The following is a 45,527-nucleotide window of genomic DNA, read 5'->3' as shown; positions in this document are numbered from 1 at the left end:
GCATACCTGCACCTGTGCCGCTGGACATCCCTCGGACTGAGCCTGATCGAGGCAATGACCATGGGCATGCCCGTGGTGGCACTCGCCACCACCGAAGCCGTGGAGGCGGTGCCGCCGTCCGCCGGCGCCCTCTCCACCCGGGTCGACGTGCTGCTGGAGGCGGCCCGGGGCCTCGTGGACGACCCGGCGGCGGCCCGCCGGGCCGGCACCGAGGCCCGCAGCGCCGCACGGCAGCGCTACGGCCTGGAGCGTTTCCTCGCCGACTGGGACCGGCTGCTGGAGGAGGAAGTATGCGCATCGCGATGATCTCGGAGCACGCCAGCCCGCTCGCCGTCCTCGGCGGGGAGGACGCCGGTGGCCAGAACACGCATGTCGCGGAGCTCTCCGCCGCGCTCGCGGCCGCCGGCCACGACGTCCGGGTCTACACCCGGCGCGACGCCGTCGACCTGCCCGTGACGGTCCGCACCGCGGACGGCTACGAGGTGGTGCACGTGCCCGCCGGCCCGGCCGAGCCGGTCGCCAAGGACGACCTGCTGCCGTACATGCCCGCGTTCGGGGAGTGGTTGGCCGAGCGGTGGCGGGCCGGCGACTGGCAGCCCGAGGTGGTCCACGGGCACTTCTGGATGAGCGGTCTCGCCGCACTCGCCGCCGGCCGGCGGACCGGGGTGCCCGTGGTGCAGACGTACCACGCGCTCGGCACCGTGAAGCGGCGCCACCAGGGCGCGCAGGACACCAGCCCGCCCGGCCGGATCGAGCACGAGCGCAAGCTGGGCCGCTCGGTCGACCGGGTGGTGGCCCAGTGCCAGGACGAGGTCGCCGAACTGGTCCGGCTGGGGGTGCCCCGGTCCCGGATGACCGTCGTCCCGTCCGGGGTGAACCTGAGCACCTTCGCCCCGCTCGGTCCGATCGCCGAACGGGACGGCGACCGGCCACGCATCCTCACCGTGGGGCGACTGGTGGAACGCAAGGGCTTCCAGGACGTCATCCGGGCCACCGCGCTGGTCCCCGACGCCGAGTGCGTGGTGGTGGGCGGACCGCCGGCGGGGCTGCTGGAGACCGACCCGTACGCGCGACGGCTGCGGGCGCTCGCCGAGTCCTGCGGGGTCGCCGACCGGGTCAAGCTGATCGGCGCGGTGCCCCGGGAGGAGATGGGCCGCTGGTACCGGTCGGCGGACGTGCTGGTGGCCGCCCCCTGGTACGAGCCGTTCGGGCTCACCCCGCTGGAGGCGATGGCCTGCGGCGTACCGGTGATCGGCACCGCGGTCGGCGGGCTGACCGACACGGTGGTGCCCGGACGGACCGGCGACCTGGTGCCCGCCCGGGACCCGGCGGCCCTCGGTGCGGCGATCCGCCGGCTCTTCGGTGACCGGATCCGCCGGTTCGCCTACGCCACGGCGGCCCTGGACCGGGCCCGCACCCGCTACTCCTGGTCGAGCACCGCTGAGCGGCTGGCGGAGGTGTACGGCCAGGTGGCCACCGTGCGTCGACCCACCCGGGTGGTCGCCTGATGACGGCGCCCGGACCCGTGGTCGGCGCAACGGTGCTGGAGGACCACCTGACGCACCTGGCCGCCGCGTTGCTGCCGTTCCGGCAGTCGGAGGAGCTGCTAGCCCGCTGGGGCGGGGAGTTGGCGCACCGGCTGGCCGGCGGCGGGCGGCTGCTGGTGGCGGGCAACGGGGGCAGCGCCGCGGAGGCCCAGCACCTCACCGCCGAACTCGTCGGCAAACTCCGCGACGACCGCGAACCCCTGTCCGCCATCGCCCTGCACGCCGAAACCTCCGCCCTCACCGCCATCGGCAACGACTACGGCTACAACGAGGTCTTCGCCCGCCAGGTCCGCGCCCACGGCCGACCCGACGACATCCTCCTGCTCCTGACCACCAGCGGCACCAGCACCAACCTGCTCACCGCCGCCCACGCCGCACACGAGACCGGACTGCGCTGCTGGGCCTTCACCGGCCCCACACCCAACCCACTCGCCGACACCTGCCACGAAGTCCTCGCCATCGACTCGCCCGAGGGCCAGGTGGTGCAGGAGCTGCACCTGGTCGCCACCCACGTGCTCTGCGAGTACGTCGACCGGGCCCTGCCGGCGGCGCTGGCCGCGCGGACGGCGGCCGGGTCGGGCCCGGTGCGTACCGGCGTCGAGGTGGTGCTCGGTGACGACACCGGCCGGGAGGTGCAGGCCCGATGAGGAGGTCGAACGTGACGGGACCCGTGGTGGTGCTCGGCGACACCCTGTTGGACCGGGACGTCGAGGGCACGGTGAACCGGCTCTGCCCGGACTCCCCGGTGCCGGTGCTCGACGAGAGCACGTACGTCGACCGCCCCGGCGGCGCCGGCCTGGCCGCGGTCTTCGCCGCCGCCGAGGGCGCCGAGGTCGCGTTGGTCACCGCGGTCGCCGACGACGCCGGCGGGGCCCGACTCGGCACGCTGCTCGCCGCCGCCGGCGTGCAGCTGTACGCGCTGCCGCTGGCCGGGTCCACCCCGGAGAAGATCCGGCTGCGGGCCCGCGGCCGGGTGCTGCTGCGACACGACCGCGGCGGGCCGGCCGGCGAGCCCGGTGAGCCCAGCGAGGCGGTGCTGCGGCTGCTCGCCGACGCCGCCGTGGTGCTGGTCAGCGACTACGGCCGGGGCGTCGCCCGGGATCCGGCGCTGCGGGCGGCGCTCGCCGCCACCCGCGCGCCGGTGGTGTGGGACCCGCACCCGCGCGGGCCGGAGGCGGTGCCCGGGGTGCACCTGGCCACCCCGAACGAGGCGGAGGCCCGCGAGCTGGCGAAGGTGCGGCCGGGCGCGTCCCGGCTGGTCACCGCGTCCCGGAGCGCCCAGGCCCTGCGCCAGCGCTGGCAGGCCGGCGCGGTCGCGGTGACCATGGGCGGGGAGGGCGCGCTGCTCTGCCACGCCGGCTCGACCCCGCTGGTGGTCCCCGCGCCGGCCAGCGCGGAGGGGGACACCTGCGGGGCGGGGGACCGGTTCGCGGCCAGGGCCGCCCTCGCCCTGGCCGGGGGCGCGCTCGTCTCCGAGGCGGTGCAGGCGGCGGTCGCCGAGGCGTCCGCGTACGTGGCCGGCGGGGGAGTGGGCACCGCGCTGCCCGCCCCGGTCCGGGACGCCTCACCGGTGGTGGTCTCCGGCGGCGGGGACCGGATCGGCGCCGACGCCGCCGGTGCGGTGGTCGCCGAGGTGCGGGCCGCCGGCGGCACGGTGGTCGCCACCGGCGGCTGCTTCGACCTGCTGCACGCCGGGCACGTGGCGACCCTCCAGGCGGCCCGGCAGCTCGGCGACTGCCTCGTCGTCTGCCTCAACTCCGACGCCAGCGTGGCCGGCCTGAAGGGCCCCGAGCGCCCGGTCGTGCCGCAGGGCGACCGCAGCCGACTGCTCGCCGCGCTGGGCTGCGTGGACGCGGTGATGATCTTCGACGAGCCGACGCCGCACGCGGCGCTCTCCTGGCTGCGGCCCGACATCTGGGTCAAGGGCGGCGACTACGCCAGCGGTGGCGGCGCGGAGACCCTGCCCGAGGCGGAGATCCTGGCCCGCTGGGGCGGGCACACGGTCGTCGTGCCCTATCTGGACGGGCGGTCCACCAGCGACATGATCGCGGCGGCCCGCGCCGGTCGGGGCTCCGCCCTGGTGCCTCATGCCGGCGTCGAGCGGAGCGAGGAGGCGGCATGAGCAGCAGTCCACCCGGGGCCGGCCCCACCGTCCTGATCACCGGCGGCGCGAGCGGGCTGGGCGCCGCGGTGGTCACCGCGGTGGCCCGCGCCGGCGGCCGTCCCCTCGTGCTGGATCGGCAGCGCCCCGCGGACGGGGTTCCGTGGATCGAGTGCGACCTGGCCGACACCCGGGCCGCCGAAGCCGCCACCCGGGAGCTGGCCGAACGTTCCGGCGGGCTGGACGCCGTGGTCACCGCCGCCGGCATGGACATGCCGGGCCGGCTGGCCGACATCCCGGGCGAGACCTGGGAACGGATCGTCACGGTCGACCTGCTCGCCACGGCCGCGGTGATCCGGGCCGCGCTGCCGTACCTGGAAGCCTCCCGGGGGAACATCGTCACGGTCGCCTCCACCCTCGGCGTGAAGGCGGTCAGCGACGCCACCGCCTACTGCGCGGCGAAGTTCGGAGTGGTCGGCTTCACCCGGGCGCTCGCCGCCGAACTGGCCGGCGCGGTCGGCGTCACCCTGCTCATCCCCGGCGGCATGCGCACCGCGTTCTTCGACGAGCGGGACGCGCAGTACCGGCCCGGCCCGGACGCGGCGCTCAACGAACCCGCCGATACCGCCGCCGCGATCATGTTCGCCCTCTCCCAGCCGGTCGGCTGCGCCGTACGGGAGATGGTGGTCTGCGCCGAGCAGGAATCCTCGTACCCGTGATCCTCGTGCTCCGGGCGCTCGGCGTCGGCGACCTGGCCACCGCCGTCCCGGCGCTGCGCGGCCTGCGGGCCGGCTTCCCGGACCGCGAGCTGGTGCTGGCTGCGCCGGCCTGGCTGGCGCCGCTGGCCGACCTGGTCGGCGGGATCGACCGGGTGCTGCCCACCGACGGGCTGGCGGATCACCCGGCCTGGCCCGGCCCGCCGCCGGAGGTTGCGGTCAACCTGCACGGCCGGGGCCCGCGGTCGCACCGGATGCTCGCCGCCGCCCGGCCCGGCCGGCTGCTTGCCTTCGCGAACGCCGAGGCGGGGCACGGTGCCGGCCCGCCGTGGGAGGACGACGAGCACGAGGTCCGCCGCTGGTGCCGGCTGCTGGACTGGTACGGCCTGCCGGCCGACCCGGGCGACCTGGCGCTGCGCCGCCCGACCGCCGCCGGGATGCCGGCCGGCGTCACCGTGCTGCATCCGGGGAGCAAGATCCCGGCGAAGCGCTGGCCGGCAGGGCGGTTCGCGGCGCTCGCCCGGACGCTCGCCGACCGGGGGCACCGGGTGGTGCTCACCGGTTCGACCGGCGAGCGGGACCTGTCCGCCCGGATCGCCCGGGACGCCGGGCTGCCGCCGAACGCGGTGCTCGCCGGCCGGACCGACCTGGCCGAGTTGGCCGCCCTGGTTGCCGACGCCCGGCTGGTGGTCAGCGGGGACACCGGGGTGGCCCACCTGGCTACCGGGTACGGCACCGCGTCGGTGGTGCTCTTCGGGCCGGTGCCGCCGGCGCACTGGGGGCCGCCGCCGGACCGGCCCCGGCACCGGGTGCTCGACGTCACGCGCCGCCCCGGGCTCGACCGGGGTTGGCGGGCCGGCGTCGGGGTAGGAAGGCACCCGACTCTGGCGGCCATTCAGGTGGACGAGGTGCTGGCCGCCGCGGACGAGGCGGAACGGGCGATGCGAGTCTCCGGTGCGATTACGGCGTAGCGATCCGGGCCGGCCGGGGTACGGACGCCGGCGGCGCGGCAAGGGCTGGTTCTTCGTCGACCCGGAGGGCGCGCCGGTCCGCGACCCCGACGAACTGGCCCGACTGCGCGATCTCGTCATCCCGCCGGCCTGGCGGGACGTGTGGATCTCGCCGTACCCCAACGGGCACATCCAGGCCACCGGCATCGACGCGGCCGGGCGCAAGCAGTACCTCTACCACCCGCAGTGGCGGCAGAAGCGGGACGAGGCCAAGTTCGACCACGTGCTGGAGGTGGCGCACCGGCTACCGGTGCTGCGCGACCAGGTGGACCACGACCTGGCGCTGCGCGGGCTGCGCCGCGAACGCGTCCTCGCCACCGTCGCCCGGCTGCTGGACATGGGCACCTTCCGGGTCGGCAGCGACCAGTACGCCACCGGTGACGACCCCACCTTCGGCGTCGCCACCCTGCGCCCCGAGCACGCCCGGTCCCGGGGCGGCTGCGTGGTCTTCGAGTTCCCGGCGAAGGGCGGCATCGAGCAGGTACGCCGGATCGAGGACGCCGAGCTGTGCCGGGTGCTGACCAGCCTGCGGCGCCGGCGGCGGGCCGAGGAACGGCTGTTCGGCTACTGGGACGGCCGGCTCTGGCGGGACGTACGCAGCGACGAGGTCAACGACTACCTGCGGGACGCCAGCGGCGGGGAGATGACCGCCAAGGACTTCCGTACCTGGCACGCCACGGTGCTGGCCGCCACCGAGCTGGCGACGGCCGGCGCCCAGCGCTCCGCGACGGCCCGGAAGCGGGCGGTCGCCGCGGTGATGCGCTCGGTCGCCGAGCTGCTCGGCAACACGCCCACCGTGGCCCGCACGTCCTACGTGGACCCGCGGGTGGTGGACCTCTACCACGACGGGGTGGTGGTCCCGGTGGAGCCGGCGACGCCGCGGCAGGCGGTGGAGAAGGCCGTGCTGGCGCTGCTGGAGGAGGCGGCCTGACCGGCCCCGTCGTGAGGTCCTGGGGGGAGATTGGACGGGGCCGGAATCCGGCGTGGCCGTCGACGGCCGGCGGGGGTACTGGCCGGTCCGCGAGGGTCGCGGAGGCGTCGGCACCGGGCGGCCGCCCGCGACGACCTGTCGCGGGCGCCTCGCCACGGCCCCCCGTTACCAGTGGGCCGCGCCGGTCTCCCGGCTGCCGGCCCGGGATCAGTATGTCCGCTGCGAGTTGATTACGGACGCCGGAGTGTTGACGATGCGTGCCTGTTCGAGGTGCCGCACCCGGTACGCCTGGGGAGTCTCCTCGTGCGCCGCCCGGAAGGCGCGGCTGAAGTGGGCCTTGTCCCGGAAGCCCCAGCGGCCCGCGATCAGCTGGATCGGCCGGTCGCGCAGGGCCGGGTCGGCGAGGTCGCGCCGGCACCGCTCCAGCCGCTGGTCCCGGATGTACGCCGCCACCGTGGTCTCTTCGGTCTCGAAGAGCCGGTGCAGCGACCGCACCGAGATGTGGTGCGCGTCCGCGATCGACTGCGGGCTCAGCGTGGCGTCCCCCAGGTGCTGGCGGATGTGGGCGCGCACCTGGGCCAGCAGCGCCTGGCGGCGAACCTCGGTGGGCACCACGTCCTCGGACACCAGGTGCCGGCCAAGCATCATGGACACCAGGTCGAGCCCGGTGCCGGCCAGCCGTTCGGCGTCCGCCGCGTGGTACTGCTCGGGGTGACCGGTGATCCGGATGAGGTAGTCGGCGAGCAGCGCCCCGATCCCCTCGTTGCCGGGCATCCGGCCGGCGAACAGCGCGGCGAGCCGGCGGCGGGGCAGCGGCAGCGCGTCGTACGGGATGAAGGCCACGATCGAGCTGGGGTGCGCGAGCCCGTGGTGCTCGCCGTGGTGGCTGACCTCGTGCGGCCGGGAGCAGTCGTAGAAGGTGAAGTCGCCGGGGCGGCATTCGCTCCGTTGGCCCGCCTGGTCCGCCGTGCCGGTGCCGGCGAGGGTCAGCGCGAGCACGTAGTAGTCCGGGTCGGAGCGCTGGATCAGCTTTGGGCTCCGGACGCAGTCCAGCGACGGGTAGCGGTAGCGGACAAGCCGCATCCGGCCCAGGTCGATGGTGTCCGCCCGCGCCACGAAGTCGTCGGCGTGCTCGGTGCGTACCCGCAGGGGCGCGGGCGAGTCGGCGAGCATGTCCAGCCACAGCCCGAAGCGATCGGGTGCGGGCACCCGCTCGGTGTCGAGAATCATCCGGTTGAGCATCATTTCCATGCCACGACCCCCGTGTTTCGGTCACCCTCCATCCATGACGACGCCCCACGGAGGCCACAGTCTGCGGTCGTGGGGCGTCTGATATCCGTCATTGACGAGGATAACTTCACCTGATAGCTCCGTCGGCCTCGGCCGGTGTCCCAGGCCGGGCGCGGGGTCGCGCCCCCGATCAGTCGTTCAGCACCTGCGCCAGCCGGTCCCGGAAGTGGCGCTCCGAGTCGCTGACCACGTCGCCGCCGAGGCCCAGCAGGCCGCCGCTGGCGGCGGCGCCCACCACCTGCTCGGCGATCTCCACCAGCCAGTGCCGGTAGGCCCCGGCCTGCCCCTCGTCCACCTTGGCGGCCAGCAGGGTCGACGCCTGCGCGGCCCGGGCGAGCACGTCGTCGGTCATCGCCCGCGGGTCGGCGGGCTCGATCACCGGCAGCTCCGCGCCGATCTCCGGGTCACCCACCCGGGCGACGACCTCGCCGGCGACGGCGGCCACCAGCGGGCTCGCCGATTCGCGTCCGGCCGCGATGGTCTCCAGCCCGGCGGCGTTCTCGGCCATGGTGCGTCGGGCGCCGTCGGACTCCGCCGCGCTCGCCGCGGTCAGGACGGACTGCGGCAGCCCGACCAGCAGCCCCCACTCCTCGTCGGAGAAACCGAACCCGGTGTACGCCGGCTGCTCGATCACGATCAAGCCCCTTTCGCCGTGGTGGTCGTGTGTCGACGGGCACGCCTGGCGTGCCCGGGTCAGGCTAGTCCAGCGTTAGTTGTCGCAGTGTCCGCAGACCTCGCCCACCTGCTCCAGCGACAGATACCGGCCGAGCTTGCGCGGCCCGAGGCCGGTCAGCTCGCGCAGTTCCGCGCGGCTCCGCGGCTGCGAGCGCAGCAGCGCGGCGAGTTCGCGCAGCTCCTGCTCGTCGGGGCGGTGCCGCTCGTTGAGCGTGGACGGTTTCATCAGTGGTCGGAGGTACCCCCGTCGATCACGGGCGAAACCGGACCGGGTGTCTGACCGCCTGCTCGTCGGCTCGGGGGCGGACGCCGGGTTGATCGGGTGCGTCATCATGCCGGCATGTCGGCGCCGACCACCCAGGCCATTTCCCTCGTCCATCCGCCGCCCGGTACTCGCGTCTCCCGTCTGGCGGTCGTGGCAGCACTGCTCTTCTCGCTCGCGCGGGAGTCGATCGTGGTGGCCGTCGGTCTGCCCTCGCCCGGGTGGGACCTCGCGCTGGGGATGGCGTCGTCCCTGCTGGCCCTGGTGATCCTCGGCAGGGTCGGGTTGACCGGCCTGCGGAGGCCGTGGCGGCGGCCGGTCAGGCTGGTCGCCGTGGGTCCGGGCCTGCTGCGGGTGCCCGCCGCCCCGGCCTTCGGCTGGCTCGTCGCCGGGCTGGTCCTGCTCCTCCCCGTATTCGATGTCCCGCTGGCTGGGGCCGTCGACCTGCTCCGCGATCCCGAAGGTCCCCCAGGGCCGCTCGGCTACCTGCTGGCCGCCGCGCCGCTGCTCCTGGCGGCGCTGTGGCTGCTGCCGGTGGTCCTGCTGGTGGTGGCGGTCTTCGGCGATCGCCCGCGGGTCGACCTCACCCCGGCCGGGCTCGAGATACGGGAGCAGTTCGGCCGGCGGAGGATCCCGTGGGAGGCGCTGGCCCCCGGCACGCCGGTGCGGCAGCGGTCCGGGGCTTCGCTGCTGCTGCGGGTGGTCCGCCCCGAACTGATCGAGGGCCGTGGCCTGGTCTGGAGCCCGGTGGCGGCGCCCCGGCTGTGGCTCGGCTGGCTGCCGGTGCACCCGTGGTTCCTGGCCGACGTGCTGCGCTTCTATGTCGACCACACCGAGGAGCGGGCCGCGATCGGCACGACGGCCGGCAACGACCGGCTGTGCCGGGCGCTCAGTGTGGGCTGAGGGTGTCCGCCCCGGCTCAGGGCAGCCGAGGCAGCACCTCGCGCTGGTAGAGGTCGAGCAGGCCCTGCCAGTGCGGGCCGGTGTTGGTCACGTAGAGCTCGTCGTAGCCGGCCTTGGCGAACTTGTCGATCATCTCCAGATGGGCGTCCGGGTTCTTGCCGCAGACGAACGACTGCTTCATCATCTCCGGCTTGACCAACTGCGCGGCCTGCTCGAAGTGCCTCGGCGAGGGGAGCACCTGGGACAGCTCGCCGGGCATTGCCTCGTTCGGCCACTTCTCGTACGCGAGCCGGGCGCCCTCGTCCTCGCTCTCGGCGTACGCCGCCTTGAAGCCGGCCTGGCACGGCTTGTCGCCGCCGCCGCCGTCCCGGAACCGGCGGACCAGGTCGGCGTCGGGTTTGGTGCTGATGTAGCCGTCGCCGATCCGGGCGGCCAGGTCGATCGACTTCGGACCGAAGCCGGACAGGTAGACCGACGGGGGAGTGTCCGGCAACGTGTAGATCCGGGCGTGCTGCACCGTGTAGTGCTCGCCGTAGTGGTTGACGAACCGGCCGCGCCACAGCTTGCGCATCACCTCGACCGCCTCCTCCAGCATCGCCAACCGGAGGTCGAGTTGCGGCCAGGGGTCGCCGAGGATGTGCTCGTTGAGCGCTTCGCCGGTGCCGACGCCGAGCACGAACCGGCCTGGGTGCAGCACCGCGCTGGTGGCCGCGGCCTGGGCGATCAGCGCCGGGTGGATCCGCATGATCGGGCAGGTCACCGCGGTGGTCACCGGCAGCGAGCAGACCTGGCTGAGCGCGCCGATCGTGGACCAGACGAAGGGGCTCTGGCCCTGCACGTCGAGCCAGGGGTGGTAGTGGTCGGAGATCCACAGCGCCGCGAAGCCGGCCTGCTCGGCGGCGCGTGCCTGCGCGAGCAGTTCCGCCGGGCCGTACTCCTCGCTGGACAGGAAGTAACCGATCTTCATCACATCCCCCTCGCCGGGTGCCGGGCGCACCGTACGGACGACGACAGCCGTACCCGGGAAGCTGGCGCGCGAACGCCGCCGGCTCCGGCGATCAGCGGCGGAACATCGCGCGGATGGCGAGCAGCAGGAGCAGGCCGCCCACCACCAGGCCGAGCAGGCGTACGCCGGGGATGTCCGCGGCGGTGGTGGCGTCGGCGAGCAGCGCGGGGTGCATTCCCGCACTCTCCCACGGCGTGCCGGGGTGCGCCAGGCGCTAACAGTAAGGATTGTTGACTATTTCGGGAGGCGATGTGACCATGACACCACCGCCGGAGGCGGCGGGCCGTGGGGGAGACGGGGGTACGTGTGAGCGCGCGGATCGAGGGAGCGACCGGAGACCTGGCGGGTCTCGCCGCGGCCGTCCTGCAACCAGGATTCGTCGGCACCACCCCGCCGGCCTGGATCCGCCGATGGCTCGGCTCGGGGCTCGGCTCGGTGGTCCTCTTCGCCCGCAACGTCGTCGACCACGACCAGCTCGCCCGCCTGACCGCGGCGCTGCGTGCCGAGCGGCCCGACGTGATCGTCGCGATCGACGAGGAGGCGGGGGACGTCACCCGGATCGAGTCCGCCCGGGGCAGCTCGCGACCCGGCAACTTCGCCCTCGGCGCGGTCGACGACCCGAAGCTGACCGAGGAGGTCGCCCGCGACCTGGGCGCCGAACTGGCCGCCCTGGGAGTCAGCCTCAACTACGCCCCGGACGCCGACGTCAACTCCAACCCGGCCAACCCGGTCATCGGGGTCCGCTCGTTCGGCGCCCACCCGACCCTGGTGGCCCGGCACACCGCCGCCTGGGTACGCGGACTCCAGGCCGGCGGAGTGGCCGCCTGCGCCAAGCACTTCCCCGGTCACGGCGACACCCACGTCGACTCGCACCACGACCTGCCCCGCATCGACGGCGACCGGGCCCGGCTGGACGCGGTCGAACTGGCCCCGTTCCGGGCGGCGGTGGCCGCCGGGGCGCAGGCCGTGATGACCGGACACCTGCTGGTGCCGGCGCTGGACCCGGAGCTGCCGGCCACGCTGAGCCCCCGGATCCTCGGCGGGCTGCTCCGCGATGAGCTGGGCTTCCAGGGGGTGGTGGTGACCGACGCGGTGGAGATGCGGGCGGTCGCCGACCGCTACGGCTTCGCCGGGGCGGCCGTGCGCGCCCTCGCCGCCGGGGCGGACGCCATCTGCGTGGGCGGGGAGCGGGCCGCCGAGGCGGACGCGGCGGAGCTGCGCGACGCCATCGTCGCCGCCGTGGTGGCCGGCCAGTTGCCCGAGGAACGCCTGGCCGAGGCGGCGAAGCGGGTCGGCCAGCTCGCCGCCTGGACGGTCGCCGCCCGCGCTGACCGGCCGCCGGTGGCCCACGCCGGCAACGGCTCGGCGATCGGGCTGGCCGCCGCGCGCCGGGCGGTGCGCGTGGTCACCGGGGCGGCCGGGGCCGGGGTGCTACCGCTGGCCGGCCCGGCGCACGTGGTGGAGTTCGCCCCGCCCCGCAACCTCGCCATCGGCGCGGAGACCCCGTGGGGGATCGCCGCACCGCTGACCGCGCTCGTCGCCGGCACCACCACCGTCCGCTACGCCGAGGGCGACACCCCGGCCGACCCGGCCGGCGGGGCGGCCGGCCGCCCCCTGGTGCTGGTGGTGCGGGACCTGCACCGGCACGACTGGATGCGGTCGGCGGTGGATCGCGCGCTGGCGGCCCGACCCGACGCGGTGGTGGTCGAGCTGGGCGTCCCCGAGCTGGTCACCGGCGCGGTGCACGTGGCCACCCACGGCGCCACCCGGGCGGCCGGGTACGCCGCCGCCGAACTCCTCGCCGGCACCCGCTGATCCGGGCGCGGCCGGGCCGGCCACCCGGTCGGGGCCTACGGCGCGGCGACCACCAGGTCGGCGTACTCGACATGGCGTTCGATGAACCTGGCGACGAAGGCGCACTGCGGCACGATTCGGTCACCGCGCTCGCGGAGCTGGTCCAGGGTGCCCCGGACCAGCGCCTCGCCCACGCCCATGCCCCGGTAGCGCTCGTCCACCTCGGTGTACGTCAGGACCAGCACGCCGTTGCGCGGCAGGTACGCGGTGAACCCGGCCAGCGCGTCGTCGACCAGGATCTCGAACCGACGCTTGGCGGGGTCGTCCTCGACCAGGTAGCTCACCCGGCCATTGTCTCCCCGCTGTCGGCCAGCCGGTCCAGTTCGGCCAGCAACCGGTCCACCTCCTCGGCCGTGTTGTAGTGGTAGACGCTGGCCCGGACCGCGCCACCGCTGTCCCGCAGCCCCATCGTCTGGAAGTACTCGTAGGCGTAGTAGTCACCGGCGGAGAGGCAGACGCCGGCCGCGCCCAGCCCCGCCGCCGTCTCCGCCGGGCCCAGCCCGGCCAGCCGGAACGACACCGTGGGGCAGCGCCGGGCCGGGGATCCGTACACGGTGACCGCAGGCCGCGCGGCCAGCCCGGTGAGCAGCCGCTCGAAGACCGCCTCCTCGTGGGCCTGGGCGGCGGCCAGCCCGGCCCGGACCCGGTCCCGGCGGCTGCCGGTCGCCGTGGGGTCCAGAGTGGCCAGGTGGTCCACCGCGGCGGCCACCCCGGCAAGCAGCGGGAAGCTCGGCGTGCCGTACTCGAACCGCTCCGGAACCGCGTCGGAGGAGGGCAGCAGCTTCGCCGGCCGCAGCCTCGCCCAGCGGTCCGGGTCGGCGACCATCGCCGCCAGGTGCGGCCCCGACCACTTGTAGGCGCTGGTGACCAGGAAGTCCGCGCCGAGCGAGGTCAGGTCGGTGGGGCCGTGCGGCACCGCGTGGACTCCGTCCACGCAGACCAGCGCGCCGGCCGCGTGCGCGGTCTTGGCGATCGCCGCGACGTCGGGCACCGTGCCGATGGCGTTGCTGCCGGCGGTCACCGCGACCAGCCGGGTGCGCTCGCCGACCAGGTCGGCGTACTGGCCGGCGGGCAGCTCGCCGGTCGCCGGGTCGAACTCGGCCCAGCGCACCCTCGCCCCGGCGGCCTCGGCCGCCTGCACCCACGGCCGGACGTTGGCGTCGTGGTCCAGCCGGGAGACGACCACCTCGTCGCCCGGCCGCCAGCCCGCGCCGAGCGTCCGGGCCAGGGTGTACGTCAGCGCCGTGGCGCTCGGCCCGAGCACCACCCCCTCGGCCTGCGCGCCGAGCAGGTCCGCCACCGCCGAGCGGGCGGCGGCGACCAGCTCCAGCGACCGCCGGCCGGGCACGAATGCGCTGCTCCGGTTGCCCGTCGCGGCCCGCATCGCGGTGGCGACCGCGTCGATCACCGGCTGGGCGGTCTGGGTGCCGCCGGCACCGTCGAAGTGGGCGAAGCCCTCGGTCAGCGCGGGATAGGCGGCCCGGGTGCGGGCGATGTCGAACGGCATGGCGGGACCCTAACGCCCGCCGGAAACGATCACACGCCGGTGGCGGCGTGGCGATCGTCTCGTACCCTTGGCACGGTGACGAACCGACACGTTTCCCCCGCACTGACCCCCGTCCGCCGCGCCGGCGGCCTGCTGGCCGGCCTCGCGCTCGGCGTCGCGCTGCTGGCCGGTTGCAGCTCCGAGGGCGCCGACACCGACTGCGGCCTGGACGCCTGCACGGTCACATTCGACCGGGGCGTCGAGGCCAGCGCCAGCATCCTCGGCATCGAGGCCAAGCTGGTCGGCGTCCAGGGTGACCAGGTGACCGTGGAGGTGGCCGGGGAGCAGCTCTCGCTCACCACCGGCCAGCAGGCCACCGAGGCCGGCGGCTTCCAGGTGAGCCTGGACAGCGTCACCGCCGACCAGGTCGCCATCCGGGTGGCCCGTAACCCCAACGGCTGACCGCGGCCACGGGCGGTGGTGGCCGACGTTTGGAGATCATGGCGGCGGGAGATTGTGCGGCCATGTCACTCACCCGGAACGCCGGCGCCACCGCCGCCCGGGCCGCCAACAGCCGGTGGCTCGAACTGTTGACCCGGGCCGGCTTCGTCGGCTACGGGATCCTGCACCTCCTCTTCGCCTGGCTCGCGCTCCAGATCGCCTTCGGTCACTCCGGTGAGGAGGGCAACCAGAACGGCGCCCTGCGCACCCTGGGTGCCCAGCCGCTCGGCAAGTTCCTGCTGGTGGCGATCGCGATCGGCCTGTTCGCCATGGCGCTCTGGCAGGCGTTCGAGGCGACCATCGGCCACCGCAGACTGCGCGGCCGGGACCGCCTCTTCGAGCGGATCGCGTCCGTGGTCCGTACCGTCGTCTTCGGCTGGCTGGCCTGGACCGCCGTCAAGGTCTTCCAGGACGCCAGCGCCAACGCCGCCGACCAGCAGCAGGCGCTCACCGCGAAGCTGATGGCCGGCACCGGCGGCCGGTGGCTGGTCGGCCTGGCCGGCCTGGTGCTCGCCGCCATCGGCGTCGGCATGATCGGGTACGGGCTGAAGAAGAAGTTCGAGCGCAATCTCACGATCGGGCAGCTGACCCCGAGGGCGCACACCCTGGCCCGCCGCCTCGGCATGGCCGGGTACGCCGCCCGGGGCGCGGTCTTCGCCATCGCCGGCCTGCTGATCATGGTGGCCGCGGTCAAGTACGACCCGGCGAAGGCCCGCGGCCTCGACGCCGCCCTGCGTATCCTGCGGGACCAGTCGTACGGGCCGGTGCTGCTCACCCTCGCGGCGCTCGGCATCGCCGCCTTCGGCATCTACTGCTTCCTCCAGTCCCGATACCGGCGGGTCTGATCCTGGTCGATACCGGGGCCGTCGGGCATTATGGGCCCTTTGCCCGAGCATGCCCGGCTGGAGGGGAGAGATCCGTGCAGAGCTACGTCGGAACGGCCGTCGCCGCGCTCGCCGCGGCGGCGGCCGCTCTGCTGCTGGTCGAGGTGGTGCACCGGGTGGCCCGCCGGCTGGGCCGGCGCTCGGTGCTGATGACCGAGCTCACCGAGCACTCGCACCGCCCGTTCCAGGTGGCCGCGACCGTGTTCGCCGGGCAGCTCGGCGTCCGCTTCGGCACCCTGTACGCGGTCGGCAGCCCGTGGCGTCAGGTCGTCCTGCACGTCCTGGTGCTGGCCCTGATCGTCGCCGCGGCCTGGCTGGTCGCCTCGCTGCTGGTGGTGATCGAGGACACCGCGCTGGCCCGGTTCCGGGTGGACGTGCCGAACAACCGGCACGCCCGCCGGGTGCGGACCCAGGTGGTGATGCTCCGCCGGCTCACCATCGCGGTGATCGTCATCCTGACCGTGGGCGTCATGCTGATGACGTTCCCCGCGGTCCGGGGCATCGGCGCCGGCGTGCTGACCTCCGCCGGTGTGGCGGCCGCGGTCGCCGCGCTGGCCGCCCAGAGCCTGCTGGGCAACGTCTTCGCCGGCCTCCAGCTCGCCTTCAGCGACGCGGTACGCCTCGACGACGTGGTGGTGGTCGAGGGGGAGTGGGGCCGGATCGAGGAGCTGACCCTCAGCTACGTGGTGGTGCAGATCTGGGACGACCGGCGGTTGATCCTGCCCACCTCCTACTTCACCCGCACCCCGTTCCAGAACTGGACCCGTACCGAGGCGGCCGTGCTCGGCACCGCCGAGTTCGACGTGGACTGGGCGATCCCGGTCCAGGCGATGCGGGAGGAACTGCGCCGGCTCTGCGAGAGCACCGAGCTGTGGGACGGCCGGGTCTGCGTACTCCAGGTGACCGATGCCACCGGCGGCATGGTCAAGGTGCGGGCCCTGGTCAGCGCCGCCGACGCCGGCAGCCTGTGGGACCTGCGCTGCCTGGTCCGCGAGCACCTGGTGGCCTGGGTACGCGACCAGCGCCCGGCCGCGCTGCCCCGGCTGCGTACCGAGGTGGGCGACGTCTCCGGCGCGCTGCCGTGGCAGGCGGTGCGGTCCCGGCGGCCCGCCCCCCGGCTGCCCGAAGACGTGCCCGACGACGCGCGGGTCTTCGGCGGCAGCGACGACGGCGAGGCCCGCAGCGAGGTCTTCGTCGGCCCGGAGGAGCCCGTCGACGCCCACCGCTGACCGGACCCGCCCCCGAGCCCGGAGTCGGGGCTCCCGCGCGTCAGCGGGCGGCGACCTCGGTGCCAGGGGGCAGCCACCGGGGCGTCGCCACCGCGCAAGACATTCCGCCCGCTGCGTTTGTCCGGCGTGTTTCGGGGGACCCGCGGCGCACGCCCCGGCTCGGGCTCGCCATCCCGGCGGCCCGGAGTCCGGTGGTGTGCGGCCGGGCCGACCGGCCGTTCTCCGCGCAGGATTGACGGGCGGCGACTCCGGGCATACAGCGCGGGGATGATGAAAGGAGGACAGCATGGCTGACGTCGCGAGTCGCAGCACGTCCCGGAACGGGAGCGAGCCGTCCACCGCGGAGCTCATCCAGCGGGCCACCGAGCAGGTCTCCCGCCTGGTCCGGGACGAACTGGCGCTGGCCCGGGTGGAACTCACCCGCAAGGGCAAGCACGCCGGCATCGGGATCGGCCTGTTCGGCGGCGGCGGGGTGATGGCCCTCTACGGCGCGGGGGCGCTGGTCGCCACGGTGATCCTGGCGCTCGCGCTGGTCCTGCCCGCGTGGCTGGCCGCCCTGATCGTGGCGGTGGCGCTCTTCCTGCTCGCCGGGGTTCTCGCCCTGGTCGGCAAGACGCAGGTCAGCCGTGCTGTCCCACCGGTGCCGGAGGCGACGGTCCGCAGTGTCCGGGCGGACGTCGACACCGTCGCCGCCGCGGTGAAGGACGGGAGACGGGGATGACCGGCAACGGACGCGGCGATGTGGAGGCGCTCCGTGAGGAGATCCGCCGCACGCGGGTGGAACTCGGTGAGACGATGGAGCTGCTGGCCGCCCGGGCCGACGTGAAGGCCCGGCTGCGGGAGTCTGCCGAGCAGGCGAAGGGGCGCATGCGCGAGCAGGCCGCCCAGGCCGTGGCCCGGGTGCGCGGGCAGGCGACGGCGAAGTCCCGGTTCGCCCGGGAGCAGGCGGCCGGGAAGGCCCGGCTCGCCCGGGCCCGGACGTCCGGGAAGGGCAGGGCGGTCGCGCCCTGGGCGGCCGTCGCGGCCGGCGCGGTGGCGACCGTGGTGGTGCTGCTGATCGTGCGCGGGAGGCGTAGGTGAGCAACAGGATCGGCAAGGTGGCGTACAAGCCCGTCGGGGTGCTGCTCGGGGTGGCCGCCGGTACGGTCGCCGGGGCCATCTTCCGGCAGGTCTGGCGGATCACGGCGGGCGAGGGCGACGCGCCGAGCGCCACCGACGAGGAGCGGGGCTGGGGCGAGATCCTGGCCGCCGCGGCGTTGCAGGGGGCCATCTTCGCGGTCGTCCACTCGGCGGTGGCCCGGGGCGGGGCGGTCGGCGTACGCCGGCTCACCGGCCACTGGCCCGACTGATCAGTTACGCACGGCAGGCCCTCTTTTCGCCAGCGCGGGAAGGGGGCCTTTCGCACGGCTCGCACAGCCCGGCCAGTGGACCTTTGACAACCGTCAGGTCACATGTCGGAGAATTTCGTCGGGTAGGCTGTGCAGAGTTTTTGCGTACGTGGTTTGCTGTCTCACGCTGTTGAGAGACGCGTGGGTTGAGAGAAGTCTCCTTCACCGGGGGCCGCCTCAGGCGCCGCTGCTCGAAAACGGCCAACCGGCCGCACGGCGTGCTCGGCCGCCAGTTTTAGAAGGAGATACACATGGCGCAGGGAACCGTGAAGTGGTTCAACGCTGACAAGGGCTTCGGCTTCATCACCGTCGACGGCGGGGGTGCTGACGTGTTCGTCCACTTCTCGGCCATCCAGACCAGCGGCTACCGCACGCTGGAGGAGAACCAGCGGGTGGAGTTCGAGATCGCCCAGGGTCAGAAGGGTCCGCAGGCCGAGCAGGTCCGCCCCCTCTGAGCGACGAATTGCCGGCCGCGCCGGCCGGCACGAAGCCCCGCTTCCCGCTTCCGGGACGCGGGGCTTTCCGCCTCTGGACGCGTTCCTCGGGTTCAGGTACGCCGGCGCCGGGCCCGCAACCCGTACCAGAGCACGACGAGTCCGATCAGGACGACGATCGGGCCGATGACCACCCAGATCCGTTCGCCGGTCATCATGCTGCCGTCCACGTAGCCCAGTCCCTGCAGCGTCCAGACCGCACCCAGCACGACGGCCAGCAGCCCCAGGGTGAGCCGGAACCAGCCTTTCATCGTTCCCCCTCCGACGACGCCCGCCCGACTCCAGGATGCCCGCCGGCGGCGGTCCGCGGCGACGCCGCGCCGACGCCGCCCACGGGCCGGGTCACCACCGCCCGTGCACCTGCGGCCGGATCAGCTCGTCGTAGGTCTCGCGGACGGCGGCCAGCTCCCCCTCGGTCAGCGGCGGCAGGTCGGCCGCGGCGGCGTTGCGCCGGGCCTGCTCGGCGTTGCGTGCGCCGGGGATGACCACGGTGACGCCGGGCTGGTCGAGGATCCAGCGGAGCGCGAACTGGGCCATCGTCCGGTCGGCGCCGACCAGCGGCGCGAGCCGGCGTACGGCGGCCAGGCCGAGGTCGTAGTCCACCCCGGAGAAGGTCTCGCCGACGTCGAACGACTCGCCGTGCCGGTTGAAGGTGCGGTGGTCGTTCGCGGGGAAGGTGGTGTGCTCGTCGTACCGCCCGGAGAGCAGGCCGCTGGCCAGCGGCACCCGGGCGATGATGCCGACCCCGGCCGCCGCGGCGGCGGGCAGCACCCGGTCCAGGGGCTTGTGCCGGACCGCGTTGAGGATGATCTGCACGCTGGCCACCCCGGGGCGGGCGATGGCGGTGAGCGCCTGGTCGCAGGTCTCGACGCTGACCCCGTACCCGGCGACGCGCTGCTCTGCGACCAGCGTGTCCAGCGCGTCGAAGACCCGGTCGTCGGCGAAGACCGCGGTGGGCGGGCAGTGCAGCTGCACCAGGTCGAGGGTGTCCATCCCGAGGTTGGCCCGGGACCGGTCGGTCCAGGTCCGGAAGTTGTCCAGGGTGTACGCCTCCGGCGTCTGCGGCACCCGCCGGCCCATCTTGGTGGCCACCGTCAGCCCGCGCCCGGGGCGCTCGCGCAGGAACCGGCCGATCAGCTGCTCGCTGCGGCCGTCGCCGTACACGTCGGCGGTGTCCAGGAAGGTGACCCCGGCGTCCACGGCGGCGGCGAGGACGGCCATCGCCGTGCTCTCGCTGACCTCACCCCAGTCGGCGCCGAGCTGCCAGGCGCCGAGTCCGACGATGCCCACCTGCCGGCCGAGCCGGTCGAAGCTGCGGTGTTCCACGCCGGAGAGCCTAGTGAGCGGCTTGCCGGTTCTCGCGGCGGGCCGTAGGGTCTAGCAAGACGTACGTACGGTTTGGAGGCCGTCATGTGGGATCCCAGCACCTACCTGCGCTATGGCGACGAGCGGTCCCGGCCGTTCCACGACCTGCTGGCCCGGGTCCCGGCGGAGCGGCCCCGCGCGGTCGTCGACCTCGGCTGTGGCCCGGGCACCTTGACCACGACCCTCGCCGCCCGCTGGCCGGACAGCCGGATCTCCGGCCTGGACTCCTCCGCCGAGATGATCGCGCAGGCCCGCGCCCAGACCCGGGTCCGTAGCCTGGCTGCGGCCGGCACCCTGGCCGAAGTGGTCACCTTCTCGGTCGGGGACGTGCGCTCCTGGCGGCCAGAGCCGGACGTCGACGTGGTCGTCTGTAACGCGGTGCTCCAGTGGGTGCCCGGCCACCAGGAGCTGCTCGCCCGATGGGTCGCCGAGCTGCCGTCCGGCGCGTGGCTCGCGGTCCAGGTGCCCGGCAACTTCGCCGCCCCGTCGCACCGGTCACTGCGCGAGCTGGCCGGGCACGACCGGTGGCGGGACACGCTCGCCCCGCTGCTGCGCGAGGCGCCCGTCGACGACCCGGTCGACTACGCCGCGCTGCTGGCCGGTACGGGCTGCGCGGTCGACGCCTGGGAAACTACCTACGTGCACCTGCTTCCCGCCGCCGCGGGCGCGGACCACCCGGTGCTGAGCTGGATGGAGGGGACGGCGCTGCGCCCGGTCCGGGCCGCGCTCGACGCCGCCGGCTGGGCCGACTTCCGCGCCGAGCTCGGGGTACGGCTCGCGCAGGCGTACCCGGTGCGGCAGGGTCAGGTGTACTTCCCGTTCCGCCGGATCTTCGTGGTCGCCCGTACCGGCGCCCGCGCCGAGGAGAATCTGTGACCGACCTGCCCACGTTCATCGCCGGACTGCCCAAGGTGGAGCTGCACGTGCACCACGTCGGCTCCGCCTCGCCCCGGATCGTCGCCGAGCTGGCCGCCCGGCACGAGGGGCGCAGCCCGGTCCCGGCCGACCCGGAGCGGCTCGCCGACTACTTCGCCTTCCGCGACTTCGCCCACTTCATCGAGGTCTACCTCAGCGTCGTGGACCTGATCCGCGACCCCGAGGACGTCTGGATCCTGACCCACGAGGTGGCCCGCGAACTGGCCCGGCAGCAGGTCCGGTACGCCGAGCTGACCGTCACGCCGTACTCGCACGTGCGGCGGGGGATCCCGGCGCCGGCGTTCTGCGAGGCGATCGAGGACGCCCGCAAGCGGGCCGAGGCGGACTTCGGCATCGCGCTGCGCTGGTGCTTCGACATCCCCGGCGAGGCGGGGCTGCCGGCCGCCGAGGAGACCCTGCGGATCGCGCTGGAGCAGCGTCCGGACGGGTTGATCAGCTTCGGCCTGGGCGGGCCCGAGATCGGGGTGCCGCGGCCGCAGTTCAAGCCGTACTTCGACCAGGCCCGGGCGGCCGGGCTGCGCTCGGTGCCGCACGCCGGCGAGACCACCGGCCCGGAGACCGTCTGGGACGCGCTGCGGGAGCTGGGCGCGGAGCGGATCGGCCACGGCGTCTCCGCCGTGCTCGACCCGGAACTGCTCACCTACCTCGCCGAGCGGCAGATCCCGTTGGAGGTGTGCCCCACCTCCAACGTCCGCACCCGGGCGGTGGCGAGCATCGAGGAGCACCCGCTGCCGCAGTTCGTCGAGGCCGGGGTGCTGGTCACCGTCAACTCCGACGACCCGCCCATGTTCGGCACCACCCTCAACGACGAGTACGCGGTGGCCGCCCGGCTGCTGAATCTCGGCCGGGACGGGCTCGCCGCGCTGGCCCGTAACGCGGTCACCGCCGCGTTCCTGGAGCCCACGGAGCAGGCCCGGATCAGTGGCGAGATCGACGCGTACCTGGCGACCGCGACGCGCTGAGCGCACCGGCGGCGGTCAGGTCAAGCCGGGGTGGTGCGACGCGACGGGGAGTGGCGCGCGACGGGAGCGGATGTGGGGGGACCGACTCCCGCCGCGCGCACGGCCCCACCGGCCGGATGGTGTGACGGGGCGTCCCGGCCGACGGAACTGATGGGTTCGCCTTCTGATCCTGGCAGCCCACGAGGGCAAGTCGACCGCCGTTAATCCAGTCCTAAGGAAGACTTGCGCCGGCGCACAACCAGCGCGTCAGCGCGGGCGCCGCCAGCGGCGGCCGGTCTTCTGCTCCCGGGCGTCCCGCGCCATCCGCCCCACCAGGCCGAACCGGTTGACCGGCCGGGGCGTCGCCTCGGGGTCGGCGAGCAGCATCACCACGCTGGCCCCGCCGAGCCGGGCCCGGTCGATGCTGACCGACCCGTTGGCCTGCAGCGCCACCCGCTTGGCGATGTCCAGCCCCAGCCCGGTGGAGCCCTGGTCGCTGGCGCCCCGGCGCAGCGCCCGGTCGGGGTTCGCGATGCCCGGGCCGGCGTCGTCGATGCGCAGCGCCACCCACCCGTCCCGCCGGCTGACCGCCACCTCGAAGGCGGTGCCCTGTGGGGTGTAGCGGAAGACGTTGCCGATCACCGCGTCGAGCGCGGCGGCCAGCTCGGCCCGGGGCACCGGGACCGGGATGCGCAGCTGCGCCCCGACCACCCGGTGCGGGCGGTTCTGGTCGCCGGCCAGCGCCGCCCAAAAGATCATCCGGTCCCGGACCACCTCGCTGGCGTCGCAGGTGGCCGGGCCGGTCTCCTGGCTGACCGCCTTGCGGGTCGTCTTGATCAGCTGGTCGACCTCGCCCTCCAGCGTGGCAATCGCCTGGCGGATCCGCCGGATGCCCCGGCGGCGGTCCAGCTCCGCCGCGCTGAACGTGCCGATGCTGGTGTCGTCGGACTCCAGCGCCTCGGCGTCCAGTCGCAGCGCGGTCAGCGGGGTACGCAGCCGGTGGGACAGGTCGGCGACGAGTTCGCGCTCGTCGGCGCGGAGCGCGACCAGGCGCTCCGCCATCCGGTTGAACGCATGCCCGGCCTCGGCCAGCTCCCGCGGGCCGGTCGGGTCGACCCGTGACCCGAGGTCACCGTCGCCGACCGCGAGCGCCGCCTTGACCAGTTCGCCGGTGGCGTCCACCGCGCGGGCGGCCACCCGGTCGACCACGATCACCGCGGCCCCGACCAGCGCCACGGCCACCGCGAACAGCAGCAGCCACCGCTCGACGGAGCCCTCGTCGAGCACCGTCTCGGGGACGAAGACCTCCACCACGGCCATCTTGTCGCCGAGCACCACCGGGTCCAGCCGCAGCACGCCGCCGGGCACGTCGGTGACCACCGAGCGGCGCCCGGTGCCGGCCCGGTCCAGCGCCGTGGCGTCGGCCCGGCCGCCGGACTCGTCCGCGCCGATCCCGTGTACGACCGGCCGTGGCGTGCGCTCGTCGCCGGCCGCCGCCACTGCCCGCCGGACCACCTCCGGGTCGGTGCTGGCCGCGAGCGCGCCCGTGACCAGGGCGCTGCGCCGGGCCGCGTCGGCCAACTTGTCGTCGCGCGCCTGGTCGCCGAGGGTGATCCCGAGCGGAATGAGGAAGGCGAGCGCGACGAGGCTGCACATGCCGGCCGTGAGCCAGGCCAGCGCCGGCCTCAGTCCGGCGCCACCAGCCGGAAGCCGACCCCCCGCACGGTGCGCAGGTAGCGCGGCTTCGCTGCGGACTCGCCCATTTTGCGGCGCAGCCAGTATAGGTGAACGTCGATGGTCTGGTCCTCGCCGACCGAGGGCTGCCGCCATACCTCCTCCAAGAGTTCGCGCCGGGACACTACCCGGCCGGGACGCGCGGCGAGATACGCCAGCAGGTCGAACTCCTTACGGGTCAGGGCCAGCGGCTCCCCGTCCAGCACCGCGCTGCGCTCGCCGACGTCCACCCGCAGGCCACCCACCGTGTGCACGGCCGGCGCGACGGTACGGCTGGCCCGGCCCGCCCGGCGGAGCACCGTGGTGATCCGGGCGTCCAGGTGGGCGCCGGTGAACGGCTTGACCATGTAGTCGTCGGCGCCCGCCCGCAGCAGGCGTACCACGGACTGCTCGTCGTCCCGCGCGGTGGCGATGATGATCGGCACGTCGGTGATCCCGCGCAGCATCCGCAGCGCGTCCGAGCCGTCCAGATCGGGCAGGCCGAGATCGAGCACGACCAGGTCGGGTGTCTCGGCGGCGACCCGGCGCAGTGCGTCCAGCGCCGTGCCGACGGCGTGCACGGCGTGCCCCCGGTCGGTGAGGGAGCGCAGCATGGCGCCGCGTACGACGTGATCGTCTTCGACCAGGAGGACGGTTGCCACGTCAGCACCGTACTCGGGGTGGCAAGTTGATCGCGTTGCGGCGCATCTGGGAACCGGGCAAGCTGGGACGACGATGACGTTCACCCTCTTCCCCGACACCCGCCTGGCGCTCGCCCGCGACGCCCTCGCCGGCCTGTCGGTCGGCGACGCCCTCGGCTCCCAGTTCTTCGTCCCCGGCCGGCACCCGGCGGACCTCGCCGCCGGCCGGCTGCCCGCGCCGCCGTGGTCCTGGACCGACGACACCGAGATGGCCTGTTCCGTGGTGGCCGCGCTGGGCGGTACCGGGCGGATCGACCCGGACGGGCTGGCGCTCGCTTTCGCCGAGCACTGCGAGCCGTACCGCGGCTACGGTCCGGGCGCGGTGACCATCCTGCGGCTGATCCGCACCGGTACGCCCTGGCCGGTGGCCGCCGCGTCCGCGTTCGACGGGCAGGGCTCCTGCGGCAACGGCGCCGCCATGCGGGTCGCCCCGCTCGGCGCCTGGTACGCCGACTCGATCCGCCGCGCCGCCGACCAGGCCCGCGCCTCCGCCGAGGTGACGCACGCCCACCCGGAGGGGATCGCCGGGGCGGTCGCGGTGGCGGTGGCCGCCTCGCTGGCCGCCCGGGCCCGGCTCGACGGGGACCGCCCCGAACCGGCCCGGCTGCTCAATGCGGTGGCCGGCGCCCTGGATCCGGCCGGCGAGGTCCACCGGGGCGTACGCCGGGCCGCCAAGCTGCTCGGCCAGTCGGCCGCCGCAGTGGTCGACGCGCTCGGCAACGGCTCCCGGGTCACCGCGCAGGACACCGTCCCGTTCACCCTCTGGGTCGCCGCCACCCACCTCGGCGACTACCCGACCGCGATCCGGGTCTGCGTCGAGGCGGGCGGGGACGTGGACACCACGGCGGCGATCGTCGGCGGGGTGGTCGCCGCGTACACCGGGATCGGCACGCCGGGCGGGGTGCCGGACGGCTGGCTCGCCGCCCGCGAACCCCTGCCCGACTGGCTCCCCGCCCACACCTGACCTCACCCGCACCCACCGTGCGCCACAAGATCCGCGCCTGGCGCCCATCCGCCCGCGCAGGGTTCGCCCACTTTCGCGCCCGGCGGCGAAAGGTTCAACGCGGGGGCCGAACTCGTCCGGCCACGGATCGGGACAGCGCGGCGTCGCCGACGGTGCGGAAAGGGCGACCGATAGCATCGCAGGGGCCGGTAACCGGCACATTCGAACCCATCGACGACAGGAGTCACCGTGTCCGCACCCCGTACCCCCGTCGTGGCCGACCCCGTCGTCGTCGCCGCCGGGACGACGGCGGCCGACGCGGTGGCGGCGGCCGGGCTGCCCACCACGGGCCCGAAGGCGATCGTGGTGGTCCGCGACCCCCAGGGCGTGCTGCGTGACCTGGACTGGAAGCCGGCGGAGGAGACCGCCGTCGAGCCGGTGAGCCTCGACTCGCCGGACGGGCTGAACGTGCTGCGCCACTCGACCGCGCACGTGCTCGCCCAGGCGGTGCAGGACGTCTTCCCGGAGGCCAAGCTCGGCATCGGGCCGCCGATCGAGAACGGCTTCTACTACGACTTCCAGGTCGACAAGCCGTTCCAGCCGGACGACCTGGCCAAGCTCGAGAAGCGGATGCAGGAGATCGTCAAGTCCGGGCAGCGGTTCCGCCGGCGCCGCTTCAACAGCCTGGACGAGGCCCGGGCCGAGCTGGCCAACGAGCCGTTCAAGCTGGAGCTGATCGACGTCAAGGGGGAGGGGCTCGACTCCTCGCAGGTGATGGAGGTGGGCGGCGGCGAGCTGACCATCTACGACAACCTCGCCGCCGCCGAGGACAAGGTCTGCTGGTCGGACCTGTGCCGCGGCCCGCACCTGCCGAACACCCGGCTGATCGGCGCGTTCAAGCTGATGCGCTCGGCCGCCGCGTACTGGCGGGGCTCGGAGAAGAACCCGCAGCTGCAGCGGGTGTACGGCACCGCGTGGCCGACCCGGGACGAGCTCAAGGCGTACCTGAAGCTGCTGGAGGAGGCCGCCCGGCGCGACCACCGCAAGCTCGGCGCGGACCTGGACCTGTTCAGCTTCCCCGACGAGATCGGCTCGGGCCTGGCGGTCTTCCACCCGAAGGGCGGCATCATCCGGCGGGAGCTGGAGAACTACTCGCGTCGCCGGCACGAGGCGGCCGGGTACGAGTTCGTCAACAGCCCGCACATCACCAAGGCGCAGCTCTTCGAGACCTCCGGTCACCTGCCCTACTACGCCGACACGATGTTCCCGCCCATGCAGCTGGAGGGCGCGGACTACTACCTCAAGGCCATGAACTGCCCGATGCACAACCTGATCTTCAGGGCGCGCGGGCGGTCGTACCGGGAGCTGCCGCTGCGGCTCTTCGAGTTCGGCACGGTCTACCGGTACGAGAAGTCCGGCGTGGTGCACGGCCTGACCCGGGTCCGCGGCCTGACCCAGGACGACTCGCACATCTACTGCACTCGCGAGCAGATGCCGGGCGAGCTGACCACCCTGCTCACGTTCGTGCTCGACCTGCTGCGCGACTACGGTCTGGACGACTTCTACCTGGAGCTGTCCACCCGGGACGACTCGCCGAAGTTCATCGGCTCGGACGAGGACTGGGCGGAGGCCACGGAGGCCCTGCGCAGCGCCGCCGAGGCCTCTGGGCTGGACCTGGTGCCCGACCCGGGCGGCGCGGCCTTCTACGGCCCGAAGATCTCGGTGCAGGCCAAGGACGCGATCGGCCGCACCTGGCAGATGTCCACCATCCAGGTCGACTTCAACCAGCCGGAGCGGTTCGGCCTGGAGTACCAGGCGGCGGACGGCAGCCGGCAGCGGCCGGTGATGATCCACCGGGCCCTCTTCGGCTCGATCGAGCGCTTCTTCGGTGTGCTCACCGAGCACTACGCGGGCGCCTTCCCGGCCTGGCTGGCGCCGGTGCAGGTGATCGGCATCCCGATCCGCGACGAGCACACCGACTACCTGCACGGCTTCGTGGCCGCGCTGCGCGCGGAGGGGATCCGCGCCCAGGTGGACTCCGGCACCGACCGGATGCAGAAGAAGATCCGCAACGCCCAGCAGCAGAAGATCCCGTTCATGGTGATCGCCGGTGACGACGACGTGGCCGCCGGCACGGTCTCGTTCCGCTACCGGGACGGCTCGCAGCGCAACGGTGTGCCGATGGCCGAGGCGGTGACCCACGTGCTCGACGTGGTCAACTCCCGCACCAACTCCGGCCCGTCGGCGGAGAGCTGATCGCCGGCCCGGCGGCGGCTGGGCGTGACGTGCCGCGAATGGCGGAGTCCCGATGCCGGGGCACCGCCATTCGCCGCGTCTGGTGCCCGGCACCGGCGACCAGGCACCCGGGTTGATCGGGGTGCGGTGACCGTAGGATCGGCGCTGTGACTGGGGCGGATCGGCACTTCGAGAACGGCACCGACAATGGTCTGGCGGATGGGCTGGAACGGCTCTGGACCCCGCACCGGATGACCTACATCTCTGGCGAGGACCGGCCCGAGGGCGGCTACGAGAAGCCCGCCGGCTGCCCGTTCTGCCTGGCCCCCGGCCTGCCGCCGGACGAGAGCCTGGTGGTCGCCCGGGGCGAGCACGTCTTCGTGGTGCTCAATCTCTACCCGTACAACCCGGGGCACCTGCTGGTCTGCCCCTATCGGCACGTGGCCGACTACACCGAGTTGGACGCGCCGGAGACCGCCGAGCTGGCGGCGTTCACCAAGGACGCCATGCGGGTGGTCCGCCACGTCTCCAACGCGCACGGCTTCAACCTGGGCCTGAACCAGGGCGGGGTGGCTGGTGCCGGTATCGCCGCCCACCTGCACCAGCACGTGGTGCCGCGGTGGGGCGGGGACGCGAACTTCATGCCGGTCATCGGCCGGACGAAAGTGCTGCCCCAGTTGCTCGCCGACACCCGCGACCTGCTCGCCAAGGCCTGGCCCGCCTGATCCGGAGCGCGGCGGGCCGACGGGCGCGGGTCCGGCCGGCGTGCCGGTGCGGCTGGAGTCGGTCGGTAACGGCCGTCAGCGGGTCCGGCCGCGGCGCGTCCGGCGACGCGCACTGGTGGCCGTCCGCTCGGCCGCCTCGGCCCGGTCGGTGGCGAGCGCGGCGCGGACGGTGAGCTGGCGCAGCCGCCGCTCCACCATCCGGTCGCCGTGCCGGGCGATCCAGACGCAGACCGCGGCCAGCGGCAGCTCGACCAGTGCGGCCAGCAGCACCGACAGCGCCAGGTCCGGCCCGGCGGGGGTGGTGATGACGTCGAACCAGGCGTCCACCACCAGCATGGTCGCGGTGGCGCTGGCCGCCAGGGCGACCTGCCGGTGCCCCCGGTACGCCTGTATCGCGGTCAACGCCAGCATCACCATCAGCCCCAGGTCGAAGCCCACCCAGGCGGCCCGGTAATGCACGATGACGGCGTGCCGGGGCAGCGTCAGGGCCAGGTAGCCGATCCAGGGCAGGGTGAGCAGCGCCAGCACCGCGAAGGTGGGTGCCACCCAGCGGGGCGCCGGTGGTACGTCCGTCGCCCGATGGAGCTGTTCCGCCGCCGTGCCCATGGTTCCTCCAGGCCGCGGTAGTGCCTCGGCGCCAAGATTGGCAACTGCCGGCGCGCCGCCCTTCGACAGTACGATCTCCCGCATGGCATTGCTGCACCGCGCGGAACTGCGCCCGTCGAAGCTCGACCTGCTCGCCGCCTGGCTGCCCGGCCGCCCGTGGTTCGCGGGTACGGCGGGCGCCGACGTCACCCGGGTGGCGACCTACCGCTTTGACGACCCGGCCGGCGAGGTCGGGATCGAGACCCTGCTCGTCCGGGTCGGCGACGGGCCCGTCCTGCAGGCGCCGCTCACCTACCGGGGTGCGCCACTGCCCGGTGCCGACGCCTGGCTGGTCGGCACCACCGAGCACTCCGTGCTGGGCCCGCGCTGGGTGTACGACGCCTGCGCCGACCCGGTCTACCCGCCGGCCCTGGCCGCCGCCGTCCTGACCGGCGTCGGGCCGGCGGAGGAGTACTTCGAGGCGGACGGGCGCCGGGAGGTCCGCCCGCCGAACATGACCGTGACCGGCGGCCGGGCCGGCGCGGGCGAACCGCCGGTGGTCGGCGCGCCCCGGGAGGTGGTCGACGGCGACCCCACGCTGATCCGGACCGACCCGGTCGAGCTGGCCGTCATCCGGCGGCCGGTACCCGGTGAGGCCCCCTCCGACGCCTGCCTGACCGGCACCTGGCCGGGGCAGGCCACCCCGCTCGTGCTGGCCTACGCCGTGTCCCGCTGACCGTCCACCGGGCCCGGGCACCCCTCGGTGGCGTTTCCGCCCCCGGTGCCCGCCGCCCGCCCTGACGGACCCCGCGCACCTCGCCGCGCCGCCGGGATGGCCGCAGATTCCCGGGAAGGGTGGCCTCCCGAGCTGTGGAGGCCACCCTTCCCGCGAAAGTGCGCGCACGGCGTGCCGACGACCCCGGGGGTCAGGAGCGGGCGGTGTGCTCCTTGCGGACCTGCTCGGCGAGGTGGGCGGGCATCGGCTCGTACCGGGCGAACTCCCGCCGGAAGGTGCCGGTGCCGGCGGTCATCGAGCGCAGCTCGACCGCGTACCGGAGCAGCTCGGTGGCGGGCACCTCGGCGCGGACCAGCGTCCGCCCCTCGGCGTCCGGGTCCGGTTCGGTGCCCAGCACCCGGCCGCGCCGGCCGGAGAGGTCGCCCATCACCGCGCCCACCGACGAGTCGGGTACCCGGATGGTCACCTCGTCGACCGGCTCCAGCAGCGTCGGCTGCCCCTTCTCGGCGGCGTCACGCAGGGCCAGGCCGCCGGCGGTCTGGAACGCGGCGTCGGAGGAGTCGACGCTGTGCGCCTTGCCGTCGAAGAGGGTCACCCGCAGGTCCACCACCGGACAGCCGGCGACCAGGCCGCGCTCCATCTGCGCCCGGACGCCCTTCTCCACCGACGGGATGTAGTTGTGCGGGACCGCGCCGCCGACCACCTTGTCCACGAACTCGAAGCCGCCGCCGCGGGGCAGCGGCTCCACCTCGATGTCGCAGACGGCGTACTGGCCGTGGCCGCCGGACTGCTTGACGTGCCGCCCGTGCCCCCGGGCGGCGCTGGTGAACGTCTCGCGCAGCGCCACCCGGACCGGTTCGGTCTCCAGCTCCACCCCGCCGGCGCGCAGCCGGTCGAGCACCACGTCGGCGTGCGCCTCGCCCATGCACCAGAGCACCAGCTGGTGGGTCTCCGGATTGCGCTCCAGCCGCAGGGTCGGGTCGCCGGCCACCAGCCGGGCCAGGTTGCGGGCCAGGGCGTCCTCGTCGGCCCGGCTCTTCGCCACGATCGCCACCGGCAGCAGCGGCTCGGGCATCTCCCACGGGGCGATGAGCAGCGGCTCCTCCTTGGCGGAGATGGTGTCGCCGGTCTCCGCGCTGCCCGACTTGGTGATCGCGCAGAGGTCCCCGGCGACTGCGGCGGGCACCTCGCGCAGCGTCGCGCCGAGCGGGCTGTAGAGGTGGCCGACCCGCTCGTCGGCGTCGTGGTCGGCGTGGCCCCGCTCGGCCATGCCGTGCCCCGACACGTGGATCACCTGGTCGGGGCGGAGGGTGCCGGAGAAGACCCGGACCAGGGAGACCCGCCCGACGTGCCGGTCGACGGTGGTCTTGACCACCTCGGCGACCAGCGGGCCGTCCGGGTCGCAGGCCAGTGGCGGCCGCGGCGAGCCGTCCACCCCGGTGACCGCCGGCAGTTCGTGCTCTAGCGGCGACGGGAACGCCGCCACCAGGCCGTCGAGCAGCACGTCCAGGCCGACCCCGGTCTCCGCGCAGACCGGCACCACCGGGTAGAAGTGCCCCCGGGCCACCGCCGTCTCCAGGTCGGTGATGAGCACCTCGGTGTCGATCTCCTCGCCACCGAGGTAGCGGTCCATCAGGGTCTCGTCCTCGCTCTCCGCGATGATCCCCTCGATCAGCTCGTTGCGGGCCTCCTGGATGGCCGGCAGGTGCTCCGGATCCGGCTCCCGCACCGTGGCCGGCGACCCGTTCGAGTAGTCGAAGACCCGCCGGGTGATCAGCCCCATCAGGCCGACGACCGACACGCCGTCGTCGCCGAGCATCGGCAGGTAGAGGGGGAGCACGTTGTCGCCGAAGACGCGCTGGCAGAGCGCCACCGCCTCGTCGAAGTCGGCGCGCGGGTGGTCCAGCCGGCTGACCGCGACGGCGCGGGGCATGTCCACCGCGGCGCACTCCTCCCAGAGCGCGGCGGTGGCGGCGTCCATCCCGTCGACGGCGGAGACCACGAACAGCGCGGCGTCGGCGGCCCGCAGCCCCGCGCGCAGCTCGCCGACGAAGTCGGCGTACCCGGGGGTGTCCAGGAGGTTGACCTTGACGTCGTGGTGGAGCAGCGGGGCGCAGCAGAGGCTCACCGAGCGCTGCTGGCGTACGGCGGCGGGATCGTGGTCGCAGACCGTGGTGCCGTCGGTGACTGTGCCGGCCCGGCCGATCGTGCCGCTGGCCGCGAGCAGGGCCTCGACCAGTGTGGTCTTGCCCGTTCCCGAGTGCCCGACCAGCACCACGTTGCGAACCCTGCCGGGCTCGGTCACCACCGGCGCGCCGCCGGTGACCCCCTTCTCCTGATTTTTCTGCGCCATCGCGGCGCACCTCCCTCAGCCGGTGGTGGGTGGCGACCGCCGCGCGCGACGGGGAAGCGGGCCCGAGCGGGTACCGCGGCGATATCCTCCGGTGGTCTCCTGGACGACGGGTTCTCGGACGGAGGGACGGTGAGCTGGCTCACCTCCCTCGCTCGATCTCACACCCGATGCCGACCCGGCACAAGCCTGCCTGGCGGGTCGGGACGACCAGCCGTGTCGTGCGCGGCCGTCGGCCGTTATCGTGGGACCGCCATGGCGAAGATCTTCCAAGTGACGGCCCGGGCGGGCATGACCCGCGTCGTGGAGCCGGTCGCGCGCGGGCTGCTCCGCGCGGGCGTGTCCCCCAACGCGGTCACCGTGACCGGCACCCTCGGCGTGCTCGTCGGCGCGCTCGGCTTCGGCGCCCGCGGTCAGCTTGTCGCCGGTGCGCTGATCGTCACGGTCTTCGCGCTCACCGACCTGCTCGACGGCACGATGGCCCGGATGAGCGGCGGCTCCACCCGCTTCGGCGCCTTCCTCGACTCGAGCATGGACCGGATTGCCGACAGCGCGGTCTTCGGCGCGGTCGCGTACTGGCTGGCCACCCAGCACCACTACTCGGGGGTGGCGGCGGCGCTGCTCTGCCTGGCCGCCGGGGGGCTGGTGTCGTACGTCAAGGCCCGCGCCGAGGGCCTGGGCATGACCGCCAACGTGGGCATCGCCGAGCGCACCGAGCGGCTGCTGATCGTCGGGGTGGGCGGCCTGCTCACCGGCCTTGGCGTCACACCGGCGCTGCCGATCGCGCTCTGGCTGCTCGCTGCGGTCTCGATCTTCACGGTCGGGCAGCGCATGGTCCACGTGTACCGGCAGGCGCAGCAGGTCGGCCACGAGTGAACCTCACCGAGCTGGGTCTCGTCGCCGGCTGGCGGGTGGCCCGGGCGCTGCCCCGGCCGGTGGTCGCCGCCGCCTTCCGGGCGGGCGCCGACCGCGCGCACCGCAAGGGCGGCGGGGGTACGGCCCGACTCCGCGCCAACCTGCGCCGGGTGGTCGGCCCGGAGGTGCGCGAGGCGGAGCTGGACGAGCTGGTCCGGGCCGGTCTGCGGTCGTACGCGCGGTACTGGATGGACGCGTTCCGGCTGCCCGCCCTGAGCCGCCAGGAGATCCTCGCCGGGTTCCGCCTCGAGGGCGCGGACATGCTCGGCGCCGACGTGGCGTCCGGCCGGGGCGCGGTGGTCGCGCTGCCGCACGCCGGCAACTGGGACGCCGCGGGCGCCTGGGTGGCCGCCACCGGCTGGCCGATCACCACGGTGGCCGAGCGGCTCAAGCCGGAGGCCGTCTACGAGCGGTTCCTGGCCTTCCGGCAGGGCCTCGGCATGGAGATCCTGCCCACCCGGGGCGGTGACCGGCCGGCGTTCGACGTGCTGCTGGACCGGGTGCGGGCGGGCGCGGTGGTGCCGCTGCTGGCCGACCGGGACCTCTCCGCCCGCGGGGTGGAGGTGGACTTCTTCGGCGCCCGGACCCGCATGCCGGCCGGCCCGGCCCTGCTGGCGATCCGGACCGGGGCGCCGCTGTACGTGACGTCGATGTGGTACGAGCCGGAGATCGCCTGCGGAGCCCTGGCCCGGTTGGAGCTGCCCGATCCGGACAGCGGCCCGCTGGACGAGCGGGTCCGCCTGCTGACCCAACGGATTGCCGACGGTCTGGCGGCGGGCATCGCCCGGCATCCGGAAGACTGGCACATGTTGCAGCGGATGTGGCTGGACCAGCGCGCGACGACCGACGGCGGCACGGGCGCCCCGGCAGCGCCGCCGGCCAGCGCCGGGACCATCTGAGGGAGCGGGCGCAAATGCGGATCGGCATCGTGTGCCCGTACTCCTTCGACGTCCCCGGCGGGGTGCAGAACCACGTCATGGACCTGGCCGAGGCGCTGATCGGGCTGGGGCACGAGGTGAGCGTCCTGGCCCCGGCCGACGAGGACTCGCCGCTGCCGCCGTACGTGGTGCCGGCCGGCCGGGCGGTGCCGCTGCCGTACAACGGCTCGGTGGCCCGGATCGCGTTCGGCCCGGTCTCCACCGCGCGGGTGCGGCGCTGGATCACCCGGGGCGACTTCGACGTGCTGCACGTGCACGAGCCGCTGACCCCCAGCCTGTCGATGCTGGCCGTGCTCTGCGCGCGCGGCCCGGTGGTGGCCACCTTCCACACCGCGATGACCCGCTCCCGGGTGCTCTCGGCGGCCCAGGGGGTGCTGCAGATCCTGCTGGAGCGGATCACCGCCCGGATCGCGGTCAGCGCCCTGGCCCGCAAGGTGCAGGTCGAGCACATGGACGGCGGCGCGGTGGAGATCCCCAACGGGGTGGCGGTGGCGAAGTTCGCCGGCGTCGAGCCGCTGCCCGGCTGGCCGGGGGAGTGTGGGCCGGGCACCGGCGGGACGCTCGGTTTCCTGGGCCGGTTCACCGAGCCCCGCAAGGGCTTCCCGATCCTGCGGGACGCCTTCGTCGCGCTCGCCCCGCACCGGCCCGGGCTGCGCCTGCTGGTGGCCGGGCCGGGCGACCCGGACGACCTTTACGGGCAGTTCCCGGCCGAACTGCGGGACCGGGTCAGCTTCCTCGGCCGGGTCTCCGAGGCGGACAAACCTCGCATGCTACGCAGTCTGCACCTCTACGTGGCGCCGAACACCGGCGGGGAGTCGTTCGGGATGATCCTCACCGAGGCGCTCGCCGCCGGCACCACCGTGGTGGCCAGCGACCTCGACGCCTTCCGCCGGGTGCTGGACGGCGGGCGGGCCGGGCAGCTGTTCCCGACCGGCGACGCGGCGGCGCTGCGCACCGCCGTGGCGGGGCTGCTCGACGACGCGGACCGGCGGGCGGCGCTGACCGCCTGCGGCGAGCAGGTTGTGGCGAGCTTCGACTGGCCCGTGGTTGCCCGCCGCGTTGTGGAGGTATACGCAGCGGCGATCGAGGCCACCGACGGCCGGGTGATGGACCAGGAGTGGGTGGGGCTGGGCTGAGCCCGGTGGCCGGTGGGGTCGATGTGACGAGCGCGTCGGCCGGTGGCCGCGCCGGTTCGGACGGGAACGGAGCAGCACTACGATGCCGGGCATGTGGTGGGTGGTGGGCACGGTCCTGGCCGTCGGGCTCGTCGCGGCGTACCTGATCTGGACGGCCGGCCGGGTCGAGCGGCTGCAGGCCCGCGCGGAGTCCGCGACCCGGGCGCTCGACGCCCACCTGCTGCGCCGCGCGGCCGCCGCCGCCGTGCTGGCCGAGCGGCGCTACGGCGTGGAGCTGTACGGGGCCGCCCGGATCGCCCTGGACGCCGTACCCGAGGAGCGGGAGGCCGCCGAGAACGACCTCACCCGGCAGCTGCGCGCGGTCGAGCTGGACCCGGACGACCCGGCCGGCGAGGCGGTGATCGCGGCCAGCCGGCGGCTGGCCCTGGCCCGGCAGGTGCACACCGACCTGGTCCGGGACGCCCGGGCGGCCCGCGGCCGCCCCCTGGTACGCCTGTTGCGGATGGGGCGCCGGCACGACTGGCCGCAGTACTTCGACATCGACGACCCCACCGTCACCACCCGGGCCGACGTCACCACGGGCTGACCGTCCCGGTCCCCGCACCCCGCGCCCACCAGGCGTGACGGCGACCACAGAGCAGGCCACCGTGGGTCTGATTGGCTGTCGGATCGGCGTTCACCCCGTCGTAGCATTTTTCGCAGCCACCCCCCGAGCACGCCCAAGGAGCGATGACCCGTGCCCGAATCCACCTCCCCGAACACCAACGCCACCTCCGTCGTCGGCACCGCCCGCGTCAAGCGGGGCATGGCCGAGATGCTCAAGGGCGGCGTGATCATGGACGTGGTCACCCCCGAGCAGGCCAAGATCGCCGAGGACGCCGGCGCGGTCGCCGTCATGGCGCTGGAGCGGGTGCCCGCCGACATCCGCGCCCAGGGCGGCGTGTCCCGGATGAGTGACCCGGACATGATCGACGGCATCATCAACGCCGTCTCGATCCCGGTCATGGCCAAGGCCCGGATCGGCCACTTCGTCGAGGCACAGGTCCTGCAGTCCCTCGGCGTGGACTACGTCGACGAGTCCGAGGTGCTGACCCCGGCCGACTACGAGAACCACATCGACAAGTGGGCCTTCACCGTCCCGTTCGTCTGCGGCGCGACCAACCTGGGCGAGGCGCTGCGGCGGATCACCGAGGGCGCGGCCATGATCCGTTCGAAGGGCGAGGCCGGCACCGGTGACGTCTCCAACGCCACCACCCACATGCGCAAGATCCGCAAGGAGATCCGCCGCCTCCAGTCGCTGCCGGCCGATGAGCTGTTCGTCGCCGCCAAGGAACTCCAGGCGCCGTACGAGCTGGTCAAGGAGGTCGCCGAGACCGGCAAGCTGCCGGTGGTGCTGTTCACCGCGGGTGGCATCGCCACCCCGGCCGACGCGGCCATGATGATGCAGCTCGGCGCCGAGGGCGTCTTCGTCGGCTCGGGCATCTTCAAGTCGGGCAACCCGGCCCAGCGTGCCGCCGCGATCGTGAAGGCCACCACCTTCCACGACGACCCGGACGTGCTGGCCAAGGTCTCCCGCGGCCTGGGCGAGGCGATGGTGGGCATCAACGTCGACGAGATCCCGCAGCCGCACCGGCTGGCCGAGCGCGGCTGGTGATCCCGGCGGGCGGGCCAGCCGGCCCGCCCCCGCACCCGCGGGCCCGGCGGTCCGCGACGACGCGACGACGAAGGAGCGACGACGCGATGAGCGACACACCCGTGATCGGGGTGCTCGCCCTGCAGGGCGATGTGCGGGAGCACCTCGCCGCGCTGGCCGGGGCCGGCGCCCACGCCCGCCCGGTGCGCCGTCCGGCCGAGCTGGACGCCGTCGACGGGCTGGTCATCCCGGGCGGCGAGTCCACCACCATCAGCAAGCTCGCCGACATCTTCGGGCTGCGCGAGCCGATCGACAAGCGGATCGCCGCCGGCATGCCGGTGTACGGGTCCTGCGCCGGCATGATCATGCTGGCTGCCGAGGTGCTGGACGGCCGCCCCGACCAGCGGGGCTTCCAGGGCATCGGGATGACCGTCCGGCGCAACGCGTTCGGCCGGCAGGTCGACTCGTTCGAGGCGCCGGTGGAGATCGACGGGGTCGACGGCGAGCCGTTCCACGCCGTCTTCATCCGGGCCCCGTGGGTCGAGCGGGTCGGCGCGGGCGTCGAGGTGCTCGGCCGGGTCACCGAGGGTCCGGCGGCCGACCGGATCGTCGCGGTCCGGCAGGGCAATCTGCTGGCCACCTCGTTCCACCCGGAACTCACTGGCGACCTGCGGGTGCACCGCTACTTCGTGGACCTGGTCCGGGCCGCGGCCTGAGCCTGGGAGCAGCCCTTCCCTGCCCTCGCCGGCAGGTTCACCGGCCCGCGGTTGCTGTCCTCCGGCAACGGCCGGCCGGCCCGCCGGCCAGCTGCCGCGCCCCGGCACGGGTGCCGGGTGTGACATGCGGGGACGCCGTCTCGGTAGGATTGCCGCGGTTCGGCAGGGCCATCGCTCGCCGCAGCCGTCCACGCGGAGCCGCCCGGCCAGCACCATCCGTTCCGGTTGACCGTGGACTCGGCGCGGGAAGTCGACGCAGGCGTGGATCATCAAACGGAGGTATGAGATGTCTGGCCACTCAAAGTGGGCGACCACCAAGCACAAGAAGGCCGTCATCGACGCCAAGCGCGGCAAGATGTTCGCCAAGCTGATCAAGAACGTCGAGGTGGCGGCCCGGACCGGCGGCGGTGACCCGGCCGGCAACCCGACCCTCTACGACGCCATCCAGAAGGCGAAGAAGAACTCGGTCCCGAACGACAACATCGACCGCGCGGTCAAGCGCGGCTCCGGCCTGGAGGCCGGCGGCGCCGACTACCAGACGATCATGTACGAGGGCTACGGCCCGAACGGCGTCGCGCTGCTCATCGAGTGCCTCACCGACAACCGCAACCGCGCCGCCACCGAGGTGCGCACCGCACTGACCCGCAACGGCGGCTCGTTCGCCGACGCCGGCTCGGTGTCGTATCTGTTCTCCCGCAAGGGCGTGGTGATCGTCCCCAAGGCGGGCACCACCGAGGACGACGTGATGATGGCGGTCCTGGACGCCGGCGCCGAGGAGGTCAACGACCTCGGTGAGGCGTACGAGGTGGTCTCCGAGCCGGGCGACCTGATCGCGGTGCGCTCCGCCCTGCAGGACGCCGGCATCGAGTACGAGTCCGCCGAGTCCTCCCTCGTGCCCAGCGTCAGCGTGCCGCTGGACGAGGAGGGCGCGCGCAAGATCTTCAAGTTGATCGACGTCCTCGAGGACTGCGACGACGTGCAGAACGTGTACGCGAACTTCGACGTCTCCGACGAGGTCATGGCGGCAGTCGGCTGAGCCGGCGGTGACCGGGTGCGGTTTGCGCCGGGCGACGTCGTCGTCCGGCGCGAGATCATGGCCTCCGCCGGGTCTGCATATACGTACCTCCCGGATATATCATCGTGCGGGAGGTGTATTTCATGGCCAAGACTCTGTTGGATCTCGATGAGGATCTTCTGGCGGAAGCGACCGCTGCGCTCGGCACCGCCACCAAGAAGGAGACGGTGACGGAGGCCCTCCGACAGGCTGTGGAGTCCAGCCGCGAGCGCCGGCAGCGGGCCTTGGCCGACCTTCAGGAGGTCGCCGACGAGGGGGGCTTCCACTTCGAGCGGCTCAACGAGCTCGACCAGTGAAGTATCTGGTCGACACGAGCGCTCTGGTCCGCATGGTCCGTCGTCAGGTCGATTCGAGCTGGTCCGACCTCGCCGCCCGTGGCCTGATCGCCATCTGTGACCCGGTGCTCGTGGAAACCCTGACTATCGCCGACGCCAAGGCCTACGACCGGGTTGAGCGGGGGCTGCGAGACCTGTACCCATGGGTTCCGGTTCCCGACGATGCCTGGCAGGTCGTGCGGGCGGTGCGGCAGGAACTCGCCAGCCAGAGCGCTCATCAGGGCCTGTCCGTCGCGGATCACCTGGTGATCGCCACCGCCATCCGCCTGAAGTTGGTCGTACTTCATCAGGACGCCGACTTCGAGGCCGCGGCCAGGCTGGTGCCGCAACTGAGCCAGGAGCGGATCAGCTGACCCTGCGCCGCTGGTGATCGGATTGCTCGTGACGGACCGCGAGACCGCGCCGACGCGGCCACCGCCTCGACCGCGGGCCGTCAGCCGGCGGCGAACCGGCGGGCCACCGCGTCGAAGGCGGCCTTGCGGCGCACGGAGCCGTCGGGCAGCACCGCGACCAGGCCGTAGCCGGCGGTGTCCAGGTCGAGCTCCGGCTCGGGCCGGTGCGGATAGCTGAACGACGCGTAGGTGAAGACGAAGGCGCCCGCCACCCCGGCCGCGTCGGCCGCGTCCAGCAGCCGGCCGATTTCGTCGGCCTGCGCCCCTTCGTCCCGGACCACCGGCTCGCGCAGCCGGGGCGGATCCGCGTCCCGGTCGACCACCGTCCAGGCGAGCGCGCCCCGGGCCGCGGCGCCCGCGTACGTGGCACAGCCCAGCTCGGTGAGCACCACCGGCTTGCCGGGCCGGCGCCACCGCCCGATCGCCGCCGCCCACGCCTCCGGCGACTCCCCGCTGCGGTAGTGGTCCACCCCGACGAGGTCGAAGGGCCGCCAGTCGACCCTCTCGAAACCGAGCGCGGCGTACGCCACCGGACCCTGGAATCGGGACCGCGCCGTGGCGGCGGCCCGGCGCAGGTGCCGGTTGAGCGCCCATGGGAACGCGCCGTGGCGCACGGTGCTCCACAGCAGCCGGCCCGGGCTGCTCATGGTGGCCATCCGGTCGGTGGTGGTGGCCCCGGCGACCATGCCGCGCAGGAACAGGGTCGCCTCCCAGCCGGCCACCAGCACCACCTCGGCGCCCCGGGCGCGCAGCCGCTCCCCGATGTCGGCGCAGCTGCCGAGTTGGAGGCGGGCGGCGGCCGACGTGGCGTCCGGCAGCGCGGGGGAGAGCCAGACCGCCAGCCCCGCCTCGGCGGCGGCCTCGGCCGCCAGGCGCAGCCGGTCCAGGTTCTCCCCGACGAGTCGTACCGCGGTGGCGTGCAGCTCGGTGGCGATCACCCGCAGGTCGGCGCGGACCTGGTCGGGGTCGAAGTCCGGCCGGGACGGCCGGCCGGGCAGCAGTTCGACGCCCGTGTCGTAGACGATGCCCCGGATCCGCATGGCCACTCCTATCGATACGAAACTCGGCTGACCGGTCGCCGGTCGTGCCCGTACCCTTCCCGGATGCTCGTCCCCGACCTGCCGCTGCGCACCGACCGGCTCGTGCTGCGCGCGTTCACCGTCGACGACCTCGCCGCCCTGACCGCCTACCGCTCCCGGCCGGAGGTCACCCGCTACCTCTACCACGAGCCGTACGACGAGGCCGCCGCCGCGGCGGCGATCGAGCGCCTGCGGGGGCGCACCGCGGTGCGCGCACCGGGCGACGTGTTGAACCTGGCGATGGTGCTGCCGGCGACCGGCGAGCTGGTCGGCGACGTGCTGCTGACCTGGACCAGCGGCGAGCACCAGCAGGGCGAGATCGGGTACGTGCTGCACCCGGACCACACCGGCCGGGGGTACGTCACCGAGGCGGGCCGGGAGATGCTGCGGCTCGGCTTCGAGGGCCTCGGCCTGCACCGGATCGTCGGCCGGCTCGACGCCCGGAACACCGCCTCGGCGCGGGTGCTGGAACGGCTCGGCATGCGCCGCGAGGCGCACCTGCGGGAGAACGAGTTCGTCAAGGGCGAGTGGACCGACGAGATGGTCTACGCCATGCTGGGCCGGGAGTGGCGGGCCCGCCCGACCGCCACCTGACCGGGAACACGGCTCGGCCCGGCGCCCCCGTGCGCGCCGGGCCGAGACCGCTTCAGGCGGCGTGCCGCCGCGCCTTGACGGCGCTGTCGATGAAGCCCAGGACGACGATGACGGCGGTGAGCAGGACGGTCGCCCGCGCCAGGTCCTGCGTGCCGCCCTCACGCAGCCACTCGAACCGCTGGACCAGCTCCGGGTTGAGCAGCCGGTCGGTGAGCAGCAGCCAGGTGAGCGGCACGGCGAACGCGAGATCGAGCACCGTCTTGACCGCGACCAGCGGCCAGGTCCACCGCCCCGATCGGTACTTCGCGACCTCCAAGCCGATGTCGGCGACCAGTACCGCCAGCAGCACGGGCAGCCAGAAGCTCCACAGCGCCGGGTCGATCATCGGCAGTCGGGAGCCGTCACCCGAGATCCAGGGCTGGAAGTGCTGCCAGGGGAAGAACGCGATGGCGAACAGCAGGAACACGATCGAGGCGCAGGTGTCGACGAGCGGCACCTGCCGCTCGTTCGGCGCCTCGGGCAGCTGGTCGACGCTCCACTCGGGCAGGTTCAGCGGCGTGTTGGTGCGTTCGAGCACGGCGAAGACGAGGGTGAGCCAGAATGCGATCTGCACCGCCGTCTGCATCGCGCCGACCACCCCGGCGCCGATCGCCGCGCCGGGCTCGCCGTCGACCGTCGCCTTCACCACGCCGGTCGCGACGCCCGCGATGGCGGGAATGTAGGTGAGCAGCGTCCGCAGCAGCCGCCACCAGACCAGGTAGTAGCGCGGGCCGATGAGCTGCAGCCGCCGGTCGGCGTAGCGGGCCGCGAGCTGGTCGGGGTTGCCGAGCTCGGTGAGCACCTCCCGCTCGGCGGTGTCGGCGTCCTGCCCGGCGTCGGTCCGGCCGTCGATCATGTCCGCGATGGACGCCCGCAACTCGGAGGCGATCTCCGCGCGACGGGGTGCCGGCACCGTACGCAGGGTGGCGGTGACGTACCGGTCGGTCAGGGAACTCATCGGTCCACTCCTTCGATCAGGCCGGCGACGGAGGTCTGCACGGCGGTCAGGTCGTCCAGCAGGCGGTCCAGCACGACCTCGCCGTCGGCGCTGGTGCGGTAGAACTTGCGCGGCCGGCTCTCCTCGGTGTTCCACTCGCTGGTCAGCAGCCCCTGCTCCTCCAGTCGCCGGAGCAGGGGATAAAGCGTGTTGGCGTCGACCGGGAAGCCGTGCTCGCCCAGCCGTTGCAGCAGCGCGTAGCCGTAGTCGGGCCGGCGCAGGGCGACCAGGCTCGCCACCACGACCGTGCCGCGCCGCAGCTCCTGGAGATGGGTCCGGAGGACCTCGTCGCTCACCATGCGGCACACGATACTGTGTGCCGCACACTATTCCAACCCCGTACAGCATCGTGCGGCACACGGGCATCGGATGAGAGACCCGGAACACCCTCGGCGCGGACGGTGGAGCCGGTCAGGCGACCTGGGTAGGGTGAGTCGGTCGACTCCGACGCAGCCTTGATCCACACCCCGGGGGGCGCCACGCATGGGCGATTCGTTCGCGCATCTGCACGTGCACACTGAGTACTCGATGCTCGACGGGGCGGCCCGGCTCAAGGACCTCTTCGCCGAGGCGGCCCGGCTGGGCATGCCGGCGGTGGCGATCACCGACCACGGCAACATGCACGGCGCGAACGACTTCTACAAGCAGGCGACGGCGGCCGGCGTCAAGCCCATCCTCGGCGTCGAGGCGTACGTGGCGCCGGAGTCGCGCTTTCACAAGCAGCGGGTCAAGTGGGGCCGGCCGGAACAGAAGAGCGACGACGTCTCGGGTAACGGCGCGATCACCCACATGACCATGTGGGCGGCGAACAAGACTGGGCTGCACAACCTCTTCACGCTCAACTCCCGCGCCTCGATGGAGGGCCACTACGTCAAGTGGCCCCGGATGGACATGGAGTTGATCGCCGAGCATGCCGAGGGCATCATGGCGACCACCGGCTGCCCGTCCGGCGCGGTGCAGACCCGGCTGCGGCTCGGTCAGTTCGACGAGGCGCTCAAGGTCGCCGCCGCATACCAGGACATCTTCGGCAAGGAGAACTACTTCCTGGAGATCATGGACCACGGCCTCGAGATCGAGCGCCGGGTCCGCGACGGCCTCGTCGAGATCGCCCACAAGCTCGACATCCCGCCGGTGGTCACCAACGACTCGCACTACACCCACGAGGCGCAGGCCGAGGCGCACGACGTGCTGCTCTGCGTACAGACCGGCAGCAACATCGCCGACCCCAACCGGTTCCGCTTCGAGGGCGGCGGCTACTTCGTCAAGTCCGCCGACCAGATGCGCGCGGTCGACTCGTCCGAGCTGTGGCAGCAGGGCTGCCGCAACACCCTGCTGGTCGCCGAGAAGGTCGACCCGGCCGGGATGTTCGAGTTCCACAACCTGATGCCGCGGTTCCCGATCCCCGAGGGGGAGACCGAGGAGTCCTGGTTCCGCAAGGAGACGTTCAGGGGGCTGGAGCGCCGCTTCCCGAACGGCATCCCGGAGGGGCACGTCGCCCAGGCCGAGTACGAACTGGGCGTCATCGTGCAGATGGGCTTCCCGTCGTACTTCCTCGTGGTCGCCGACTTCATCCAGTGGGCCAAGAGCCAGGGCATCGCCGTCGGTCCGGGCCGTGGCTCGGCCGCCGGCTCGCTGGTCGCGTACGCCCTGGGCATCACCGACCTGGACCCGATCCCGCACGGCCTGATCTTCGAGCGGTTCCTCAACCCCGAGCGCGTCTCGATGCCCGATGTCGACATCGACTTCGACGAGCGTCGGCGCGGTGAGGTGATCCGCTACGTCACCGACAAGTGGGGTGAGGACAAGGTCGCGCAGATCGCCACCTTCGGCACGATCAAGGCGAAGGCCGCGATCAAGGACTCGGCCCGGGTGCTCGGCTACCCGTACGCGGTGGGCGACCGGATCACCAAGGCGATGCCCCCGGCGGTGATGGGCAAGGACATCCCGCTGTCGGGCATCTTCGACCCGAAGCACCCGCGCTACGCCGAGGCGGGCGAGATCCGCGGCCTCTACGAGTCCGACCCGGACGTCAAGAAGGTCATCGAGACCGCGAAGGGCATCGAGGGGCTGATCCGGCAGACCGGCGTGCACGCCGCCGGCGTCATCATGTCCGCCGAGCCGATCATCGAGCACATCCCGCTGATGCGGCGGGACGCCGACGGGGCCATCATCACCCAGTTCGACTACCCGACGTGCGAGTCGCTCGGGCTGTTGAAGATGGACTTCCTCGGCCTGCGCAACCTCACGATCATCGACGATGCGGTCAAGAACATCCAGCTCAACCACGGCAAGGAGCTGGACCTGCTGGCCCTGCCGCTGGACGACAAGGCCGCCTACGAGCTGCTCGCCCGCGGTGACACCCTGGGCGTGTTCCAGCTCGACGGCGGGCCGATGCGTTCGCTGCTGCGCCTGATGAAGCCGGACAACTTCGAGGACATCTCCGCCGTCCTCGCGCTCTACCGGCCCGGTCCGATGGGCGTGGACTCGCACACCAACTACGCGCTGCGCAAGAACAACCTCCAGGAGATCACGCCGATCCACCCGGAGCTGGCGGAGCCGCTGCGGGAGATCCTCGCCCCCACCTACGGCCTGATCGTCTATCAGGAGCAGGTACAGCGCGCCGCGCAGATCCTCGCCGGCTACAGCCTCGGCCAGGCCGACCTGCTGCGCCGGGCGATGGGTAAGAAGAAGAAGGAGATCCTCGACAAGGAGTTCATCCCGTTCCGGGACGGCTGCCGCGAGCGCGGCTACTCCGACGAGGCGATCCAGGCGGTGTGGGACGTGCTCGTCCCGTTCGCCGGCTATGCCTTCAACAAGGCCCACTCGGCCGCGTACGGCCTGGTGTCGTACTGGACGGCCTACCTCAAGGCGCACTACCCGGCCGAGTACATGGCGGCGCTGCTCACCTCCGTCGGCGACGACAAGGACAAGATGGCGCTCTACCTGTCCGAGTGCCGGCGGATGGGCATCCAGGTGCTGCCGCCCGACGTGAACACCTCGGCCGGGCCGTTCACCCCGGTCGGCAAGGACATCCGCTTCGGCCTGGCCGCCATCCGCAATGTCGGCGCGAACGTGGTCACCTCGATCATGCGGTGCCGCGAGGAGAAGGACGCCTACGCCGACTTCTACGACTTCCTGTCGAAGGTGGACGCGGTGGTCTGCAACAAGAAGACCATCGAATCGCTGATCAAGGCCGGGGCGTTCGACTCGCTCGGCCACCCCCGCAAGGGCCTGCTCGCCGTGCACGCCGACGCCATCGACGCGTACGCCGACGTCAAGCGCAAGGAGGCGGTCGGCCAGTACGACCTCTTCGGCGCCGGCTTCGGCGACGCGGACGCCGGCAGCAGCACCACGGTGATGCCGACCATCGGCGAGGGGGAGTGGGACAAGCGGGACAAGCTCGCCTTCGAACGCGAGATGCTCGGCCTCTACGTCTCCGACCACCCGCTGTTCGGCCTGGAGCACGTGCTCGGCGCGGCGGCCGACTGCACCATCGCCGCGCTCTCCGAGGAGGGGACCGTGCCCGACGGGGCGGTGGTGACCCTGGCCGGGATCCTCTCCGGCGTGCAGCGCCGGGTCACCAAGCAGGGCCGGGCCTGGGCCTCCGCCACGCTGGAGGACCTGGCCGGTGGCGTCGAGACGCTGTTCTTCCCCAACACCTACGAGGTGATCGGCCAGTACATCGCCGAGGACGCGATCGTGGTGGTCAAGGGGCGGGTGGACCGCCGGGACGACACGCCCCGGATCATGGCGATGGACATGTCCATGCCCGACATCAGCAGCAACCCGGCGAACAAGCCGGTCACGCTGACCATCCCGGTGCACCGCTGCACGCCGCCGCTGGTGGAGAAGCTCAAGGAGACGCTGGTGCTGCACCCCGGTGACACCGAGGTGCACGTCAAGCTGCTCAACGGCGGCAAGATCACCACGCTGCGCCTCGGGCCGTTCCGGGTGGCGGCCACCACCGCGTTGATGGGCGACCTGAAGAGCGTCCTCGGCCCGGCCAACGTCAGCTGACGTTCCCGGCAGCTCGATAGCTTTTGTCCGTTATCGTCGTGGAGTGTCCCGTCGACAGTTGTTGGCTGCCGTCCCGGTCCTGGTTCTGTCGGCCGGGCTGCTGGCCTGCACCGACCGGGCGCCTACTCGGGAGGCGGTGACCAGCCCGTCCGCC

48 protein-coding genes and 1 pseudogene are annotated in these 45,527 nt (G+C 73.5%); 33 read left to right on the top strand and 16 right to left on the bottom strand.

All coding sequences use genetic code 11. The features are described from left to right. The 7 genes and pseudogenes from ABZ783_RS34160 to ABZ783_RS34130 all read left to right on the top strand — a co-directional run. Positions 1–306: pseudogene (locus tag ABZ783_RS34160) on the top strand (glycosyltransferase family 1 protein); the annotation flags it as partial. Continuing rightward, entirely contained in the window at positions 291–1,508 is a 1,218-nt protein-coding gene (locus ABZ783_RS34155) for a glycosyltransferase (protein WP_357446176.1), read from the top strand. The pseudogene ABZ783_RS34160 and the gene ABZ783_RS34155, both read left to right, overlap by 16 nt. After that, on the top strand, positions 1,508–2,194 hold the full coding sequence (locus tag ABZ783_RS34150; RefSeq protein WP_357446173.1) for an SIS domain-containing protein: 687 nt from the start codon (positions 1,508–1,510) through the stop codon (positions 2,192–2,194). Before ABZ783_RS34155 ends, ABZ783_RS34150 begins: the two co-directional genes overlap by 1 nt. Further along, entirely contained in the window at positions 2,191–3,669 is a 1,479-nt protein-coding gene (locus ABZ783_RS34145) for a PfkB family carbohydrate kinase (protein WP_357446170.1), read from the top strand. The genes ABZ783_RS34150 and ABZ783_RS34145 overlap by 4 nt, the downstream gene beginning before the upstream one ends. Further along, complete coding sequence (locus ABZ783_RS34140) at positions 3,666–4,367, top strand: SDR family oxidoreductase (RefSeq protein WP_357446167.1); 702 nt, start codon at positions 3,666–3,668, stop codon at positions 4,365–4,367. Before ABZ783_RS34145 ends, ABZ783_RS34140 begins: the two co-directional genes overlap by 4 nt. Further along, positions 4,364–5,335 (top strand): glycosyltransferase family 9 protein, encoded by a 972-nt coding sequence (locus tag ABZ783_RS34135; protein WP_357446164.1) that lies wholly within the window; start codon positions 4,364–4,366, stop codon positions 5,333–5,335. The genes ABZ783_RS34140 and ABZ783_RS34135 overlap by 4 nt, the downstream gene beginning before the upstream one ends. After that, positions 5,319–6,305, top strand: a complete 987-nt coding sequence (locus tag ABZ783_RS34130; protein WP_357446161.1) for a DNA topoisomerase IB — start codon at positions 5,319–5,321, stop codon at positions 6,303–6,305. Before ABZ783_RS34135 ends, ABZ783_RS34130 begins: the two co-directional genes overlap by 17 nt. Before the next feature lie 207 nt (positions 6,306–6,512). Here ABZ783_RS34130 and ABZ783_RS34125 read toward each other — a convergent pair whose 3' ends face one another. From ABZ783_RS34125 to ABZ783_RS34115, 3 genes are all read right to left on the bottom strand, one after another. Next, entirely contained in the window at positions 6,513–7,535 is a 1,023-nt protein-coding gene (locus tag ABZ783_RS34125; protein WP_357446158.1) for a helix-turn-helix domain-containing protein, read from the bottom strand. A gap of 190 nt (positions 7,536–7,725) precedes the next feature. Then, a complete protein-coding gene (locus ABZ783_RS34120; protein ID WP_357446155.1) occupies positions 7,726–8,229 on the bottom strand; it encodes a hypothetical protein in 504 nt (167 codons plus the stop codon). Between the two features lie 75 nt (positions 8,230–8,304). Continuing rightward, a complete protein-coding gene (locus tag ABZ783_RS34115; RefSeq protein ID WP_357446152.1) occupies positions 8,305–8,496 on the bottom strand; it encodes a hypothetical protein in 192 nt (63 codons plus the stop codon). 114 nt (positions 8,497–8,610) lie between these two features. Here ABZ783_RS34115 and ABZ783_RS34110 point away from each other — a divergent pair, with 114 nt between their 5' ends. Beyond that, entirely contained in the window at positions 8,611–9,435 is an 825-nt protein-coding gene (locus ABZ783_RS34110) for a PH domain-containing protein (protein WP_357446149.1), read from the top strand. A gap of 16 nt (positions 9,436–9,451) precedes the next feature. On the opposite strand, the gene ABZ783_RS34105 is transcribed toward ABZ783_RS34110, so the two are convergent. Next, positions 9,452–10,402 (bottom strand): TIGR03557 family F420-dependent LLM class oxidoreductase, encoded by a 951-nt coding sequence (locus ABZ783_RS34105; protein ID WP_357446146.1) that lies wholly within the window; start codon positions 10,400–10,402, stop codon positions 9,452–9,454. 91 nt (positions 10,403–10,493) lie between these two features. Continuing rightward, on the bottom strand, positions 10,494–10,616 hold the full coding sequence (locus tag ABZ783_RS34100; protein WP_255471749.1) for a hypothetical protein: 123 nt from the start codon (positions 10,614–10,616) through the stop codon (positions 10,494–10,496). Positions 10,617–10,747: 131 nt separating this feature from the next. Here ABZ783_RS34100 and ABZ783_RS34095 point away from each other — a divergent pair, with 131 nt between their 5' ends. Further along, entirely contained in the window at positions 10,748–12,256 is a 1,509-nt protein-coding gene (locus ABZ783_RS34095; RefSeq protein WP_357446142.1) for a glycoside hydrolase family 3 N-terminal domain-containing protein, read from the top strand. A gap of 35 nt (positions 12,257–12,291) precedes the next feature. Here the strand turns inward: ABZ783_RS34095 and ABZ783_RS34090 are convergent, their stop codons facing one another. Beyond that, positions 12,292–12,579: a GNAT family N-acetyltransferase gene (locus ABZ783_RS34090; RefSeq protein ID WP_357446139.1), complete on the bottom strand. Its 288-nt coding sequence runs from the start codon at positions 12,577–12,579 to the stop codon at positions 12,292–12,294. Continuing rightward, complete coding sequence (locus tag ABZ783_RS34085; RefSeq protein WP_357446136.1) at positions 12,576–13,802, bottom strand: cysteine desulfurase-like protein; 1,227 nt, start codon at positions 13,800–13,802, stop codon at positions 12,576–12,578. The genes ABZ783_RS34090 and ABZ783_RS34085 overlap by 4 nt, the downstream gene beginning before the upstream one ends. A gap of 75 nt (positions 13,803–13,877) precedes the next feature. On the opposite strand from ABZ783_RS34085, the gene ABZ783_RS34080 reads away from it, so the two are divergent. The 7 genes from ABZ783_RS34080 to ABZ783_RS34050 all read left to right on the top strand — a co-directional run bounded on the left by ABZ783_RS34080 (position 13,878) and on the right by ABZ783_RS34050 (position 18,238). Next, complete coding sequence (locus ABZ783_RS34080; RefSeq protein ID WP_357446133.1) at positions 13,878–14,243, top strand: hypothetical protein; 366 nt, start codon at positions 13,878–13,880, stop codon at positions 14,241–14,243. Between the two features lie 62 nt (positions 14,244–14,305). After that, positions 14,306–15,127 (top strand): DUF1206 domain-containing protein, encoded by an 822-nt coding sequence (locus tag ABZ783_RS34075; protein WP_357446130.1) that lies wholly within the window; start codon positions 14,306–14,308, stop codon positions 15,125–15,127. A 74-nt stretch (positions 15,128–15,201) separates the two neighbouring features. Beyond that, positions 15,202–16,395 (top strand): mechanosensitive ion channel domain-containing protein, encoded by a 1,194-nt coding sequence (locus tag ABZ783_RS34070; RefSeq protein WP_357446127.1) that lies wholly within the window; start codon positions 15,202–15,204, stop codon positions 16,393–16,395. A 286-nt stretch (positions 16,396–16,681) separates the two neighbouring features. Then, the gene (locus ABZ783_RS34065) at positions 16,682–17,116 is read left to right on the top strand and encodes a phage holin family protein (RefSeq protein WP_357446124.1); all 435 of its coding nucleotides are present in this window, start codon (positions 16,682–16,684) and stop codon (positions 17,114–17,116) included. Continuing rightward, entirely contained in the window at positions 17,113–17,475 is a 363-nt protein-coding gene (locus ABZ783_RS34060) for a DUF3618 domain-containing protein (RefSeq protein WP_357446121.1), read from the top strand. The genes ABZ783_RS34065 and ABZ783_RS34060 overlap by 4 nt, the downstream gene beginning before the upstream one ends. Next, positions 17,472–17,744 (top strand): DUF4235 domain-containing protein, encoded by a 273-nt coding sequence (locus ABZ783_RS34055; protein WP_073839488.1) that lies wholly within the window; start codon positions 17,472–17,474, stop codon positions 17,742–17,744. Before ABZ783_RS34060 ends, ABZ783_RS34055 begins: the two co-directional genes overlap by 4 nt. Before the next feature lie 290 nt (positions 17,745–18,034). After that, positions 18,035–18,238, top strand: a complete 204-nt coding sequence (locus ABZ783_RS34050; protein ID WP_011905669.1) for a cold-shock protein — start codon at positions 18,035–18,037, stop codon at positions 18,236–18,238. Positions 18,239–18,330: 92 nt separating this feature from the next. On the opposite strand, the gene ABZ783_RS34045 is transcribed toward ABZ783_RS34050, so the two are convergent. Continuing rightward, on the bottom strand, positions 18,331–18,528 hold the full coding sequence (locus ABZ783_RS34045; RefSeq protein ID WP_357446116.1) for a hypothetical protein: 198 nt from the start codon (positions 18,526–18,528) through the stop codon (positions 18,331–18,333). A gap of 91 nt (positions 18,529–18,619) precedes the next feature. After that, positions 18,620–19,603, bottom strand: a complete 984-nt coding sequence (locus ABZ783_RS34040; RefSeq protein WP_357446113.1) for an aldo/keto reductase — start codon at positions 19,601–19,603, stop codon at positions 18,620–18,622. Between the two features lie 84 nt (positions 19,604–19,687). On the opposite strand from ABZ783_RS34040, the gene ABZ783_RS34035 reads away from it, so the two are divergent. Both ABZ783_RS34035 and ABZ783_RS34030 read left to right on the top strand, forming a co-directional pair. Further along, positions 19,688–20,518: a trans-aconitate 2-methyltransferase gene (locus ABZ783_RS34035; RefSeq protein ID WP_357446111.1), complete on the top strand. Its 831-nt coding sequence runs from the start codon at positions 19,688–19,690 to the stop codon at positions 20,516–20,518. Further along, on the top strand, positions 20,515–21,540 hold the full coding sequence (locus tag ABZ783_RS34030) for an adenosine deaminase (RefSeq protein WP_357446107.1): 1,026 nt from the start codon (positions 20,515–20,517) through the stop codon (positions 21,538–21,540). Before ABZ783_RS34035 ends, ABZ783_RS34030 begins: the two co-directional genes overlap by 4 nt. 246 nt (positions 21,541–21,786) lie before the next feature. On the opposite strand, the gene ABZ783_RS34025 is transcribed toward ABZ783_RS34030, so the two are convergent. Next, positions 21,787–23,175, bottom strand: coding sequence for a HAMP domain-containing sensor histidine kinase (locus tag ABZ783_RS34025; RefSeq protein WP_357446104.1), 1,389 nt, complete (start codon positions 23,173–23,175; stop codon positions 21,787–21,789). A 29-nt stretch (positions 23,176–23,204) separates the two neighbouring features. Further along, positions 23,205–23,894 (bottom strand): response regulator transcription factor, encoded by a 690-nt coding sequence (locus tag ABZ783_RS34020; RefSeq protein WP_064448739.1) that lies wholly within the window; start codon positions 23,892–23,894, stop codon positions 23,205–23,207. 73 nt (positions 23,895–23,967) lie between these two features. Here ABZ783_RS34020 and ABZ783_RS34015 point away from each other — a divergent pair, with 73 nt between their 5' ends. The 3 genes from ABZ783_RS34015 to ABZ783_RS34005 all read left to right on the top strand — a co-directional run bounded on the left by ABZ783_RS34015 (position 23,968) and on the right by ABZ783_RS34005 (position 27,836). Then, positions 23,968–24,897, top strand: coding sequence for an ADP-ribosylglycohydrolase family protein (locus tag ABZ783_RS34015; RefSeq protein ID WP_357446101.1), 930 nt, complete (start codon positions 23,968–23,970; stop codon positions 24,895–24,897). Between the two features lie 228 nt (positions 24,898–25,125). After that, positions 25,126–27,132: a threonine--tRNA ligase gene (thrS, locus tag ABZ783_RS34010; RefSeq protein WP_357446098.1), complete on the top strand. Its 2,007-nt coding sequence runs from the start codon at positions 25,126–25,128 to the stop codon at positions 27,130–27,132. Positions 27,133–27,278: 146 nt separating this feature from the next. Then, positions 27,279–27,836 (top strand): HIT domain-containing protein, encoded by a 558-nt coding sequence (locus ABZ783_RS34005; protein WP_073839480.1) that lies wholly within the window; start codon positions 27,279–27,281, stop codon positions 27,834–27,836. Positions 27,837–27,911: 75 nt separating this feature from the next. Here the strand turns inward: ABZ783_RS34005 and ABZ783_RS34000 are convergent, their stop codons facing one another. Continuing rightward, positions 27,912–28,442: a hypothetical protein gene (locus ABZ783_RS34000; protein WP_357446094.1), complete on the bottom strand. Its 531-nt coding sequence runs from the start codon at positions 28,440–28,442 to the stop codon at positions 27,912–27,914. Positions 28,443–28,524: 82 nt separating this feature from the next. Between ABZ783_RS34000 and ABZ783_RS33995 the strand changes: the two genes are divergently transcribed. Further along, positions 28,525–29,157, top strand: a complete 633-nt coding sequence (locus ABZ783_RS33995) for a hypothetical protein (protein WP_357446091.1) — start codon at positions 28,525–28,527, stop codon at positions 29,155–29,157. A 190-nt stretch (positions 29,158–29,347) separates the two neighbouring features. Here ABZ783_RS33995 and ABZ783_RS33990 read toward each other — a convergent pair whose 3' ends face one another. Further along, on the bottom strand, positions 29,348–31,510 hold the full coding sequence (locus ABZ783_RS33990; RefSeq protein ID WP_357446088.1) for an elongation factor G-like protein EF-G2: 2,163 nt from the start codon (positions 31,508–31,510) through the stop codon (positions 29,348–29,350). Between the two features lie 252 nt (positions 31,511–31,762). Here ABZ783_RS33990 and pgsA point away from each other — a divergent pair, with 252 nt between their 5' ends. The 9 genes from pgsA (at position 31,763) to ABZ783_RS33945 (ending at position 38,608) form a co-directional block, all read left to right on the top strand. Then, entirely contained in the window at positions 31,763–32,383 is a 621-nt protein-coding gene (gene pgsA, locus ABZ783_RS33985; RefSeq protein ID WP_073839476.1) for a phosphatidylinositol phosphate synthase, read from the top strand. Beyond that, positions 32,380–33,321, top strand: a complete 942-nt coding sequence (locus tag ABZ783_RS33980; RefSeq protein WP_357446084.1) for a phosphatidylinositol mannoside acyltransferase — start codon at positions 32,380–32,382, stop codon at positions 33,319–33,321. The genes pgsA and ABZ783_RS33980 overlap by 4 nt, the downstream gene beginning before the upstream one ends. 14 nt (positions 33,322–33,335) lie before the next feature. Continuing rightward, complete coding sequence (locus ABZ783_RS33975; protein ID WP_357446081.1) at positions 33,336–34,496, top strand: glycosyltransferase family 4 protein; 1,161 nt, start codon at positions 33,336–33,338, stop codon at positions 34,494–34,496. Positions 34,497–34,587: 91 nt separating this feature from the next. Further along, complete coding sequence (locus ABZ783_RS33970; protein WP_357446078.1) at positions 34,588–35,082, top strand: hypothetical protein; 495 nt, start codon at positions 34,588–34,590, stop codon at positions 35,080–35,082. Positions 35,083–35,232: 150 nt separating this feature from the next. Next, positions 35,233–36,150, top strand: coding sequence for a pyridoxal 5'-phosphate synthase lyase subunit PdxS (pdxS, locus tag ABZ783_RS33965; protein WP_357446075.1), 918 nt, complete (start codon positions 35,233–35,235; stop codon positions 36,148–36,150). A gap of 86 nt (positions 36,151–36,236) precedes the next feature. Then, positions 36,237–36,845 carry a pyridoxal 5'-phosphate synthase glutaminase subunit PdxT gene (pdxT, locus tag ABZ783_RS33960; RefSeq protein WP_357446072.1) on the top strand — a complete coding sequence of 203 codons (609 nt, stop codon included), beginning with the start codon at positions 36,237–36,239 and terminating at the stop codon, positions 36,843–36,845. A 286-nt stretch (positions 36,846–37,131) separates the two neighbouring features. Next, positions 37,132–37,881: a YebC/PmpR family DNA-binding transcriptional regulator gene (locus tag ABZ783_RS33955; RefSeq protein ID WP_073839471.1), complete on the top strand. Its 750-nt coding sequence runs from the start codon at positions 37,132–37,134 to the stop codon at positions 37,879–37,881. A 122-nt stretch (positions 37,882–38,003) separates the two neighbouring features. Continuing rightward, positions 38,004–38,216 (top strand): type II toxin-antitoxin system VapB family antitoxin, encoded by a 213-nt coding sequence (locus ABZ783_RS33950; protein WP_073839675.1) that lies wholly within the window; start codon positions 38,004–38,006, stop codon positions 38,214–38,216. Continuing rightward, positions 38,213–38,608: a PIN domain-containing protein gene (locus ABZ783_RS33945; protein WP_357446068.1), complete on the top strand. Its 396-nt coding sequence runs from the start codon at positions 38,213–38,215 to the stop codon at positions 38,606–38,608. Before ABZ783_RS33950 ends, ABZ783_RS33945 begins: the two co-directional genes overlap by 4 nt. A gap of 80 nt (positions 38,609–38,688) precedes the next feature. Here the strand turns inward: ABZ783_RS33945 and ABZ783_RS33940 are convergent, their stop codons facing one another. Continuing rightward, positions 38,689–39,687: a hypothetical protein gene (locus ABZ783_RS33940; RefSeq protein WP_357446065.1), complete on the bottom strand. Its 999-nt coding sequence runs from the start codon at positions 39,685–39,687 to the stop codon at positions 38,689–38,691. Between the two features lie 63 nt (positions 39,688–39,750). Here ABZ783_RS33940 and ABZ783_RS33935 point away from each other — a divergent pair, with 63 nt between their 5' ends. Beyond that, a complete protein-coding gene (locus ABZ783_RS33935; RefSeq protein ID WP_357446062.1) occupies positions 39,751–40,320 on the top strand; it encodes a GNAT family protein in 570 nt (189 codons plus the stop codon). A 52-nt stretch (positions 40,321–40,372) separates the two neighbouring features. Here ABZ783_RS33935 and ABZ783_RS33930 read toward each other — a convergent pair whose 3' ends face one another. Beyond that, a complete protein-coding gene (locus ABZ783_RS33930) occupies positions 40,373–41,317 on the bottom strand; it encodes a permease prefix domain 1-containing protein (RefSeq protein ID WP_357446059.1) in 945 nt (314 codons plus the stop codon). Continuing rightward, the gene (locus tag ABZ783_RS33925) at positions 41,314–41,655 is read right to left on the bottom strand and encodes a PadR family transcriptional regulator (protein WP_073839467.1); all 342 of its coding nucleotides are present in this window, start codon (positions 41,653–41,655) and stop codon (positions 41,314–41,316) included. Before ABZ783_RS33925 ends, ABZ783_RS33930 begins: the two co-directional genes overlap by 4 nt. A gap of 184 nt (positions 41,656–41,839) precedes the next feature. On the opposite strand from ABZ783_RS33925, the gene dnaE reads away from it, so the two are divergent. Further along, positions 41,840–45,373, top strand: coding sequence for a DNA polymerase III subunit alpha (gene dnaE / locus ABZ783_RS33920; protein ID WP_357446056.1), 3,534 nt, complete (start codon positions 41,840–41,842; stop codon positions 45,371–45,373). Positions 45,374–45,527: the final 154 nt, after the last annotated feature.

The sequence above is a fragment of the Micromonospora sp. NPDC047738 genome (assembly GCF_040642675.1).
In the GTDB taxonomy this organism is placed as follows: Bacteria; Actinomycetota; Actinomycetes; order Mycobacteriales; family Micromonosporaceae; genus Micromonospora.
This window is presented reverse-complemented; position numbering and strand designations above follow the sequence as displayed.

What these genes read in the sequence shown, in the direction of transcription:
- ABZ783_RS34100 (WP_255471749.1), bottom strand. Translation starts at nt 10,616, where the DNA reads ATGCACCCCGCGCTGCTCGCCGACGCCACCACCGCCGCGGACATCCCC.
- pgsA (WP_073839476.1), top strand. Translation starts at nt 31,763, where the DNA reads ATGGCGAAGATCTTCCAAGTGACGGCCCGGGCGGGCATGACCCGCGTC.
- ABZ783_RS34000 (WP_357446094.1), bottom strand. Translation starts at nt 28,442, where the DNA reads ATGGGCACGGCGGCGGAACAGCTCCATCGGGCGACGGACGTACCACCG.
- dnaE (WP_357446056.1), top strand. Translation starts at nt 41,840, where the DNA reads ATGGGCGATTCGTTCGCGCATCTGCACGTGCACACTGAGTACTCGATG.
- ABZ783_RS33940 (WP_357446065.1), bottom strand. Translation starts at nt 39,687, where the DNA reads ATGCGGATCCGGGGCATCGTCTACGACACGGGCGTCGAACTGCTGCCC.
- ABZ783_RS34155 (WP_357446176.1), top strand. Translation starts at nt 291, where the DNA reads ATGCGCATCGCGATGATCTCGGAGCACGCCAGCCCGCTCGCCGTCCTC.
- ABZ783_RS34065 (WP_357446124.1), top strand. Translation starts at nt 16,682, where the DNA reads ATGGCTGACGTCGCGAGTCGCAGCACGTCCCGGAACGGGAGCGAGCCG.
- ABZ783_RS34025 (WP_357446104.1), bottom strand. Translation starts at nt 23,175, where the DNA reads ATGTGCAGCCTCGTCGCGCTCGCCTTCCTCATTCCGCTCGGGATCACC.
- ABZ783_RS34060 (WP_357446121.1), top strand. Translation starts at nt 17,113, where the DNA reads ATGACCGGCAACGGACGCGGCGATGTGGAGGCGCTCCGTGAGGAGATC.
- ABZ783_RS34085 (WP_357446136.1), bottom strand. Translation starts at nt 13,802, where the DNA reads ATGCCGTTCGACATCGCCCGCACCCGGGCCGCCTATCCCGCGCTGACC.
- ABZ783_RS33935 (WP_357446062.1), top strand. Translation starts at nt 39,751, where the DNA reads ATGCTCGTCCCCGACCTGCCGCTGCGCACCGACCGGCTCGTGCTGCGC.
- ABZ783_RS33990 (WP_357446088.1), bottom strand. Translation starts at nt 31,510, where the DNA reads ATGGCGCAGAAAAATCAGGAGAAGGGGGTCACCGGCGGCGCGCCGGTG.
- ABZ783_RS34050 (WP_011905669.1), top strand. Translation starts at nt 18,035, where the DNA reads ATGGCGCAGGGAACCGTGAAGTGGTTCAACGCTGACAAGGGCTTCGGC.
- ABZ783_RS33925 (WP_073839467.1), bottom strand. Translation starts at nt 41,655, where the DNA reads ATGGTGAGCGACGAGGTCCTCCGGACCCATCTCCAGGAGCTGCGGCGC.
- ABZ783_RS34110 (WP_357446149.1), top strand. Translation starts at nt 8,611, where the DNA reads ATGTCGGCGCCGACCACCCAGGCCATTTCCCTCGTCCATCCGCCGCCC.
- ABZ783_RS33930 (WP_357446059.1), bottom strand. Translation starts at nt 41,317, where the DNA reads ATGAGTTCCCTGACCGACCGGTACGTCACCGCCACCCTGCGTACGGTG.
- ABZ783_RS34045 (WP_357446116.1), bottom strand. Translation starts at nt 18,528, where the DNA reads ATGAAAGGCTGGTTCCGGCTCACCCTGGGGCTGCTGGCCGTCGTGCTG.
- ABZ783_RS34075 (WP_357446130.1), top strand. Translation starts at nt 14,306, where the DNA reads ATGTCACTCACCCGGAACGCCGGCGCCACCGCCGCCCGGGCCGCCAAC.
- ABZ783_RS34145 (WP_357446170.1), top strand. Translation starts at nt 2,191, where the DNA reads ATGAGGAGGTCGAACGTGACGGGACCCGTGGTGGTGCTCGGCGACACC.
- pdxT (WP_357446072.1), top strand. Translation starts at nt 36,237, where the DNA reads ATGAGCGACACACCCGTGATCGGGGTGCTCGCCCTGCAGGGCGATGTG.
- ABZ783_RS34115 (WP_357446152.1), bottom strand. Translation starts at nt 8,496, where the DNA reads ATGAAACCGTCCACGCTCAACGAGCGGCACCGCCCCGACGAGCAGGAG.
- ABZ783_RS34105 (WP_357446146.1), bottom strand. Translation starts at nt 10,402, where the DNA reads ATGAAGATCGGTTACTTCCTGTCCAGCGAGGAGTACGGCCCGGCGGAA.
- ABZ783_RS33970 (WP_357446078.1), top strand. Translation starts at nt 34,588, where the DNA reads ATGTGGTGGGTGGTGGGCACGGTCCTGGCCGTCGGGCTCGTCGCGGCG.
- ABZ783_RS33995 (WP_357446091.1), top strand. Translation starts at nt 28,525, where the DNA reads ATGGCATTGCTGCACCGCGCGGAACTGCGCCCGTCGAAGCTCGACCTG.
- ABZ783_RS33950 (WP_073839675.1), top strand. Translation starts at nt 38,004, where the DNA reads ATGGCCAAGACTCTGTTGGATCTCGATGAGGATCTTCTGGCGGAAGCG.
- ABZ783_RS34125 (WP_357446158.1), bottom strand. Translation starts at nt 7,535, where the DNA reads ATGATTCTCGACACCGAGCGGGTGCCCGCACCCGATCGCTTCGGGCTG.
- ABZ783_RS34035 (WP_357446111.1), top strand. Translation starts at nt 19,688, where the DNA reads ATGTGGGATCCCAGCACCTACCTGCGCTATGGCGACGAGCGGTCCCGG.
- ABZ783_RS34140 (WP_357446167.1), top strand. Translation starts at nt 3,666, where the DNA reads ATGAGCAGCAGTCCACCCGGGGCCGGCCCCACCGTCCTGATCACCGGC.
- ABZ783_RS33955 (WP_073839471.1), top strand. Translation starts at nt 37,132, where the DNA reads ATGTCTGGCCACTCAAAGTGGGCGACCACCAAGCACAAGAAGGCCGTC.
- ABZ783_RS33975 (WP_357446081.1), top strand. Translation starts at nt 33,336, where the DNA reads ATGCGGATCGGCATCGTGTGCCCGTACTCCTTCGACGTCCCCGGCGGG.
- ABZ783_RS34015 (WP_357446101.1), top strand. Translation starts at nt 23,968, where the DNA reads ATGACGTTCACCCTCTTCCCCGACACCCGCCTGGCGCTCGCCCGCGAC.
- ABZ783_RS34150 (WP_357446173.1), top strand. Translation starts at nt 1,508, where the DNA reads ATGACGGCGCCCGGACCCGTGGTCGGCGCAACGGTGCTGGAGGACCAC.